Raw genomic sequence first — 55377 nt, 5'->3', positions numbered from 1 at the left:
TAGCGATCGCGTGGATGCCTCGGTGCTCGACGGCAATCGGCGATTGAAGGCCATCGCCAACCTGGGCGTTGGTTACAACAATCTGGATATTCCCGCGCTGACTCAGTCTGGCGTGCTTGCGTGCAATACACCCGGGGTGCTCGACGAGAGCGTGGCCGATTACGCCTGGGCATTGATGCTGGCCGCCTCGCGTCGCGTCGGTGCAGCCGAACGCTGGCTGCGCGCGGGGCAGTGGAATGGCATGCGCTTTGACGATTGGCTTGGTGTCGACGTACACGGCAAGACGTTGGGCATCCTCGGCATGGGCCGGATCGGTCAAGCGATTGCGCGACGTGCGGCGGGCTTTGGTATGCCGGTGATTTATCACAACCGTCATCGCCTGCCGGCCGATATCGAGGAAGCCTGCAAGGCGCGATATGTTGAAAAGTCCACGCTGTTGCGTGAGTCCGATCATCTGATCCTGGTGCTGCCATTCACTTCGGAAAACCGGCACGTTATCGGTGCCCTGGAGCTGGCGCTGATGAAACCGCAAGCCGTGCTGGTCAACATCGCGCGCGGTGGCATCGTCGATGATGTGGCGCTGGCCGCAGCGCTGCGTGAGGGCCGACTGGCGGCTGCGGGGCTGGACGTATTCGAAGGTGAGCCGGCGGTGCACCCCGATTTACTGGCGCTCGAGAATGCCGTGCTCAGCCCGCATCTTGGCAGCGCGACCGAAGAAACGCGCCACGCAATGGCCACACTGGCAGCCGACAATCTGATCGCGGCGCTAGGCCACGGACTGCAGGCAGGGCATCCACCAAGCCCGATCAATACCGAAGTGTTGGGAAAGTGATGAGACACGTAGCCGTCCAAACGCCCACTCGTATATTCTGCGACGACGGTTTGGATGGATCTGCGTTTTATCGGCCATCAATTTTTATATCGAACCTCTCGTGAACTGGAATCGCAGGTAAAAGATCAGTGAGTAAAAAGAGCAGTTACAAAGTGGCAATGGTCGGTGCGACGGGCGCCGTCGGTGAAACGTTGCTGGCGATTCTGGCCAGCCGTGATTTTCCGGTCAGCGAGCTGGTGCCCTTGGCGAGCGAGCGATCTGCCGGTGGCAAAGTCACGTATGCAGGCCAAGAGGTGACGGTTCAGCTGCTCGATACCTACGATTTCACGGGGGTCGATATCGCGTTCTTCTCGGCCGGCGGTTCGGTCAGCCGCGAGCACGCGCCACGTGCGGCAGCGGCCGGTGCCGTGGTGATCGACAATACTTCGGAGTTTCGCTACGACGATGACGTGCCGCTGGTGATCAGCGAGGTCAATCCGCATGCCATTGCTGACTACACGCGCCGCGGCATCATAGCTAACCCCAACTGCTCGACCATGCAGATGCTGGTGGCGCTGGCACCGATTCATCGTGCGGTGCAGATCGAGCGGATCAACGTGGCGACGTACCAGTCGGTGTCAGGTGCCGGTCGTCAGGGCATGGAGGAGCTTGGCCGGCAGACCGCTGCGCTGCTGAATTTCCAAAGCGTCGACCCGGGCAAGAAATTCCCGGCACAGATCGCGTTCAATGTCATCCCGCAGATCGACGAGTTTCAGCCGAATGGTTACACCAAGGAAGAAATGAAGCTGGTCTGGGAGACCCGTAAAATTCTGGAAGATGAGTCGATCCAGGTCAATCCGACCGCGGTTCGCGTGCCGGTGTTTTACGGTCACTCCGAGGCGGTGCATATCGAGACGACCGACAAGATCACCGCCGAGCAGGCGCGTGAACTGTTGCAACAGGCCGAAGGTGTGGTGTTGATGGACGAGCGCAAGCCGGGCGGTTATCCGACGCCGGTGGGGGAGGCCGCCGGCAACGACGCCGTATACGTCGGGCGTATCCGCGAGGATATTTCGCACGAACGCGGCCTGGATCTATGGATTGTCTCGGACAATATCCGCAAGGGTGCGGCACTCAACGCCGTGCAGATTGCCGAAAAGTTGATCGAGGATTACCTGTGATGGCAGGTGTGGTCGGAGTGCGCGATTGGAAAGTCGCTGGTCTGGTTTTGCTGATGGTTTCGTCCGCCGCCTGGGCTGGCGGCGGTCAGGGGCAGGCGCACCAGACCCATTCTGCCGCAGCAACGCAGGCGTCGTTGGCACAGGCCAAACAGCAGCTTGAGCAGCAGCAGGCCCAGGTCAGGCAGTTGCAGGACACGGTGGCGAAGCAGGAATCGGACAGCAAGCAAGCCAGTCAACGCCTGCAGCAGCAGGATCAAACCATTGCCAAAATGCAGCAGGAGTTGCAGGAGTTGCAGGCGTTGCACACAAAACCGGCGGTTGGACATCGCTGAAGTGTGCTGTAGAGCGAGAACGAACTACAGGAATGTACTGCAAGTGGTCGTTTCAGCTATTGTTGATTGGCATGCATGTAACTAAAGTGGCTCCGCGTCTGGAGCGTTCGCCGCCGCGATGGCGACTTTAATCTAGTGGCGTTAAGAGTCGTTCGGGGGAACACGCAAATGAATCGTTCGTTGAAGTTGTCGATGCTGGTGGCGCTGGCGCTGGGTAGTAGCCAGGTGCTGGCGCTGGACATGGGTCAGATCCAGGTCAAATCGGCGTTGTGGCAGCCACTGCTGGCTGAAATCCCGATCAATGCTGCCACTCCGGCGGATTTGAAGGGGCTGACTGCGCAACTGGCCTCGAACGAGGACTTTGCCCGGGCTGGCATCGTGGGTGGGCGACCTACCGTGCCGCTGAGTTTCAGCGTCGTCACCAACGGCGGCCGATCGGTCATCCGCATTACCAGCACGGTAGCGGTGAACGACCCCTATCTCGATCTGTTGATCGAAGTGGATGGCCACGCGGGCAAAAGCGTTCGCGAGTTTGCCATTCTGCTTGATCCACCCAATTCGCAGCCGGGCAGTGCGGTGGCTGCAGCATCCCAGCCATCAACGCATTTGGCGTCAAGCCATCCGGCGCGCAGCACTGCCGCGACATCTTCGGCAACTGAAACTGCAGCCCCCCGACCGAGGCGCCCTGCAGCCGAACCGAAAACAGAGTCGGCCTCAGCCACCGCCGACAAGGGCAAGTATGGCCCGGTCGAGAGCGGGCAAACGTTGTCGGCGATTGCGCGCAGCACGGCGCCGGGCTCCGGCGTGAGCATGAACCAGATGCTGATCGCGCTGAAACAGGCCAATCCGGATGCGTTCTATCGCGACAATATCAATGCGCTAAAGCGCGGCGCCATTTTGCGTATTCCCACCACTTCCGAGGCACAGACGCTAGCCGCCGCCGCCGCCATCGCCGAAGTGCAGCGGCAGAACAGCGACTGGCGTGCCGGCCGGGTCGGCAAATCCACCGCCGTGGCAGATGCGGCAACGCGTTCGTCCAGTGCACCGACCTCGACGGCAAACAGTACAGCCGATCGTCTGGCACTCGTATCCGCCAGTGATCAGCAGGGTTCAGCCGACCAGGGTGGCAGGGCGGGTGGCAAGGGCGATAAAGCGACGTCCGGCTTGCGTCAGGATCTGCAGCGCACGCAAGAAAGCCTGGCCAGCGCCCAGCAGCAGAGCACGGATCTGAAAACGCGCCTGCAGGATTTGAACGATATCAACAGCAAGAACGAGCATCTGTTGTCCCTCAAGGACAGCGAGATAGCCGATCTGCAGAACAAGCTTGCCGCCGCGCGCAAGGCGGCGGGTTTGCCGGCACAGTCAGCGCCCGTTATCGCGGCCGCCGCGAGTGCTCCGGCCGTAGCGGCAACTCCGGTGACGAAGCCGATAGCCACGACGACGGTGGCTGCTGCTGGCACGGCTGCGGCACCGGTCTCGGCAACGTCCACTGCCGGCGCCGCGCCGGTCGCATCAAGCTCCGTGAAATCGATCGCGACGCCAGTGGTTGCAGCCAGCGCTCCCGTGGCAGTCAAACCCGTACCGGTGATCAAGCCTAGCCCTGCGCCCGTAGTAAACGACGAGCCTTGGTATACGCAGGCGTGGGCTGCAGGCGCTGGTGCGATTGTGCTGTTGATCCTGCTGGCCTTGCTGGGGCGCCGGCGCAAGGCATCCTCCCCGGTCGGGCAGTCATCGTCCTCGTTGGCTGACCGTTTCGGCTCGGAGTCGATCGGGCACGACCCGAGTGACATCGATCAGAACGAGTTGCTGGACCAGTTGGCCGAACATCCTGACGATATCGACCTGCATCTGGAGCTGGTTACGCTGTATTACTCGCGTCGCGATGTCGATCACTTCGAAGCGGCTGCTGAAGCGATGCATGCGCATATCACCGATACCGATCAGGATGAATGGCAGGACGTTCTGCACATGGGCGAGGATCTCGCGCCGGGCCATCCGCTCTTCGATCACCACGTCGAGTTGCCGCCGCACGAAATGAACGAAGCGCGTCGTGCGTTCGACCTCGATCACTATGCGTCTGATGCAGCGCTGCCAGAAGTTGAGGCGCCTGCGACGAAAGTCCCGCCGGCGATGCCACCATTGCCATCTTCCAAGACGGTCAGTGAGTACCATTTCAATTTCGATTTGACTACGCCCGGTCGCGTGAACCCACCCGGTGGCGAACCGGAAACCGGCAAGCCGGTTGCTCCGCCCAGTGCGTCGGATTCGCATGCTGAGCTTTCTTCCGCGGATCCGGTCAAACCAGGCTCAAGCTGGCAGTTCGAGGAGCCGGTTGTAGCGCACAGGGACAGCGCGCACGACAGCAGCAGGGCTCATGATGGCCTGGATGATTTCAACGATGATCCGGTCGATACCAAACTCGATCTGGCCCGTGCCTATGTCGACATGGGCGATGCCGACGGCGCTCGCGCCATGCTCGATGAAGTGATCAAGGAAGGTACGCAAATTCAGCAGGATGTCGCCAAGCGGTTGCTGGAAACGCTGGGCTGACCTTTCACGATACGTAACGCACTCACTGTCGGGCCGGCCTTTGCCGGCCCGACTTTATTGGCGGCCGCCGACCAGGGATGGTCCAGTGTCGCGAGCGCAGGATGCGCAGGAGCGACCTGCTAATCTTGTCCGTCATTTATCGAGCTTGTACCGAACGTCATGCGCATCGCCCTTGGCATCGAATACGACGGCACTGACTTCTGCGGCTGGCAGCGGCTGAAAACCGATGCCAGTGTCCAGGCAAGTGTGGAGCGGGCGCTATCAAAGGTCGCCGCCCATCCGGTCGAGATCAGCTGCGCGGGGCGCACGGATGCCGGCGTGCACGGTCGCTGCCAGGTCGTGCACTTCGATACCGAGGCGCGGCGTGATATGCGTGGCTGGATGCTAGGCGTGTCTTCCAATTTGCCTGATAGCGTGGCGGTGCTTTGGGCGCAACCGGTGGCGGCAGAGTTCCACGCGCGCTATGCCGCGCGCAGCCGGCGTTACCGTTATCACATCCTCAATCGACCGGTGCGCGCGGCGCTGGATGCCCGCTATGTGACCTGGGAGCGTCTGCCACTCGATGCCGAATTGATGCACAAGGCCGCGCAGGGATTGTGCGGCGAGCACGACTTCAGCGCATTTCGCGCACTGTCGTGCCAGGCCGCGCATCCGCGCCGCACGGTGCTGGAGGTGAGCGTGCGGCGTGAAGGCGAACAGTTGTTTGTCGATATCGAGGCGAATGCATTTCTGCATCACATGGTGCGGAATATTGTGGGTTCATTGCTGCTCATTGGCCGTGGCGAAAAGCCGGTGGGATGGATGGCCGAGCTGCTGGCTGGCTGCGATCGTCACCTGGCCGGCCCAACGGCACCGGCATCCGGTCTTACCTTTCTGGGGCCGCGTTATCCCGTCCACTGGGGTTTGCCGGCCGAAGTCTGTTTGCCCGAACCACGCTTGATCGAGGTTGCCTCATGACGCGCATCAAATGTTGCGGCATGACCCGCGTAGAAGATGCGCTGCTTGCCGCCACCCTCGGGGCAGATGCGATCGGCCTGGTGTTTACCTCGCGCAGCAAACGCTGCGTGTCGATCGCCCAGGCGAAAGCGATACGTCAGGCGCTGCCGCCGTTCGTCGATACCGTGGCCTTGTTCATGGATGACGAGGAGGCCTATGTGGAAGACGTCATCGCCGCGGTGCAGCCCGAGCTGTTGCAGTTCCACGGTGACGAGCACGATGCCTGGTGTGGGCAATTCGGGCGCCGTTACCTGAAGGCTATTGCGATGGGTGCGGGTGCGGCGGCCCTGCCGCGTCTGCGTGACTATCCCGGCGCTGCCGGGTTGTTGCTGGATGGCCATGGTCTTGGCGAGGCCGGGGGCAGCGGCAAGGCCTTCGATTGGACACTGATGCCGAAGGATCTGGCACAGCCGCTGATTCTCGCGGGCGGTCTCACTCAGGACAACGTGGCGGAGGCCGTGCGCATCGCGCGGCCGTGGGCGGTGGATGTCGCCAGCGGTGTCGAATCGGCACCGGGCATCAAGGATGCCGCCAAGCTCAGGGCTTTTATTCAGGCCATACGCCAGGATGCTTTTACGGCAAGCTAGGCCGGTCGCTGGCCAGGGCTTGGCGCAGCCAGTTCGCCAGAGCGTCGAGGCGCTTGTCATTGCCGCGCCGTGGCGCGGCGAGAATCCACGATGCTGTGGTCTGCTGAAACCCCCAGGGCGCGAGCAGACGACCGGCGACGAGATCGTCAGCGACCAGTTGTCGTGGTGCGATGGCGACGCCGAGCCCGGCTACCGCGGCTTCCAGCAGATAGTAAAGATGGGCGAAGCCCTGGCCGTAATGCAGCGAATCGAACGCGATGCCTTCGGCTTGAGCCCAGTCCGGCCAGGCCTGGGGGCGTGAGGTGGTGTGTAACAGCAGTTCCTGTTGCAGCACGCTTGAAGGCTGCGTCTGCAGAGGCACCATGCCGGCATAGCGGGGGCTGACCACCGGACCGATCCACTCCGGCGCCAGTTCGTACACCTGCCAGGCAACAGGGAACGGCGGGCTGGCCAGCATCAGTGCGGCGCCCAAACTGCTCAAAGCGGGCGAGAAGGGTTCTTCCTGGGCGGCCAGATGCAGTTTCAACTCAGGCAGGTCGCGACCGAGCTGATCGAGACGGGGTATCACCCAACGGGCCAGCAGGCTGCCAGGGCAGGCCAGCACAAAGGGTGCCTGTTCGCTTCCACGGCGCAGGCTGGCCCAGCCATCCCGCAAGCGCTCGAAGGCATCGGTGGCGTTGTCGCGCAGTTGCTCACCGGCCGAGGTCAGGCCGAGTCCACGACCCTGGCGGACGAACAAGGGCTGGCCAACAGCGTCCTCCAGGGCGTGAAGCTGTCGGCTGACCGCGCCGTGCGTGACATGCAGCTCCTGCGCAGCGCGGCTCACGCTTTCCAGCCTGGCGGTGGCCTCGAAGGCCCGCAAGGCATTCAGTGGTGGCAGGTCGCGGATGGTCTTCATGTGAGTTTTTCTGACATGTAGTAGCGATCTTATCGCTTTTCCGGATGCTTCGTTCGCGATAACTTAGGGCTCGCCCGCCTCATCGATGGCATCGGCTCGATAACAGCTTTTCGCACAGGAAACCCGCATGACGATTCCCCAGGACTACCATCGCTGGCCTGATGAACACGGGCGCTTTGGCAATTACGGCGGCAGCTATGTCGCCGAGACCCTGATGGCGCCGCTGGCCGAATTGACCGAGGCCTACCTGCGCCTGCGCGAAGATCCCGACTTCATCGCCGAGCTGGACCGCGACCTCAAGTACTACGTGGGCCGTCCCAGCCCGATCTATCACGCAGAACGGTTGTCGAAACACGTCGGTGGCGCGCAGATATTGCTCAAGCGCGAAGATCTCAATCACACCGGCGCGCACAAAATCAACAACACCATCGGCCAGGCCCTGGTCGCCAAGCGCATGGGCAAGCCGCGCATCATCGCCGAGACCGGCGCCGGCCAGCACGGAGTGGCCAGCGCCACAGTGGCGGCGCGCTTCGGCTTGAAGTGCGTGGTGTACATGGGCGCGGTGGATATCGAGCGACAGAAGATCAACGTCTACCGCATGAAACTGCTCGGTGCTGAGGTGGTGCCGGTGACGTCCGGCTCGAAGACCTTGAAGGACGCGCTGAATGAAGCGATGCGCGACTGGGTCACCAATGTGGCCGACACCTTCTACATCATCGGCACCGTGGCTGGTCCGCATCCGTATCCGATGATGGTGCGCGACTTCAACGCGATCGTGGGCCGTGAGGCGCGCGAGCAGATGCTAGAGCAGTACGGCCGTCTGCCTGATGTGCTGACCGCTTGCGTCGGTGGCGGTTCTAACGCAATTGGCCTGTTCCACGCCTTCCTCAACGACGCCGATGTGCGCATCGTGGGGGCGGAGGCGGCAGGCGAGGGTATCGAGACGGGACACCACGCCGCCTCGCTGGCCGCGGGCCGCCCGGGCGTGTTGCACGGTAACCGTACTTATGTACTGTGCGACGACAACGGCCAGATCACCGAGACGCATTCGGTCTCTGCCGGGCTCGACTATCCCGGCGTCGGTCCCGAGCACGCCTTTCTCAAGGATGCCGGCCGCGCCGAGTACGTCGGCGTGACCGATGACGAGGCGCTGGAGGCGTTCCATCTGCTGGCGCGCACCGAGGGCATCCTCGCCGCATTGGAGTCCAGCCACGCCGTGGCACAGGCGGTGAAGCTGGCCCGCGAGATGCCGAAAGATCGGCTGGTGCTGTGCAACTTGTCCGGTCGCGGCGACAAGGATGTGCATACGATCGCTGCCCGCGAAGGAGTGCAGGTATGAGCCGCATCGACCGTCGTTTCGCCGCGCTGAAAGCCGCTGGCCGTACTGGCTTGATTCCCTTCGTCACCGCTGGTGATCCTGCTCCCCAGCACACGGTGGCGCTGATGCATGCCCTGGTCGATGTCGGTGCCGATCTGATCGAGTTGGGTGTGCCGTTTTCCGATCCGATGGCCGATGGCCCGGTGATCCAGCACGCCAGCGAGCGAGCCATTGCCAAGGGTGTGGGACTGGCGGACGTGCTGGCCTGTGTCGCCGCCTTCCGCCAGCGCGATGCCGATACGCCGGTGGTGCTGATGGGGTATCTCAATCCGGTGGAGATTCACGGCTACGCGCGCTTCGCGCAGGAGGCCGTTGCCGCCGGTGTGGACGGCGTTCTGCTGGTCGATTGCCCGCTGGAAGAGTCCGCCGTGTTGGCACCGCTCAAGGCGGCGGGTTTGCAGCAGATCCTGTTGGCGGCGCCGACCACTGCACCCGAGCGTATGGCGCGGTTGTGCGGGATGGCTGAGGGTTTCCTGTACTATGTGTCGTTTGCTGGCATCACTGGTGCGGGTCACTTGAGTACCGGGGATATCGCCGCCCGCGTGGCGGATATCCGGGCCCGTGCCAAGGCGCCGGTGGCGGTAGGCTTCGGGGTGCGCGATGCGCAAAGCGCCAAGGCCATCGCCGGGTTTGCCGATGCGGTAGTGATAGGCAGCGCGCTGGTCGAGCGGTTGGCGGGGGCCACGGAAGCGGATGACATCGCCCACCGTGTGCATGGTTTCCTGCAACCGATTCGCGCCGCGCTCGATACACACTGAAACGGTTTCCTGGCCGTTTCGGGTCAGGAACGTTTGAGGTGATGCGATGAACTGGCTGCAAAAAATCATGAACCCGCGGACCCGCAAGTCGCAGCCGAATCCCGGCAAGGGTTCGGTGCCCGAAGGCGTGTGGGAAAAATGCGGCGGTTGCGGCAGCGTGCTGTATCGGCCCGAGCTCGAGCTGAACCTGATGGTCTGCCCCAAGTGCGGTCACCATGGTTATATCGAGGCCCGCACGCGCTTGCAGGCTCTATTCGATGAAGGTTCTGGCGAAGAACTCTGGGCGAGCATGGAGCCCACCGACCCGCTGAAATTTCGCGATACCAAAAAGTATCGTGATCGCATCGTCGCCATGCAGAAAAAGACTGGCGAAAAAGATTCGCTGCTCGTCATGCGTGGCATGTTGAAGGCCCGGCCAATGGTCGCCTGCGCTTTCGAATACGCGTTTATCGGCGGCTCGATGGGCTCGGTCGGTGGTGAAAAATTTGCGCGTGCAGGCGAGCTTGCGCTGAAAGAGCGCGCGCCTTTGGTGTGTTTTGCCGCCAGCGGCGGCATGCGCATGCAGGAAGGACTGTTCTCGCTGATGCAGATGGCCAAGGCCGCCGCTGTGCTGGCGCGTTTGCGCGATGCCGGCGTGCCGTTTATTTCGGTACTGACTGATCCGACCACCGGCGGCGTATCGGCCAGCTTCGGCATGTTGGGCGACATCAATATCGGTGAGCCGAAGGCGTTGATCGGCTTCGCCGGTCCACGTGTGATCGAGCAGACGGTGCGTGAAACGCTGCCGGAAGGTTTTCAGCGTTCGGAGTTCCTGGTCGATCATGGCGCCATCGACATGATCGTCGACCGTCGCGAGATGCGTGACAAGCTGGCCGGTCTCCTCGGCATTCTTTCCAGCATGCCTCGCGCGGCTTGATCGTCGGTAGCCGCGAGTTTTCCACAGCGATTGTGGAAGGCTTGCGGTAAAGCCTGTGGACAAGCCCTTTTTGTGGTTTATCCATCAAGCACTTGCTACGCGATGCGCAAGTTTTGTCCAGGTTCGTGCAGCGTGCCTTGAAGAAGTTTTCCACAGCGATTGTGGAGCACGATGCTTAAAGCCTGTGGACAACCATGCTATCTGTCTGACTTCAAAGAGACTTATGACGGCGTGCGGAAGTATTGATCAGAGCGGCGTTGACCAGCACAACGAACACTCAAGCCAGCATGGTTAACCACGGCATCAGATACAACGAAGCGGTGCCAAGACCGCAACCGATGCCGATGGCCGCCAGCACGTCACTAGGGTAATGCAGACCGAGGATGACTCGCGAAGCGGCGATCAGTACGGTGAAGCTGACCAGCAGCGGTGCCAGCGACGGAAACCAGCTGATCGCCACGATACTGAAACTCACCGCTTGCAGCGTGTGGCCGGATGGGAAACTGAATTCGTCCAGCGGCGGAACATGCGCGATCACCCCGGGGCACACCCGATACGGACGCGGTCGACGTGTCCAGCGTTTCAGCAATCGATACAGCAGCAATGCGGTGAGCCCGGTAAGCGCCATGTGCAGCGCAGCGAGACGTCCTCGCTCGCCGCCGATGACAGCCAGCATGGCCATCAGCGCATACCAGAACAGGCCATCGCCCAGTCGGCTGATAGCGCCGAAAAAAAGACCTACTGCCCGCCTTGCACCCCAACGATTGGCGGCGATACAGACTCGACCATCCAGCGCAAAGCGTGGACCCATGTTGAGTTCAGGGCTGAGCTCAGGCGTGCGAAACGACGGCAGCAGATTCATGAGTTCTCTCCTCGGCCAGATCACGCAACAGGTTTTCGAAGTCCCGGATCACGGCATCCGGCGAGAGACCGGACATGCCCGCATGTGCAGCGCGTCCCATATGCCGGATCAGGGCGGGATTGCTGCCCAGCTTGGTCGCTGCATCGATGAAAGCCTGGGCGTTGCCCGACTCGATGCGATATCCGTTGACGCCATCGATCAGATGTTCACGTGCGGCACCTTCGGCATAGGCGACCACGGGCAGGCCGGCAGCCAGTGCTTCCAGAATCACATTGCCAAAGGTTTCGCTAAGGCTTGAAAACGGAAACAGATCCGCGCTGGCGTAGTGTCGGGCCAGCGCATCACCGCGCTGCACGCCGGTGAAGATGAAATCCGGATTGGCCGATTGCAGCGCCGCGCGCTCTGGGCCGTCACCTACCCAGACATACCGCGCCTGCGGCACCTGCTGCTGGATAGCGCGAAAGGCCTGCACCATCAGGGCGAGATTTTTCTCTGCGGCGATACGACCGACGTAAAGAACTGCCGGCGTGGACGCATCGACACCCCAGCTGGCGCGCAATGCTTCGTCGCGGTAGCGCGGATGGAACAGCTGCGTATCGACAGCACGTCGCAGCAAGCGCGCATTATCGACGCCCATCGCATGCAGTTCGTCAGCCAGTGCTTCGGTCGGCACCAGTGTGGCGCCAGCGCGTCGATGAAAACGTCGCAGATAGCCGCGCACCAGCGGGGTCAGCAAGCCTACGCCGTAGTGGTCGGCGTAGCTGTCGAAACGCGTATGGAATCCACTGCTCAGGGGAATGCCCATCTGCCTCGCTGTGCGCATCGCCGACCAGCCGAGCGGACCTTCAGTGGCGACATAGATGGCATCGGGTCGCTGCTCCGACCAATGCTGGCGCAAGGTCCGCCCGGCAGGCAGGCCGAAACGCAGGCCAGGGTAGCGGGGTAGGGCACCGCCACGCACACTCAGTACGTCGATGCCGGCTTCGTCGGTATGCGGCTGCTGTTGGCGCGGGCGGACCAAGTCGACGCTATGACCGCGGGCGGCGAGACCGGCGGCGAGGCTGTGCACGGTCAGCGCGACGCCATTGATTTCCGGTGGATAGGTTTCGCTGACGATGCCGATGCGCATGAGCGTACCCCTACTGTGTTGACCCAGCATCGTTGGATCGCGTTGCGACATCGTGGCGGGTTGATGACGCTGTGGTGACTGTAGTGCAGGGCAACAGCGATGTTTTTCGGTACGAGTCACGCTTACACTGGAAACCCTAGCTGCCGTGGAGTGCATCGATGAAACGTGTATTGCTTGCTCTAGCTTTCTCTCTCGCCGGATTTGTCGGCGTCACAATTGCCGCCGATGCTCCTGGCTTGCCAGTCACCAAGGCACCCAGCGGCGCCGAGGTCTACATCATCTCGCCGAAGGACGGCGCCACAGTCGGTGAGAACGTCACCGTGCTGTTTGGTCTCAAGGGCATGGGCGTGGCCCCGGCTGGCGTCGACAAGGAGAAAACCGGTCACCACCACTTGCTGGTCGACGTGAAAGATCTGCCGCCTGCCGGGCAGCCGATTCCCAAAGACGAAACGCATTTGCACTTCGGCGGTGGCCAGACCGAAACCACGCTGAAGCTGACACCCGGCACCCATACCTTGCAGCTTGAAATGGCCGATCAGAACCACATTCCGTTCGACCCTGCGCTGGTGTCGAAGAAGATCACCATCCACGTCAAATGATGTTGGCGCGGTGAATGCGATTTGACGCATTCGCCGCGCTTTATCAGCGACCCAGGTAAATCGATACACCCAGATTGGTCTGCCACTCGGGCGCGTTGCCCGATACCCGATGGTCGAAGCCAGCGTCGATCTGCACGCGCGGGCTGACCAACCATGCCAAGCCGGCGCCGGTTACCGTGCCGCTGCCTTGATCAGGCATGTGCAGAAAAGCGGTTTCCGCATAAAGCGTAAAATTCTTGCTGACGCTGTAATTGTCGCTGAGCGCTACCGTGGTGCTGTCCTTGCCACCAGCGCGAACGTCTTGAAGATAAGCGCCGAGCGAGTTTCGCTCGTCAGCCTGCAGATTGAACTGCGCACCGAGCAGATACTGGTTCTGGTCGTTGCGGAAGTTCTTCGAACCGTTGGTGAATTCGACACTGGCAAGCAGGCCCCAGCTGAAAATCTTGTTCGATGTGGGTGGCGCAAACTTTGCAGCGAAGTTGGTGTCGCCGTGGCCATGACTGCTGTCGTTGATCCCGAGCCCGGTCTGATCCCGTGAAAGGGATGAATACAGATAGTCGTAGGCCGAGCCACCCAGCTGAAGCTCGAACGGGCCACCCACGCCAAGCCGGACCAAGCTGTCGGTTGAGTACATCGAGCTGCTGACGCCATCCTGATGATCGCGACTCCAGTCCGGAAATCCCTGCTCAATGGTGACGTCGCCCGCACCCAGCACTACCGGTGTAAAGCCGTAGCCAGGGCGGTCGTAGCCAGGGTTGTCGGCCAGTGCCGGTGCAGCCATGCCCAACCATCCCGGCATCAGCAGCGACGCGAATAACGCACAGCTCCGATAACGCGCGCGATGTGTTCTGCTTACTCTTCGCCGGTTAGTGCCCCGGTATCGGCTAAAATCCACGCTTTAAGTCCCCAATATTTGAATACGATGACCGTACGCACCCGCTTCGCTCCCAGCCCCACCGGATTTCTGCATATCGGCGGTGCGCGCACCGCACTCTATTGCTGGCTGGAATCACGTCGTCGCGGCGGCGAGTTCGTGCTGCGTATCGAGGATACCGACCGCGAGCGTTCAACCGATGCCGCGGTAAAAGCGATCCTCGATGCGATGCAGTGGCTGGGTCTGAATCACGATGAAGGTCCGTTTTACCAGACCCAGCGGCTTGAGAGATACCGACAGGTCGCTGACGGACTCGTGAAAGCCGGCAAGGCCTACTACGCCTACGAGAGCAAGGATGAGATCGAGGCGATGCGCGAGGCCGCGATGGCCAAGGGTCAGAAGCCTCGCTACAACGGCTACTACCGTGATCGTCAGGAGCCGCTGCGTGACGATCCAAATCGCGTGATCCGTTTCAAGAATCCGATCGAAGGCTCGGTGGTGTTCGACGACAAGGTCAAAGGCCGTATCGAGTGGGCGAATGCGGAGTTGGACGATCTGGTGATCTTTCGCTCCGATGGTTGGCCGACCTACAACTTTGCCGTGGTGGTCGACGATATCGACATGGGCATCACCGAAGTTATCCGCGGCGACGATCACGTCAACAACACACCGCGGCAGATCAATATCTATCACGCGCTCGGCGCCGCCGTGCCTGAATTTGCGCATCTGCCGATGATTCTCGACAAAGAGGGGAAGAAGCTGTCTAAGCGCACCAGCGCGGTCAGCGTGATGGAGTACCGCGACGACGGCTTTCTGCCGCACGCGTTGCTCAATTACCTGGTGCGCCTGGGCTGGTCGCACGGCGATCAGGAAATTTTTTCCACCGACGAAATGATCGCGCTGTTCGACATCGCCGACGTCAACAAGGCGGCCTCGCGCTTCGATACCGAGAAGCTGGCCTGGCTCAATCAGCATTATCTGAAGACGGACGATCCGCAGACGCTGGCATCGGAATTTGAATGGCATCTGGCACGGGCGGGTATCGATACCTCGGGCGGACCAGCACCGGCCGACGTGATCGTGGCCCTGCGCGATCGCGTGCATACCTTCAAGGAAATGGTCGAGAAGGCGAAAATCTGGTACGGCCCCATCGTCGAGTGGGACGACAAGGCGGTTGCCAAGCATCTGAAAAACGATACGGCCGTGGCAGTGCTTGAGCAGGCCAAGGCGTTGCTCACCGATTGCGTGTGGAAGCCGGAGCCGATCCATCAGGTGATCGAACAGATTGCAGTCACGCTCGAACTCGGTATGGGCAAGATCGCGCAGCCTCTGCGCGTGGCGCTGACTGGCAAGCAGGTATCGCCGTCGATCGATCACACGCTTTATCTGACCGGTCGTGCCGAGGCGCTGAAGCGCATTGATGTGGCGATCAGCAAGGCGCAGGGTTAAATGATGGCTGCCATGTCGATGATTCGCTGATATCGGCATGGACGAGCTGCTCGCCAAGGCCTCTCAAGGCGTCGATCCGGATTCGCCAGACGCGTTTTTACATATCTATCTCAACCTGTTGAATCTGATGCCATGGGCAGCCATGTTCTGGTGGAGCGTGGCATTTGTCGTGATCGGTGCCGTGCTGGGCTGGTTGCGTGGCCGAGTGGTGGAAGGCATCGTCTGGTCCGCCACGCTGGGGCCGATCGGCTGGATTGTGATATTGATGAAGCCGGTGCGGCGACCACGTGCCGGGCCACCACCGCTGAAATGAAATAAGCATCGCGGAGGCATCACAGCCGGCGCTGTATGATCAAAAAACGAGGCAAGCCAGATGAGCCATAACGCTACCGACAATCTGCACGCACATCATCCGCATCCACACGATGCAAAGAACTTCGTGCGCGCGGTGGAGCATGCCAGTGAGGAACGCGGGTTGCGTCTGACGCCCTTGCGCAAGGAAGTGCTGGAACTGGTGGCGGCGGCCAACAAGCCAATCAAGGCCTACGATCTGCTCGACCAGCTGCGTGAGCAGCACGGCAACGCGGCTCCCCCAACGGTATACCGCGCACTGGATTTCTTGCTCGAAAATGGCTTCATCCACAAGCTTGAATCGATCAATGCGTTCGTTTCCTGCCATCACCCGGCCGAAGCGCATCAGGTGCCGTTTTTGATCTGCGATAGTTGTTCGAGCGCGCAGGAGGTCTGCGACGAGCGCGTGGCCGATCTGATCGAGGCGCAGGCCAAAGCGCTTGGCTTCAAACCACAGGCGCAGACGCTGGAAGTCCATGGTACTTGCAAGGCTTGCCGCAAAGCCTGAAGCAACAATTCGGGCGCCATCCGTTAGCTATGGCTTTCAGTAATGTTATAAAGTAACATTACTGGACTGTGCACAAGCCGCCCTGCCGGGCGACGCCCAGGACAAGCCTATGAAGTCCGATCAGGCAAGCAAATCCCGTTGGTGGCACGTGGCCGACCGTGTCGGCGCGACAGCTTCTTTTCTCTGCGCCATTCACTGCGCTGCACTGCCTTTTGTTCTGGCACTGCTTCCCTTCATCGGGCTGCAGTTTCTGGCCGATCATCGATTCGAGCGTGGCTTCGTGTTTTTTGCCTGCACGCTCGCATTGTTCGCGCTGATTACCGGTTACCGGCGCCATCAGCGCCCGCTACCGCTGATGCTAGCGATACCAGGGTTGCTGCTGTTGGTTCTTGGCGTGACCTATGGGGAAGGCATCTCGATCATCGTGCACAGCGTGCTGGTAACCATCGGTGGCCTGCTGGTGGCCAGCTCGCACTTCGTCAATCTGCGCAGCGACCGCCGCCGTGGGCACGACGGCCACGTGCACGGGCCGCAATGCGTGCATTGATCTGAATGTAGGGGCTATGCGGTGATTCTTGTTCTTAGTGATTCTTGCTCTTAGTGATTGTGTAACGGCGGTCGTCATTTCTAGCATATGCGTATGAGCATCGCCCAAGACCACTCCCACGATCACGCGCATGACGCGTCTTCCGGCCATGCGCACCATGACCAGGGGATCGACGATATTGGCGATCCCGGCAGCCGTCGCCGCGGCAAGCTGCTGTTTGCCTTTGCGCTGACCACAGTGATGATGATCGCCGAGGTTTTTGGCGGCATATGGTCGGGGTCATTGGCGTTGCTTGCCGATGCGGGCCACATGATGGTCGATTCGCTGGCCTTGCTGCTGGCCTTCGTCGGTGCGTGGATGGCCACCAAGCCGGCCGACGCCCGGCGCAGCTATGGCTACGGACGAATGGAAGTACTGATTGGCTTCGTCAATGCATTGAGCCAGTTCGTGCTAGTTGGCTGGATCATTTACGAGGCGGTTACCCGGCTGATGCATCCCGGCGAGATTCTATCCGGCGTGATGTTTGTGGTGGCGATTCTTGGTTTGTTCGTCAACATGGTGGTGCTGCGCATGTTGCATGGGCATGCGCACGATGACGTCAATCTGGCCGGTGCGAGTCTGCATGTGCTCGGTGATCTGCTGGGCTCCGTGGCGGCCGTATTGGCGGCACTGGCCATTCGCTGGATGGGGTGGCTATGGGCCGACCCGGTTTTGTCGCTGCTGGTGTCGCTGCTGATCCTCAATAGCGCATGGCGGCTGTTGCGCCTGTCGGCGCATATCCTGCTCGAAGGTGTACCTGATGGCATGGACTGCGCGGAAGTGGAAAAGTCCTTGCGCAGTGCGCACCCGTCGATCCGCAATATCCACCATCTGCACGTCTGGCAACTGGCCTCCGGCTCACGCATGGCCACGCTGCATGCCGAGTTGCACGAGCCGGCCGCCAGTGCGTCGGCGCTGCTGGCAATCAACCAGCTGCTGCTGGAGCGTTTCAATATCCAGCATGTGACCGTGCAGATTGATCCGGATGGCGAGTGTTTTGATCAGACGCCTGGCTGCGTGGGGCACGGACATCCCTGATTTTGGTGCTTTGCGCTGGCGCTGCTATGATGCAAGGTCAATCATTCAATCATTCGTAAGGAGTTCCCATGGGTAAGGGCGATCGCAAGACCCGTCGCGGCAAGACCTACCGCGGCAGCTACGGCAATACCCGTGCGCACACCGCTGCCCCGGCTGTCGTCGGTGCCAAGCCGACGGTGACCAAGCCGGTTGCTGCCAAGAAAGCCGCGCCGAAGAAAAAGTCGGCCTGAGTTTTTCGGCCAGCTTTGACGAAAGCCCCCGCCTTTGCGGGGGTTTTTGTTGGTGGGTACGACCCGGAGAGTGCGGTGCGATAGATTTTGGGCGAAACAGGACAACACTTTCGAAGCGTGCTCGATAGCGATCGGAGCAACGCTCAGCCAGGTTGCACGCTGCCCAGCGCCAGCTTGTAGCCCGCCGTACGACGCCAAGTCGGATCGTAACGATCGCGACCTTGCCGTTCTGCATTGCCGCCACCGCCACCGGTTGTGCTCAGGCAGTGGCCGTCAACGCCGACCGGAATAATCGCGCAGGACACGACGCTAGCTATGCGCCCATCCCTCCATATGGCCGATCATGCGGTGGGTACGCCAGTAATGGTCAATCGCCAGATCACCGCAGCTGCAAGAGAAACGGCGGCGGCGATCCACAACGCAGCGTGCATACCGCTCTCGAACGAAGGAGATGTGGCGATCAGCGTGCCGAACACGGCAATACCCAACGCGGCACCGGTTTGTCTGGCTGAGTTGAGTACGCCGGCGGCGATGCCGGCCTGGCTTTTCTCGACCGTTCCCATGGCGGGCGCCGTAGCGGCCGGAGAGATGAAGCCGGCGGCGATGCCGATCGCCGGCATGGACAGCGCGGCGAGCCAGTAAGGCGACGCTGGAGTGAGCAGGGTCAGTCCCAGGAAGCCAAGCATGTAAAGACCGAATGCCGCACACATGGGCCAGCGTTGGCCGTATCTGGCGACGAGAGGGCCCGACAGCATGCTCCCGATCACCATCACTGCGGTCAGCGGCAGAAAAGACAGCCCGGTCCACAACGGCGAATAGCCGTGCACGCGCTGGAAATACAGGCCGAGCAAAAAGGTCAGGCCATAGAACACAAAGGCCGACACCATCGAAATGAGGGTTGAGCCGGAAAAGATGGCGTTCTTGAACAGGGGCAGCGGCAGCATGGGATGTGACCGGCGAGCCTCGATCAACAGAAAAGCCACCCATGCCATGCCGTCGATGGCCATCCCAGTCAGGATCGTTGGCGATCGCCAGCCGAGCCGTGAGCCTTCGATCAGCACGGCGATCAATGCACCCAGTGCAAGCATCGCGGTGATTTGTCCGGCGGGGTCGAACGGCCGTGCGTGCAGTGACCTCTTGTCACGAGGAATGCGGCAAGTTAGCCAGATTCCGGCCACGCCGATCGGTGCGTTGACCAGAAAGATGCTGCGCCAGTCGAACCAGTGAATCAGGATGCCGCCGATCAGGGGGGCAGCCGCCATGGCGACTCCGCCGCAGCCGACCCATACGCCGATCGCCGAGGCACGTTGCTGAGGATGCGGATAGGCATGGTTGATCAGGGTCAGCGAGCACGGTACCAGCATGGCCGCTCCGACACCTTGCAAGGTGCGAGCGGCGATCAGAATCATCAGGTCGGGCGCCAGTCCACAGAGCACCGAGGCGAGGATGAACACGATCAGGCCGGCGAGGTACATATTCCGGGCGCCCCAGCGATCGCCTGAAATGCCGCCGGTCAGCAGCAGGCTTGCAAAAGCCAGGGTATAGGCGCTTACGATCCATTGCAGGCCAGCGATATCGGTTGCCAGGGCCTTGGAGATGCGTTCCAGCGCGACGTTGACGATCGATGCATCCAGCAACACCACGGCGTAGCTGATGCTGGTCGCCGCCAACACTCGACGTTGCAGCATGCTTGTGGCAGACACGGTCACCTTATCCATGACGTCGAGTGTGCACCGATCTTGCTGCTTGATGCTTCGATACTTGACGAAGCATTCGATCCGGCATGGGGTTACGCTGGCGACAGGTTTATCGGGGATCGAGCATGCGCGCACAACCTAATCTCGCTTCTGTCGCTTATCTGATCGCTGATCCGACGCGCGCGACCATGTTGATGACGCTGGTCGACGGACGGGCATGGCCGGCCGGTGAACTGGCCCATGCAGCGGGTGTGACGGCGCAAACGGCCAGCGCGCACCTTGCCAAACTTCTCGCCGGTGGCTTGCTGACAGTCAAGACCGAAGGGCGGCATCGCTACTATCGGTTGGCGGGCTCGCACGTCGCGCTGGCGCTCGAGCATCTCGCCTTGATTGGCACCACAGAACCTGTACGACGACGGTTGCCTGATCCGGAGGCGCGTCATCTGCGTCTGGCTCGTTGCTGCTACGACCACCTAGCCGGGCGGGTGGGAGTGGCAATGACGCGAGGCTTGCAGGAGCGCGGATGGATTGTCGCTGCGGCGGATAAGCGATTCGATGTGACGCCAGCGGGTGTCGTATGGTTTGACCGCATGGGTCTCGATCTGGGCGGCTTGCCGTCGAGCCGGCGTGGAATGGCTCGGCAATGCCTCGATTGGACGGAGCGTGAGTACCACCTTGCCGGTCCGCTCGGGGTGAGATGGATGAGTTTGTTATGTGCGAATGGTTGGCTGCGACGTTCGAAAACGTCTCGTGCCGTCCAGGTCACGCCGAAGGGCTGGGCAGGGTTGAAAGAACAGCTTGGCGTCGATCAAGGTCAGCTCATGCTATCGCCTGAGTCGTGAAGCGCGCGCTCTCAGCCCTGCGGTAGCGAGATGCTCATCTTGAGGTCGGGAAGGGCATAACAACCGCCGTAGCCCGCGCAAGCACTCGTTCAAGCTGCCGAGCGCACTGAGAGCGACGTCGCCTCGCCTCGCGTACGCATCGCCGACAGAATGTCGAGCCCATCAAGTTCGCCTGGCAGCATGCGATCAAGCACGATCTCATCCCACTGTGTTTCGTGGGCAACGGCCATGCCGTATACGGCGTCATAGTTTCTGCCAACGCCCATCAGGGCACGTGTTGTCGCAGGCTGGCATCGGTTTTCTGGCTAGGCGGGACTGCGAAGAGGGAAGCATGGCTGAACGTTGCCTGGCATAGCTATTCCAGTCGTTTGCGAGCTTGGGAAGTGTCATGTACCATTGAACTATTGTATTAATGCATTAGTACGTTATGAAGCGACGATCACTGGATCCGGAGACGCCCGATGCGTCCGCCAAGTTGAGTCTTTGCGAGGCGTTGCTCTCGTTGAAAAGTGCTGACGAGATGAGCGCGTTCCTCGGTGATCTGTGCACGCCGGCGGAACTCGAAGTGCTGGTGGATCGCTGGCGTGTGGTTCCGTATCTGCTGGAAAGTCTTTCGTATCGCGAAATTCACGAGCGCACCGCCGTTAGCATCACTACCATCGGACGCGTGGCGCGCTATCTCAATCAAGGCAACGGCGGTTACCTGGCGGCGGCAGCGCGGGCAGCGCGACGTCAATCGCAGACAGCAAAAAAGGCCAGGGCATGAAACAGCGTGATCGACTACGCATAGCGATGCAGAAATCAGGACGGTTGACTGAGCCGGCGCTGGAGCTGCTCAATCGCTGTGGTCTGAGTTTTCGGCAAAGTCGCGACAAACTGTTCTGCTTCGGCGAAGGTGAGCCGGTCGATCTGTTGCTGGTGCGCGATGACGATATTCCGGGACTGATCGCGCAGGGTGTATGCGATCTGGGCATCGTCGGTCGCAACGTGCTCGACGAGTTTCGACTCACCACTGGTCGTGAAGCCGCGCCACTGGTCGAACTGCGCCCGCTCGGCTTCGGTCGTTGCCGGTTGTCGATCGCTGTGCCGCAGGAGCTGGATTATCAGGGTCCGCAGACGTTGGAAGGCGAACGCATTGCCACCTCCTATCCAGGCCTGCTTGGCGAGTGGCTTCGCACCCATGCGGTAAATGCTGGCGTGGTCACGTTATCCGGTTCGGTCGAAATTGCGCCGAAACTGGGCACCGCCGATGCGATCTGCGATCTGGTGCAGAGCGGTGGAACACTGGTCGCCAATCAGTTGCGCGAAGCCGAAGTGCTGCTGGAGAGCGAAGCCGTGCTGGCTGGTCCCCTGGCTTTGCCGATTGACGAGCGTGGTGACATGTTGGAGCTGCTGCTGAAGCGGTTGGACGGCGTGATCCAGGTGCGCGAGTCGCGACTGCTTCTACTGCAGACTTCGCGCAGTTCGCTGGAGGCGATCACCCGGTTGTTGCCGGGTGGGCCGCAGCCAACGTTGCTGGCCGTTGCCGGGCAGCCGGATCAGCTGATGCTGCAGGCGCTGTGCGCCGGCGAAGTGAGCTGGCGGCAGCTGGAAGAAATCAAGAAGGCCGGAGCGCGCGAGATGTATGTGCTGCCGGTCGAAAAGATGCTGGCCTAGCGTCAGCCTGCTTCAATCAAAAGTCATTCAATCACAAGTCATTCGATCACAAGTCATTCCTGAGTCGTAACCAGCAAGGTTGTCATGAACAAGGCTTTTGCAAATCCGATCGGCATCGATCGTACCGACATGAAGCGTCTGGACTGGAATGCGCTGGACGAAGCCAGTCGCCGCGCTGCGCTGGCTCGCCCGGCGCAATCGCGGGTGGACGATCTGCGCCGTGGCGTCGAGCAGATCATCGCCAGCGTGCGCACGGGCGGCGATACGGCGCTGCTGGAGCTGAGCAAGAAGTATGACCACTGCACGCTGGATGCGATCGAAGTCAGCGAGGCAGAATTCGATGAAGCCGAGACCGCACTCGCTCCAGAGCTGAAGGCGGCGATCCACGAAGCAGCCGAACGTATCGAGATCTTTCATCGCGCTGCCGCACCGCAGCCAGTAGGCGTAGATACTGCGCCCGGCGTGCGGGTGGAACGCGTGCTGCGTCCCATTAGTCGAGTCGGTTTGTATGTGCCGGCGGGCAGCGCACCGCTGCCTTCGACCGCGCTGATGCTGGGCGTGCCAGCAAGTATTGCTGGCTGTCGCGAAGTGGTGATGTGCTCGCCTGCGCGAGCGGACGGTCGCTGCGACGAGGCGGTGCTTTACGTGGCGCGCATCACCGGCGTGCACAAGGTATTCAAACTCGGCGGCGCGCAGGCGATTGCGGCGATGGCTTACGGCACCGCCAGCGTGCCCAAGTGTGACAAGCTGTTTGGCCCGGGCAACTCCTGGGTCACCGAAGCCAAGCTGCAGGTGTCTGGTGATCCCGATGGCGCGGCGATCGATATGCCGGCAGGCCCGTCCGAGGTGCTGGTGATTGCCGATGCCGACGCCAATCCGGCCTTCGTCGCGGCTGATCTGCTGTCGCAAGCCGAGCATGGGCCGGATTCACAAGTGATCCTGCTCAGTCCTTCAGCCGAGATGCTCGACAGAGTTACCGGTGAAGTCGATCGCCAGTGCGCCGCGTTGCCGCGCAATGCGATTGCCGCGCAGGCGCTGGCGCAGAGCCGCCTGATCAAGGTCGATTCGTTGGCGCAGGCGATCGAGGTCAGTAATCGTTATGCGCCGGAGCATTTGATCCTGCAGGTGGCTAAGCCGCGGAACTTGCTCGAGAGCATCGACAGCGCGGGCTCAATCTTTCTTGGCGCGTGGACACCGGAGTCGTTGGGTGATTACTGCAGCGGCAGTAATCACGTGCTGCCAACCTATGGCTATGCGCGCAGCTACAGCGGCGTGTCGGTGGCGAGTTTCCAGAAGCAGATCACCGTGCAGGAAGTGACGCCGGAAGGTCTGCGCGCGATCGGCCCCTGCGCGGCAACGCTCGCGGCGGCCGAGCAGTTGGAAGCGCACCGGCGCGCGGTAACGATGCGTCTGGCCGCGCTGAATGGCGAATCTTCCGAGGGAAAATCATGAGCGTGCTCGATCTCGCACGCCCGGAAATTCGAGCCATGCAGCCGTATTCGTCGGCGCGCATGGAGGCTAGCGATGGACAGATATGGCTCAACGCCAACGAGTCGTCGTGGTTGCCGGAGGGCGATGCCGGGGTTGGCTGCAACCGCTACCCTGAGCCGCAACCATCGGCATTGATCGATACACTGGCCGAGCTCTACGGTGTGCATCGCGAACAGCTGCTGGTCGGTCGCGGCAGCGATGAGGCGATCGATCTGCTGGTGCGGGCATTCTGTCGCGCGGGCCAGGATGCGATCTTGATCCAGCCGCCGACCTTCGGCATGTATTCCGTTTGTGCTCGCATCCAGAATGCGCACGTTGTCGAAGTGGCGTTGAAATCTGATTTCACGCTGGATGTCGATGCGCTGCTGGCGGCGGTGACGCCTGCGGTGAAACTGGTCTTCATTTGCACGCCCAACAACCCTACCGGCCAGATCGTGCTGGGTGCCGACATTGAGCGTCTGGCGCAGACGCTGTCGGGTCGCGCGCTGTTGATCGTGGACGAGGCGTATATCGAATTCTCCGATGCCGATAGCACCATCGAGTTGATCGATCGCCATGAAAATCTCGCCGTACTGCGCACATTGTCCAAGGCGTGGGCACTGGCCGGTGCGCGCATTGGCAGTCTGCTGGCATCGGCTGAAGTGATTACCCTGCTGCGTCGGATCATGGCGCCATATCCGTTGCCTTTGCCTTGCGTAGCGGCTGCACTATCCGCGTTATCGACGGTGGGCCAACAAAGTGCTCGTGAACATCTTGCGGTTATTCGCGAGCAGCGCGATGTCATGCAGAAAGCGCTAGTCAGGCTCGCTGGCGTACGTGAAGTATTGCCGTCCCATGCAAATTTTGTTGCCGTGCGTTTCGACGATCCCGGTGCCGCGTATCAACGCCTGATGGCAGCAGGTATCGTGGTGCGCGATGTACGCCGCTATCCGAATCTGGGTGATGCGCTGCGTATCACCATCGGCACACCACAGGAGAATGCGCGCGTGCTTGATGTACTGAAGGCGACTGCAATTCAGGAGGCACGCGCATGAGCCGCAAGATTCTGTTTGTCGATCGCGACGGTTGCCTGATCGAAGAACCCGCGGACGAGCAGATCGACCGCTTTGAAAAGCTGGCTTTGCTGCCCGGCGTGGTGGCGGCACTGCAGCGCTTCGTGGGGGCTGGCTATCAGCTGGTCATGGTGACGAACCAGGACGGTCTGGGTACGCCCAGCTTTCCGGAAGCCGACTTTATCGGCCCGCAGGAGCTGCTGTTGCGCATACTGGCTTCGCAAGGTATCGGCTTCCATGAAATCCTGATCGACCGCAGTTTTCCGTATGAGCACCTCGATACGCGCAAGCCGGGTATCGGCATGGTGCGTCACTATCTCGCCAGTGACGACTGGAGTCGCGCGGCATCGGCGATGGTCGGTGATCGTGAAACCGATCTGCAGTTCGCGGCGAACCTGGGTGTGCGGGGCTGCCGGGTCGGACCACAAGGCATGACCTGGGATGCCATTGCGCATCAACTGCTCGATGCGCCACGCATAGCCACGGTCGTCCGTAACACCAAGGAAACCCGCATTACCGTCAATGTAGACCTTGATCGCGTCGCCGATCCGAAGGTGCACACTGGTCTGGGCTTTTTCGATCACATGCTGGAACAGATCGGCAAGCACGGCGGCTTTGCACTCGAACTTCAGTGCGATGGCGATACGCATATCGATGAGCACCACACCATCGAGGATTCCGCGCTCGCGCTGGGTCAGGCGCTGAAGCAGGCGCTCGGTGACAAGCGCGGTATTGGGCGCTACGGTTTCACGTTACCGATGGACGAATCGCAGGCGAGCGCGGCATTGGATCTTTCCGGTCGGCCGTACTTGGTGTTCGAAGGCAGCTTTCCGCGCGAACGCGTGGGCGACGTGCCGACCGAACTGGTGCCACATTTTTTCCGTTCGGTCTGCGAAACGCTGGGCGCGAATCTGCATCTCACCGTACAGGGCGAGAACGCACACCACATGGTCGAAGGCTGCTTCAAGGTTTTCGCACGCACCCTGCGCCAGGCACTCCGTCGCGAAGGCAGCGAGTTGCCCAGCACCAAAGGTACGTTGTAATGAGCGTTGTACTGGTCGATGCCGGCGGTACCAATATCGGTTCCGTGCGTTATGCCTTGCAGCGGCTTGGCGTCGATGCCGAGTTGACCGCGGATGCCGAGACGATTCGCGCGGCGGACAAGGTGATTCTTCCCGGTGTCGGCGCCGCCGGCCCGGGTATGGCACGGTTGTGCGAGCTGGGCCTTGTCGACGTGATGCGTGCGCTGACCCAGCCGGTGCTGGGCGTGTGCCTTGGCATGCAGTTGCTGTGCACGGATTCGGAAGAGGGCCACACCGAATGTCTCGGCGTGATTCCCGGCTCGGTGCGACGCTTCACTGAAGCCCCGGGTATACGCGTGCCGCATATGGGCTGGAATCAGCTGGTCGCCCGGCAATCGCATCCGCTGATCGCAGGTTTGGGTGACGACGACAGCGCGTACTTCGTGCACAGCTATGCGGCACCGGCCGGCGAATACAGTCTCGCCACGGCGGACTTCGGTGGAGATTTTTCCGCGGTGATCGCGCGCGACAATTTCCACGGCATGCAGTTTCATCCCGAGCGCTCGGCTGCTCTCGGCGCCAGATTGCTCAAGAATTTCCTCAGCCTGTGAGTACGGATGCCGTGAGCTTGAATGTCATCCCCGCCATCGATCTGCGCGGCGGAAAGGTGGTGCGATTGAAGCAGGGCGACTATGCGCAGCAGACTACATACGAAGCCGATCCACGCGAGCTGGCGCAGCGTTATGCAGCAGCCGGAGCGACCTGGTTGCATCTGGTCGATCTGGATGGTGCCCGTTCCGGCAACCTCGACAATCTCGCCGTTATCGAGTCGATCGCCGCGGACGGCATGCGAATTCAGGCCGGTGGTGGCGTACGTGGCGAAAGCGATCTAAGCCGACTGTTCAGCGCCGGCGTGAGCCGCGTCGTGCTCGGCAGCGTGGCGATTCGCGATCCCGAACTCGTGGCGAGCTGGCTGACGCGATGCGGCGCCGAGCAGCTGACGATCGCGCTTGATACACGCAGGATCGATGGTCATTGGGTGCTGCCAAGCGCCGGCTGGACCGAAATGGAATCGCGCACGCTGCACGAACTGGCGCCGTGGTATGCGGAGAAGGGGGCGCGTCATTTGTTGTGTACGGACATCGACCGTGACGGCATGCTGGCCGGCTTCAATCTCGATCTGTATCGACACCTTGCGCAAACCGTCCCGGCGTTGGCGGTGCAGGCGTCTGGCGGCGTTCGTTCGCTGGATGATATCCGCGCCGCTCGAGAGGTCGGGGCGAAAGGCGTGATTCTCGGCCGCGCTCTGCTGGAAGGACGGTTTACCATCGAGGAGGCATTGGCATGCTGAGTCGCCGACTTATCCCTTGCCTCGATGTGCGCGATGGCAAAGTAGTGAAGGGTGTGCAGTTTCGTGACCATGTGGTGATGGGCGAAATCGTCGACCTGGCACTGCGTTATCGCGACGAGGGCGCGGACGAGCTGGTTTTCTACGACATCACTGCCAGCCCAGAGGGGCGTAGCGTGGATCGCGACTGGGTCGAGCGTGTGGCGCGAGTCATCGACATTCCCTTCTGTGTCGCTGGCGGTATTCGCTCAGTCGACGAAGCGCGTGCGGTGCTGCATGCCGGCGCCGACAAGATCTCGGTGAACTCGCCTGCACTAGAGCGGCCCGCATTGATCGACGAACTGGCTGCCGCCTTTGGTGTGCAGTGTGTCGTCGTCGGCATCGATTCGCTGCGTGATACCGACGGCGAATGGCGCGTGCGCCAGTACACCGGGGATCCTGACAAGACGCAGGCGCTGGCCCGCAAGACGCTGGACTGGATGCTTGAAGCGCAGCAGCGCGGTGCGGGCGAGATCGTGCTCAATTGCATGGGCAGCGATGGCGTGCGCAAAGGCTACGATCTCGAACAACTTTCCGTGGCGCGTGCCGTTTGCCATGTCCCGCTGGTTGCTTCCGGTGGCGCTGGTGTCCCCGAACACTTTCGCGATGCCTTCATTGAAGCCGATGTGGACGGTGCACTTGCCGCCAGTGTGTTCCACTCCGGCGCCATCGCCATACCCGAACTCAAAAAGTATTTGCGCACCCAAGGCGTGGTGGTGCGGCTATGAGTCTCAAGGAAAACAAGCGATGAGCGATTCCAATACCGATCTCAGCCGACTTGACTGGGCCAAGGGCGAAGGTCTTCTGCCGGCCATCGTGCAGCACTGGCAGAGCGGCGAAGTGCTGATGCTCGGCTACATGAATGCTGAGGCGTTGACGCAAACACAGAGCAGTGGACATGTGACCTTCTATAGCCGCAGCAAGCAGCGCCTGTGGACCAAGGGCGAAAGCTCCGGCAACGTGCTGACACTCAAATCCATCCGCATCGATTGCGACGCCGATACCCTCCTGATACAAGCGGAACCCAACGGCCCAACCTGCCACGAAGGCACCTCAAGCTGCTTTGGCGAACGCGCCGACGTACGGCCGCCACTAGGATTTCTCGCCGAACTCGACGCCCTGGTTGCGCAGCGCCACGCTGAACGACCCGCAGACAGTTACACCACCCAGCTGTTTGACGACGGCATCCGCCGGATGGCGCAGAAAGTTGGCGAAGAGGGAGTTGAGACGGCGCTCGCCGCCGTGGCCCAAGGCGACGCCGAATTGCTCAGTGAGTCAGCCGATCTCATTTTTCACCTTATCGTGGTGTTGCGCGCACGTGGTCTATCGCTGACTGATGTCGTGGCGTTGTTGGCCGAACGGCATAATCGACACGGCGGGTAGCGACGTTGAACGGGACATCGAACAGCGGCTTACGACCCATTTCAGCCGGTGACGAACGGCTGCTTTCAGGAGGTAATTTCTTCAACGCTGGGGCCAAACTGGCGTGCGGCTTTTCGCGCGTCTGCTTGGACTGGCCCCCCAAGTTGCCATCGTGCGCATCACACATTAGGAGGCAAGTCGTGCTCACCTGCGTGCAACAACAAGAGGGAAGTTGGCGAGTTCGGCAGGCCGCCGTAAGGCCGTGCGTATACCTGGATCATTGGGCGCTCGACCAGGTTGGTAGTGATTCTGAGCTAGCTGCTACATTGATTGCCGCACTTCAAGCTAGTGGTGGGACGTTGTGTATCTCCGTTGTCAATGCAGCCGAAGCGTGCAAAGCATCCGACCCGAAGCATGCTCGCCGTATCGACACCTTCCTAGCCGCCGCCATGCCCCAAATCGCGATGGTGGATCTAGGTGCAATGGCCATTAGTGAGGGCATCCCGGACACGGCTGAAGGTGAGATTCCTGTTTATGCCTTGGGCGACCCTCCGTTGGAACGACAACTCGCTTTCGAGTTCGCGATGATTGTGTCGAAGCCGAACGGCATCGGCTGGGTCGAAAGCGCGTGGCTCCAACGAGAGCGGCGCGGAGACATACTCAGTACGGTGTCCGCAAACATCGCAACGCGCTGGGATGAGGAGCGGCAAAAGGAAGCCTGGCGCGACCGTGCACGTACTGCGCCGCTCAATCGGCCCGCGAAACGCGCGTGGAGGGTAATTGCCGACGTGATGCGGCCGGCTGTCATCAACACAGCTCAGAGCATTCCCGTGAACGATGGTGCCGACTGCTTGCATGCCCTCGTGCTTCCGTACTGCGACTTCGTATTGCTGGAACACAAGTGGGCCGACCGTGCTGAAAGCACGCGGCGACGTTTTGAAAAGCACGGAGAAAAGATAGGCAAGACTATCTCTCAACGTACGGGCGGCGTGGCTAAGTTGGTCGAGGAACTGCTGGCCTTCGGCTAGTTTGGCGACGGCGGTTACACCAGGCTGCGCGGAATTTTGTGTAACCTCGTGGATGAGACGCTGGCTTACCTAATACAGCGGTCGACCGTCCGCTGTTGGCCCGACGGAAGACGTTTGTGGTCGGTCAACAATTCGGTGCCACTAATCGTGGCCTTTTTGAACTGACGAACGATTATTGATTCGCGGCCGCCGTGCTGGCAGAGCTCGGGACTGCTGGCTTGAACGGTACCATCGGCCCAGGCGTGAAACCCTTGCGCCAAAGCGCGAGCTGATCGGCGATGCCGCTGCCGATATTGATCTGCGGTTCGGACGGTGTGAGCTTGTCGCGCTGTTCCCACTGGTTTATTTCGCCGCTGGCCTGTTTGAAGGCGGTGATGAAATCCGGGGTCTGGTTCAGTGCATCGACTAGCCAGGCCTTGCCGAAATAAGTGGCGTCGGAATCGCTACCACAGCCGAACGAGCTGCGGTCGGTGCGGGCGGCGGTGATGACCAGTGTGCCTGGGTTGTGTAGTGGTGGAACGAATCCACCGGAATAGCACGCGCTGATCACCAGCACTTTCCATTTGAATGGGTGCTTGGCCAGGATGCCGGCGAGATCCGGTGCGCCGATCTGATCCAGTGGCAGTGGATCCATGTCGACCAGCAGGTTGTGGTCTTCATCGCCGTGGCTGGTGACGTAGAGCATCAGGATGTCCTGATCGGGCTTCATCGCCTTGGCCACACCATCGAGGGCTGATTCGAGGTTGCTCCAGCTGGCCAGCGGATGCGCGGACAGCGTATCGGGATTGTTTTCCAGCACCAGCGAGTGTGCGGTAGCTCCGAAGCGCTGCGAGAACAGTTGCGATGCGTATTCGGCTTCATTGCGGAAAACGTCTTCGCCGCCGTCGCCAGCGAAAGTCACCAGATAGAGATTCGGTTTGCCGGCGATACGCGGGGTGAGCTTTGCCAGCGCGTCAGCCACCATCTTTGGCTGTGCGTAGATCACCTGCTCGGGTGACGGGCCGGAACTCGGCCAGTCAGCGTCGTTGTTGTCGTCAGCATCGGCATCTGCTGATGACGATGTGGCCGGTTCGTTGCCCCTGGAATCAGCCGCTGCGCTGCCGGATGACTGGGAATCAGCGGTAACGAACGGCAGCGTTGAATGATGCGGCAACCACAACATCACAAGGACGCCTGCAGCGAAAGCCAGCAAGGTGATCAGGGCAGTTCGCATGGCGGGACTCGCGCGGCAGGTTCAGGGCTGGATGGCATCGAAATTACGATAGGCAGCATGACGCGGCGCATCCGGCCATTCCAGTGGCTCACGTATCAGCCAGGCGGTGTGGAAGCCTGCGGTTTTTGCAGCGTCGAGTTCTTCCACAATATCGGACAGAAACAAAATCTGTTCGGGACTTGCATCGATAGTCTCAGCGATGCGTCGGTAGGAATCGACCTCGCGTTTGGCGCCTGTTTGCGTATCGAAGTAGCCGGAAAACAGTGGTGTGAGATCGCCCGCTTCGCTGTAACCGAACAGTAGCTGTTGCGCCGGCACGGAACCGGAGGAGTACACATACAACAGTACTCCGCTGGCATGCCACTGGCGCAGGCACGCAGCGACTTCGGGGTACATATGCGAACGGTAGTCACCGGATTCGTAGCCGTCTTTCCAGATCATGCCCTGCAGCGCTTTCAGCGCGGTGGATTTGCGATCCTCGTCGATCCACTGCAGCAGCAGCTCGATGATTTCCTGTCGGCTGGCTTCGACCAGTCCAGCTTCCTTCGCGGCTTCATGCAGCCAATGCAGTACGTCCGGTTTGTCGCCGTGAGTTTCGACGAAGGCCGGCAGGCGCTGGCGTGCATAGGGGAACAGCACGTCGCGGACAAAGCTGATCGAGCTGGTGGTGCCCTCGATATCGGTGACGATGGCGCGGATGTCGGTCATGGCTGGACGCTGATTGAATAAGACGGCCAGCATAAACGACTGGGCGGTTTTGCAAGGCCAACTAGGCTACGTATACCAATATGAGGGCACCCGCGTGCTGTGAGGTTCAGGCGTGCGCCGGCGAATAAGGCTGCATGCGCGGGAAACGCTTTGCGATGTCGTCGCCGGTGAAATTCGCGACCCAGCCTTCCTTGTTGGTGAAGAAGCGGATAGCGACGAAGTAGGGTGATTCACTCATGTCGAACCAGTGGCGCGTGCCGTCAGGCACGCCGATCAGGTCGCCCGATTCGCACAGCACGTCGTAGATCTTGTCATTGATATGCAGGGTGAACTGGCCGGCGCCGGCGACGAAGAAGCGCACCTCATCCTCGCTGTGCGTATGCTCGTTGAGGAACTTCTGCCGCAGCACGGCGCGATCGGGATGATCCGGTGTCAGGCTGATCACATCCACGGCCTGATAACCCGTTTCGCCCATCAGGCGATCGATATCGGTTTTATAGGCCGCAATGACTTCATCCTGGCTGGCACCGGGTGCGATCGGCTGGTTGGCTTCCCATTGTTCAAAACGGATGCCGACCTTGTCCAACTCGCGGGCGATCGCCGTATGTTCGCGATGCAGCGACAGTTCGGCGTCTGGGTGAACTTCGTCATAGATACGTAGCTGGCTCATGATGCTCTCAACCTTTTCAAATCCAGTTCACAGCCCAGCAGGAATTCGAGTGCTTCCAGATGGCGGTGCGTTTCTCTCATGTCGCGGCCCCAAGTATAAATCCCATGGCCATCGATCAGATAAGCGTGCAGCGGCTTGTCGGCATTCAGCCAGGCATCGACCCGATCAACCAGCTCGGGCATATGCTGGGTGTTGGGGAAGACCGGGATCTCCAGCAGGCTCTCGTGCGTGCTGTAGCCGGTGATTGCTTTTTGCAGTTCCCAGCCCTGCAGGCGAATCACACCGTCGCTGGCGTAAAGGCGTGAAGCCACACTCTGCGTGCGTGAATGGGTGTGCAGAACAGCGTGCATTTCTGGCCAGCGCCGGTAGATCTGCGTGTGCAACGCCGTTTCCGCACTGGGCTTCGCATCCGTGCCAACGGCTTTGCCTTGCATGTCGATCAGCATGATGTCATCGCGACCCAGCTTGCCCTTGTCGCGGCCGGAGATGGTGATAGCTGCGTGGTCAGCATCAATACGTGCCGAGAAATTACTGCTGGTTGCCGGTGTCCAGCCAGACGCTGCCAGTTCACGCGCGGTGTCGGCGATCGCGTCCGCCGTCGTCTCGAACAGGCTGGTCGGTATGGTGGAGGGTAGCTGCTGGCTCATATGGTTTGGACGTCCAAATGGAGACTTACTATACCACGCGAGAAAGTGCCGCCAGACTTGAAAAAGTGCCGCCAGACTTGAATGAGAGCCATTCTCGCCACTCACGAACGATTGATGAAACAGGCGTACCATCGCCGCAAATCCAGCGCAAAGTGCGTGGGATAAATGACGGAGGCTTGCCCATGTCGCATGAGAAGAACACGGAATCACGGCGTCGATTTCTGAAGGTGGCTGCCGGTACAGCGGCAGCTGTTGCGATCATGGGCGGCCTGCCGCGATTTGCGCGCGCTGCCGACCTGCCGGCGGTGACCCCGGATGATCCAACGGCCAAGGCGCTGGGTTACGTGGAAGACGGCAGCAAGTCGGCCGATCCCAGGCACAAGGCTGGCGATACCTGCACCAACTGCCAGTTTTACTCTGGTGGCCCTGCCGGTCGTGGACCATGCCAGCTGTTCCCGGGCAAATCGGTCAACGCGAAAGGCTGGTGTGTGTCGCATAACCCGAAGCCAGCCTGAGTCTGACTCGAATAACTTCAGTTTCGAACAAATGAGAAGGCCGGCATCAAGCCGGCCTTTTTGCTTTACGGGCTGCAATCGTCCAGTTAGTGCATGACGGCAAGCCGGTTCGGCGGAATGAGTCGTTGTCGCTGCAAGAAAAGTGCTGCCCGACGCACCAAGCTAAGGAGCTGACCCACTTGGTGCGCCGAGCGGCGATCCGGAGGCCCACTGCCAAGTGATCAACCCGCGGACTGGCGATGATACTCCCGAGCGGCGCGAATGGGCGGCTGTCCGCCAAATTTCTCTTGAAAAATTCTCGTTAAATGCAGTAAAAACAATAAGTTATGATGAAATTCTCAGCGGGAACTGAGATTTCTGGCGGCCTTCCTGGCTAAACGCGAAAGTTGCCGTAAACCTGCTTATTCACGACTTTATCGAGCTTTCAAAGACATTCCAGGAAGTTCACGATTCGGCGGCCAAGTTTTGCTCGCGGCGTAGATGACTATGCCGACGTCCATAGCCGAAGTAGATCGTCATGCCGACGACTGTCCAGATGCCCAGCAGCAGCCACTGGTACCAGTTTTCCCAGTACAGCAGCGCCAGGCAGCTCAGCACGCCCAGTACGCAGGTAACCGGTGCCCACGGCACGCGGAATGTGCGCGGCAGATCAGGCCGCGTCTTGCGCAAAATCAACACGCCAGCGCAGACGGCCACGAAGGCAATCAGGGTTCCCATCGACACGAGATCGCCAAGTACATCGAGCGGAAATACCGCAGCGAGCGCGGCGATACCGACGCCGGTGATGACCGTGTTGATGTGCGGGGTGTGATAACGCGGATGAATCTTGGCGAATACCGGTGGCAGTAGACCGTCCCGAGCCATGATCATGAAAATGCGCGGTTGCGCGATGATCATCACCAGAACTACGGATGATAATCCGATCAATGCGCCGATCTCCACGGCCCAGCGCAGCATGAACAACTGCGGGTGCGCACGCACCGCGGTGACCACGGGCTCGGCGGTGTCGAGCTGGTCGAAGCGCAGCAGGCCGGTAATCACGGCGGCAATGCCGATATAGAGGATCGTGCAGATCGCCAGCGAAGCGAGTGTGGCAATCGGCAGATCGCGCTGCGGGTTCTTTGCCTCCTGCGCCGCCGTCGATGTCGCCTCGAAACCGATGTAGGCAAAAAACACCAGTGTGGCCGCGCGCATGATGCCGGCCCAGCCGTACTTTTCCGGTCCCTGACTGGCAGGAATAAATGGGTGCCACAAGGCGGGATTCACGTAATGCCAACCGGCAGCGATCACCAGCACGATCAACGCCACCTTGAAGATCACCATCACAAGATTCGCGCCACTGGACTCACGGATGCCGACGTAGCACAGCCAGGTCAGTGCCATCACGATGCCAACGGCAGGCAGGTTGAAAAGCGCGCCCGTGGTGACGAGATGCCCGTCGGTATAGGCGAGCGGGGCGTTCGTCAGCACGGTCGGAAGATGGATGCCGACGTGATCCAGCAGGCTGACGAAATAACCCGTCCAGCTCACCGCGACCGCCGATGCGGAAACACCGTACTCAAGCACCATGTTCCAGCCGATAAACCACGCGACCAGTTCGCCCAATGTGGCGTACGCATAGGAATACGAGCTTCCCGACATCGGGATCAGCGTGGCGAATTCCGCGTAGCAAAGCGCCGTGAAGCTGCAGCAGATGGCGGCGATAACGAAAGCCAGAATAATTGCAGGGCCCGCATGTTCGGCCGCAGCCTGTCCGGTAATCACGAAGATACCGCCGCCAATCACGGCGCCAATGCCCAGCGCCGTAAGACCCCACGGCCCCAGCGTTCGTTTCAGGGCAGGGCCATGGCTGTCATCGGCTTGGGAGAAATCAGTCTTGCGTGCGAGTAACTGTTTGAGCATCGAACGGCCTTGCAACGATAGGATGAAGCGGAGCGAGTTGGATCTTCAAAAACAAAGGGCCGGCAACATGGCCGGCCTTTTGTACGAGCTTCAGCCCCGGCTGGCCGGATTACGCATTTTGCTATGCCAGTGGCCATAGCCGAAATAGATTGCCATGCCGATGGTCGTCCAGCCGACGATCAGCGGCCAGTTGACCTGGAACGACTGCCAGAACAGGTAGAGGCAGATCAGTGAGCCAAGGCCACTGACCAGCCATACGCCAACCATGCCACCCGGCACGCGGAACGCACGCGGCAGTTCCGGGCGGGTATAGCGCAAGGTCAACACGCCGATGCAGACCGTGGTGAAAGCCAGCAGCGTCCCCATCGATACCAGTTCGCCAAGAATGCTGACCGGAAAGAGACCGGCGGTGACCGCTGCAACCACGCCCGAAACAACTGTGGCCACCGACGGCGAGCGGCGGGTTGGATGCACCCGACCCATCGCCAGCGGCAGCAGGCCGTCTTTCGACATGCTGAAAAAGATTCGCGAGGTGCCAAGCAGCATCACCAGAATCACCGAGGAAAGGCCGGCCAGTGCACCGAACGAAACGATGGCCTTCAGCCACAGCAGTTGCGGGTAAAAGCTCAGCGCCGTGGCGACCGGCTCGGGTGTGCCCAGCGAGCGATACGGAGCGATACCCGTAAGCGTCAACGCCATGGCGATATACAGCACGGTGCAGATCGCCAGCGAGCCAAGGATGCCGATCGGCATATCACGCTGAGGATTCTTTGCCTCACCAGCGGCGGTAGATACCGCATCGAAGCCGACATAGGAGAAGAACACCAGCACGGCTGCGCGGAAAATGCCGCTGGTGCCGAATTGCCCCGGACCTTCTGCCGGCGGAATAAACGGGTGCCAGTTGGCTGGATTGATGAAGCGGAAAGCAAAGATCAGGAATAGGAAGATGACGATAAGCTTGATCGAGACGATGATCCCGTTGACGAACGACGACTGTCGTATGCCGATGTAGCAAAGGCAGGTCAGCCCGGCAACGATGGCTACGGCCGGCAGGTTGATCAGGGTTCCGGTGGCAACGATGTTATGCCCGGCGAATTTGAATGGTGCCGAGGCAAGGGCATCAGGCAGTGCGAGCGACATGCCGGTCCAGTGGCCAATGATGGAAAGGCATTCGTTGAAGTAGCCCGACCAGCCCGCAGCGACGGTAGCCACCGCAAACATGTATTCCAGTACCAGATTCCAGCCGATGAACCAGGCAACGATCTCGCCCAGCGTTGCGTAGGAATAGGCATAAGCGCTGCCGGAGACCGGGATCATCGCAGCAAACTCGGCATAACACAGGCCGGCAAAAGCGCAGGCGATACCGGCGACGATAAAGCTGATCATTACCGCGGGGCCAGCGTGCTCCGCCGCCGCCTGGCCGGTGATCACGAAGATACCTGCGCCGATTACTGCACCGATGCCGAGGGTAACCAGGTGTCGTGCGGTCAAAACGCGCTTCAGCGTGGGCTCACCATCCAGGCCGTCGTGGGGCAGAACTCCCGCATCGACATGCGGCGAGGCACTGATCGGGTGCTTCGCGAAAAGTTGTTTCAGCATGCATTTGTCCCCTGAGAGATTGGCGGCTTTTCTTTGGCGATCGTACGCACGCAGTGCATGCTTCGCCGTTTATTTGCGTCAATCTGGAACCATAGCCGAGCCACCGTAGGGGTACAAGCTGCGCTGCGGCTATGATTGGCTTTATTCCCAGTTCGTTGTTGCCATGCACGCCAGCTCGCCCAACGCTTCGACCGCCTTCTGGAATTATGCGGAAAGCTATCCCGCACACGTTTCGCTGGCGGAGGATTTTATTCAGTTTGCGCGGCTGGGTCTGGCGGCTTTCGAGCGCAGCCATCCGTCTGGCCATTTCACCGGCTCGGCGTGGCTGGTTAGTGCCGACGGCGAGCGGGTGCTGCTAACGCATCATCGTAAGCTGGATCGCTGGCTGCAGCTGGGCGGGCATGCGGATGGTGATGCCGATCTGGCACGTGTGGCGCTGCGTGAGGCCGGGGAAGAGTCGGGGTTGAGCGAGCTGGTGGTCGAGCAAGACATTTTTGACCTTGATCGCCACCGTATTCCCGCACGCGGCGAGGAGCCAGAGCACTGGCATTACGACGTGCGTCATGTGGTGCGTGCGATCGGTAGCGAAGCGTTTGCGGCCAGTGAGGAGTCGCTGGCGCTGGCCTGGAAATCGATTCGGGATATCGCAATTGACGTCTCAGCTGATGCATCGCTCCAGCGGATGGCGCGCAAATGGCTGGAGCGAAACCAGCCAGATTCATCCCGACATTCCCCGTCCTAGCCGTATTTGGCTGGCGCCGGATTCAGATGCCCGCATTGGTCGCAGGTGCGCACCTCTCGCGAACCATAGAAGCGATCGAACACTGGCGGGAAATCCTGTTCGATATCGTCGAGCACAAAAAACTCTTCATAGAGTTTGTGGTTGCAGCGTTCGCAGAACCACAGCAGTCCGTCCTTCTCGTGCGGCAGGCGCTTGCGCTCGATCACCAGTCCGATGGATGCCGGCATGCGCTGCGGCGAATGCGGCGTGCGTGGCGGCAGATAGAAAAGCTCGCCGGCACGAATCGGAATGTCGCGGGCGTGGCCGTTGTCCTGCACCTTCAGCACCATCTCGCCTTCGAGCTGGTAGAAGAACTCCGGGCCTTCGTCGTAGTGATAGTCGGTGCGTGCGTTGGGACCGCCGACGATCATGATGATGAAGTCGCCATCGACAATGCACTTGTTGCCCACCGGTGGCTTGAGCAGATGGCGGTTGTCGTCGATCCAGCGCTGCAGATCGATGGGTGGCATCAGAGCCATGCAGTCTTACTCACAAAGAATGAGTCGACACCTTAGCCCTGCCGGCGTCGCAAAAAAAGCCACCCCGACGAGGGAATCGGGGCGCTGGTCTTGCACTCACGCGTTGAAAGAGGATGTGCCGCTCAATTACGGCATCAGAACCTTGTCGATAACGAAGATCACGCCGTTGGACTGAATGACGTTGGGTATCGTGATATTGGCCACGTTGCCCTTGTCGTCGGTCACGGTCCACTTGCCGTCAATCTTGGCAACGGTGATCGAATCGCCTTCGACGGTCTTCAACACGGCCTTGCCGTTACCGGCCTTTGCGGCTTTCTCAAGATCCTTCGAGGTCATCTTGCCGGCGACCACGTGGTAGGTCAGGATCTTGGTCAGGTCGGCCTTGTTCTCCGGCTTCAGCAGCGTATCGACGGTGCCGGTGGGAAGCGCAGCAAACGCTTCATTGGTTGGTGCGAAGACAGTAAAGGGACCCGTGCCGGACAGTGTGTCGACCAGACCGGCAGCTTTTACCGCGGCAACCAGGGTGGTGTGATCATTCGAATTCACCGCATTCTGGATGATGTTCTTCGACGGATACATGGCGGCGCCGCCGACCATCACGGTTTTACCGCTGCTCATCGAACTCATCGAGTCGGCCATTGCCATCGGCACCACGGCTATGGTGGCAAACGCCAGTGAGAGACCAAGGGCGATGCTGCGCATGCGCTGATTCTTGTTCATGGGGATCTCCAAAGATTTCCGCTTCGCGGATTGGAAGCGTGTGGAGATACGGCGCGAATTGCAGATCGGATGCAGTAAGTATTCGTGAAAATTCGGTAATCACGACAACGTCACAGCAAGTGCCCGAATGCCGGGTCGCGTGCTGTGACGTTAGTTAATGCATGTAGTTCGGCGACGCCATGCACACCCATTTGCCGGGATGTGCGGGTCTTTAAATACAAAGCGCAGTAGCGGTTGTCGTGAAACAGCTAGTTCAAATTTCCAGCGTTGCCAGATCGCCTTTCTCTTCCAGCCAGGCCTTGCGATCGCCGGCACGTTTTTTCGCCAGTAGCATGTCCATCAGTTTCGACGTGCCGTCGTCATCGCCGATGGTCAGCTGCACCAGCCGGCGCGTATCGGGATGGATGGTCGATTCGCGCAGCTGTGGCGGGTTCATCTCGCCCAGACCCTTGAAGCGGGTCGTGCTGACAGCGCCCTTCATTTTCTCGCGTTCGATCCGCTGCAGCATCGCCGCCTTCTCGCTTTCGTCGAGGCAGTAGAAAACCTGCTTGCCCACGTCGACGCGAAACAGCGGCGGCATAGCCACAAACACGTGGCCTTCGCTGACCAAGGTGGGGAAATGTTTCAGGAACAGTGCGGTCAGCAGGGTGGCGATATGCAGACCATCGGAATCGGCATCGGCCAGAATGATTACCTTGCCGTAGCGCAGCCCGGAGAGATCGTTCTTGCCTGGATCGCAGCCGATGGCGATGGCGAGGTTGTGCACTTCTTCCGAGGCCAGCACCGAGCCGGACTCGACTTCCCAGGTGTTGAGGATCTTGCCGCGTAGCGGCAGGATCGCCTGGAACTCCTTGTCACGCGCCTGCTTGGCGCTGCCGCCGGCGGAGTCGCCTTCGACCAGAAACAATTCGGTGCGGGTGAGGTCGGTTGCCGTGCAGTCGGCCAGCTTGCCGGGCAACTGCGGTCCCTGGGTGATCTTCTTGCGGATGATCTGCTTGGCCGCTTTCAGACGCGCGCTGGCGCGTTCGATCGCCAGCTGTGCGATGCGCTCGCCCATCTCGACGTGCTGATTGAGCCACAGGCTGAAAGCGTCGTGGATGACGTTCTCGATCATGCCGGCAGTCTGTCGTGAGGAAAGACGCTCTTTCGTCTGGCCGGCAAACTGTGGATCCTGCAGTCGTGCCGACAGTACGAAGGCCAGCCGCTCCCACACATCTTCCGGCGCCAGTTTTACGCCGCGTGGCAGCAGGTTGCGTATGTCGCAGAACTCGCGGATGGCGGTGGTCAGGCCGGTGCGCAGGCCGTTGACGTGGGTGCCACCTTGCGCGGTGGGAATCAGGTTGACGTAGCTTTCCTGCACCAGCTCGCCTTCCGGCAGCCAGGCCAGGGCGACCTCCATGCCTTCGACATCGCGCGCCATGTGGTGCACGAACAAGTCGTTCGGCAAGGCGTCCGCGCCATCAAGTTCGCCGCGCAGGTAATCGCGCAGGCCGTCCTCGTAATACCAGTCGTTGATTTCGCCACTGGCGACATCGGTCAGCTTGACGCTGAGGCCCGCGCACAGCACGGCCTTGGCGCGTAGCAGATGACGCAGGCGCGCCAGCGAAATCTTCGGTGAGTCGAAATACTTCGCTTCGGGCCAGAAGTGCAATGTGGTACCGGTGCGCTTCTTCGGCACCGTGCCGATGATTTCCAGCGGGCTGACTTTGTCGCCGTGCTCGAACGCCATGCGGTATTCGGAGCCATCGCGGCGAATCGACACCTCGACGCGATCCGACAGTGCATTCACCACAGACACGCCGACGCCGTGCAGGCCACCGGAAAAGTTGTAATTCTTGCCGCTGAATTTTCCGCCGGCGTGCAGCCGCGTCATGATCAGCTCGACGCCGGACACGCCTTCTTCCGGGTGGATATCCACCGGCATGCCGCGGCCGTCGTCGCTCACCTCGACGGAACCATCCGCATGCAGCACGACTTCAATGCTGCGGGCATGGCCGGCGAGGGCCTCATCCACCGAATTGTCGACGACTTCCTGCACCAGATGATTCGGGCGGGTGGTATCGGTATACATGCCGGGGCGGCGTTTGACCGGGTCTAGACCCGAGAGAACTTCAATATCGGCGGCGTTGTAGCGACTGCTCATGCGTGTGTTTCAACCAGGATGGGACGTCTAGCGGACAGCGAAGCATGGGGCGCGCGGGCAGGCAGGGTCAAGCTGGCCCGGCAATATCTAGCGGTAGCCTTGTGCCTGCAATGAGAACAGGTGTGCATAGTGACCCGCCAGCGCCATCAACTGCTCGTGGCTGCCATGTTCCTTGATCCGGCCGTCCTGAATCACGATGATCTGGTCGGCCATGCGCACGGTCGAGAAGCGGTGCGAGATCAGGATCGCGATACGGCCACCAGCGAGCTCGCGGAAATGCTCGAAGATCGTGGCTTCGGCCTCGGCATCCATCGCGGCGGTGGGTTCGTCCAGCACCAGGATATCCGCGCGTGAACGCATAAAGGCGCGCGCCAGCGCAATCTTCTGCCACTGGCCCCCGGACAGCTCGCGGCCGTCGCGGAACCATTTGCCCAGCTGGGTATTGAAACCGGCCGGCAAGGTGTCGATGAATTCACTGGCCATGCCCTTGTCGCTGGCTTCACGCCAGCGTTCGACGTTCTCGAATTCGGTCACGTCGCCGGCACCCACGTTCTCACCGACGCGCATCTGGTAGCGCGCGAAATCCTGGAAGATCACGCCGACCCGCTGCAGCAGGATGCTTTCATCCCAGTCGTGCAGGTCGGTGCCGTCCAGCAGCACGCGGCCGCTGTCGGGGGAATACAGGCGCGTCAGCAGCTTGATCAGAGTGGTCTTGCCGGAGCCGTTCTGGCCGACCAGCGCCAGCGATTCGCCGGGTCGGATATGCAGGTTGATATCGTGTAACGCGGGCTCGGTTGCTCCAGGATAGGTGAAGCTGACCTGTTCGAAGCGGATACCGTCCCTGGGGATTGCACCTACCTGTGCGGTGCCGACCGACGGCGGTACCGGCGTTTCCAGGTACTCGTACAGCGTCGATAGATAGAGGTTGTCCTCGTACATGCCACCGATCGCCGAGAGCATCGCTGACACGGCCGACTGGCCTTGTCGGAACAGCATCAGATACATGGTCATCTGGCCCAGCGTGATGTGGGCGACCACCGTGCTCATGGCGATCCATACGTAGGCGGCATAAAGCGTCAAGGTGCCGAGCAAGCCCAGGCCAAAGCCCCAGCTGTCGCGTCGGATGGTCAGATCGCGGTCGTCGCGATAGAGCGTGTTGAAAATTTCGCGATAGCGGTCGAGCAGCAGCGGACCGAGGCCGTAGAGCTTCACTTCCTTCGCATGATCCTCGCGCGCCAGCACCGTCTCGAGATACAGCTGCATGCGTGTTTCGGGCGAGCGCCAGCGGAACAGGCGGAATGCGTCGCCGGAGAATTTGGTTTCGGAGATGAACGAGGGCAGGCCGGCCAGCAAAAGCACCAGCACCGCCCACGGCGAAAAGTGGAACAGCAAGGTGCCGTAGCTGATCAACGAAATCGCGTTCTGACCCAGCCCGAAGGTGCGTGTGACCAGCGACAACGGCCGGGTAGAGGCTTCGCGGCGCGCACGGGTGAGCTTGTCGTAGAACTCCGAATCCTCGAAGTGGGCCAGTTCCAGCGTCAGCGCCTTCTCCAGAATCATCACGTTGACGCGCTGCCCCAGCTGCGCTCGCAACAACGACTGGCACACCGAAAGCCCGCGCTGTGCGCCGGCCAGCAGCGCCACCAATAGGCCCTCGAGCAACACCCAGCGAACCACCGGCCACCATGCCACGCTGCCACTCGATGCCCACAGCCGGCTGGCGCCCACCACGGCATCGACGATATGCGCACCGACATAGGCCACGCCAGCCGGCAGCAGACCTGCGATCAGCGTGAGCAAGGCCAGCGTAATGGTCAGCGCCTGGCTTGTACTCCAGACCAGTTGCAGCGCGCGACCGCTATAGCGAAACACGCCCAGAAAACTGCGCGTGAGTTCCGCTGATTCAGCCGGTGAGGAAGGAGAGGCTTGAGGCGTCACGTGGGGAGTTTGGTCCGGCCAGCAGCGCATCAGGCGCCGAAATCCAGAGATGGGGGCCGTGACGCCTCACGCAAGTCGAGGGAATCGCGCGGTGTTGATGACTCAGTGCAGCTGAATCTCGACCACCTGCTGCTCGTCCTTGTAGATGGCCGGAAACAGCTTCTTCAGATGGGAGACCATTGGCGCGTCGTTGTAGGCGATGTATGGGTTATCCGGATGCAGTTGTGCGTAGTTCTGGTGATAGGCCTCGGCTTCGTAGAACGCCTTGAGCGGTACGACTTGCGTCACGATCGGTGCGTCGAAGGTTTTGGCGGCGGTCAACTGCGTAATGTAAGTGCTGGCAATTTTCTGCTGCTCGGGGCTATTGTAGAAAATCGCCGACCGATACTGTGTGCCGCTATCCGGCCCTTGGCGATTCAATTCCGTCGGATTGACCGGCACCGAGAAGTAAATTTGCAACAGCTGGCCGTAACTGATCTGGCTGGGATCGAACTCCACACGGATCGACTCGGCATGGCCAGTGTCGCCATCGCTGACCTGGTCGTAATGCGCCGTGGCCGCCGCACCGCCGGAATAGCCAGCCTCGACCTTGCGCACGCCTTTGACGTGATCGAACACCGACTCCATACCCCAGAAGCACCCACCTGCAAGCACCGCAATCTGGTCTTTGGAGGCGGCCGCTTTCGGCGCATCCATTTTTGGCGCAGGCACCGCGCCCGCGTTGCTGGCGGCCGATACGGGCTGGCAGGCGCTCAGTCCGGCGACCATCAATGCGGCGGCAAGGGGAAGGGCTTTGAACAAGGTACGATGATTCATGGTGGGCCTCACTAACGGTGATGATGCGTCAGATCGATAGGCATCAGTTACGTTGGGATTTCGGCGCCGGATGTAGCAGAAGGTTGTTTGAGTTACGGAATTTCTGCTGCTCCAACAACGCGTCCCAGCGGCATCCGACGACCTCGGATACCTGTTATTCGCTGGGCGACTGGCGTCGGTTACATGGCTCGCGATGGGAGCTGATGAGGTCTGGCGGAGCAATGCCTCAGCGGGCGTCCGCCAGCACGTGGATTTCCATGTCGTCGATGGTGACGACCTGACCTGCGCGGATCTTGCAGGTTTTGCGCAGTTCCATCGTGCCGTCCACCAGCACGGCACCGCTGGCCACGATGGCCTTGCCCGCGCCGCCGCTGTCGCACAGGCCGGTGAGCTTGAGCAGCATGTTGAGTTCGACGTAGTCGCCTTCGAGTTCGAAATCCTGGGTTTGCATGGTTTTCCGGTGTGGGATGAATGGGGAATTTCAGCTGGCGCCAGTGGCTGTTTCGGGCAGGGCGAGAAACGCGAACCACGGCATATCGTTGTCACTGGCAAAGGTGGCGGCGTCGTCGAGAATACCAAGCAGGATGTTGAAGTCCGCTTCCGCCGCATGCCGCAAATCATCGGCGTGATCGAACAGCAACACATAACCCCAGGCCGGCATCCAGCGCAGATCGCGCAGGCAGTCGGCCAGTGCATCCCAGTTATCACCAAACGTGGCTGGCAGTTCGAGCGACTGAGTCAGCCGTCGCAGCAGCTCGTCCTTGCCCCGGCAACCGGACAGATCGGTGCGGCATACGCGCAGTTCGTCGCGCGTTGCCGTGTTGGCCAGTCGGGCGAGGTCATCGCTGCCCACGAAATAAATGCCGCTTTGCGTCGGCTGCGTGAGGTTGGGGTCGAAGTCGCGCGGACGGCGCGGACCATAAATGTTCATCGGTTGACCTTGAACGCGCGGAAGCTGCGGTAGTGATCGTCGGTGTAGTAGTAGATATCCGGTGGCGTACCACCAGTGATGATGCGTCGTGCACCACGGGTGTCGGCGCCCGGTGTTTCGACGGTGTACTCGTGGTAGTAGCCGCGTGGCTGTGAGGGCAGTAGGTTCTCGTAATTGCCGAAAACCACACCGTCCTGTCGATGTGTGAAGGGGCCGGCGCTGGCGATGCGATCCAGCGTGGCGCGCGCCTCTGCCGGCAGGAAACTCGGTAGTGAGGCTGATGTGTTGTTGCTGCCGGTTGTTGCCGCAGAACCGACTGCACCGTTTGGACTCGCACCATGCCCTGACCAGATGGCTGCAGCAGCGACCAACACCAGGAGCAGGATCAGTGGCTTGAACTGGCGCATCGGAGTTTGTCGGCGTGATGGATGGAAGGAAGCTTAGTCCGATCAGCTACGCATGGAGTGGATGCCGTGTGTTGCTGTGAACTCAGCCAGCGTCAACGCGGGCCTGCATCGCCATCGCAGCAGCCGGATTGCGTTCCTTGGCACTGCTGATGAAGAACATGAATACATCGCGCGATTCTGCCTGCGGAGCTGGCGCACCGATGTGTGGCAGATCGGCTGGATCGCCCCCATTAGCCCAGGCTTTGGCTTGCCTGGCCCAACCATCGAGGGCAGTAGCGGGGTAACCCGTATCGATATCCGACTGGCTGCGCATCAGGCGGGCATAAACGAATGTCCCTGTGATGTCGGCCATCGACGGATAATTCGTTGAATCGGTGAAGACGGTCGCTATGCCTTGCGCACGGGCCAGTTTCAGATAGGACTCGCAGAGAAAGCTGTCGTGCCGCACTTCCAGAACATGGCGCAGCCGACGCCCATCCAGCTCGCGCGGCAGCGTATCGAGAAAGGCAGCCAGATCGTCCTGATCGAAGACTCGAGAAGGTGGCAGCTGCCAAAGAATCGGTCCAAGCCGTGCGCCGAATTCGGCCAGGCCGCCGGTGATGAAACGTTTTGCAGCAGCGGTTGAGTCCGCTAATCGCCGACCTTCGGTGATGCTTTTCGGTGCCTTCAATGAAAACACGAAATCTTCCGGCGTCTCGGCTGCCCACTTGGCATAGACGGTCGGCGTTTGTGCTCGATAGAACGTGCCATTGATCTCGATGGCTCGAAGCTGGCGGCTGGCGTATTCCAGCTCGCGCCGCTGCACCAGCCCATCCGGATAGAAATTCTTGCGCCATGGCGCGAACGTCCAGCCGCCGATGCCGACGCGAATCGAGGCGGCGTTTACTGCGGGCGCCGGTTTGGCAAACAGATCATCAGTCATGGGTGGCATCGGTGGCGCCGTCGAAGGAATGCGGTGCCATGTTAGCCGGCAGTTCCGGTGGATCGGTGCCTTGGGCTCGATGTGGTGCATGACTTTCAGCGCTGGCTTCGCGCCCGATTTGCCGCGATAGTTGATCGACTGACCCGCAGGAATCGACATGCTCAAGCGCCGCTCTTTCCACTATTCCTTTTTCCCCGGGACGGCCAGCCTTTGTGCGTTGATGGCGTTTGCCGCGGCGGCAAGCGCCCAGACACCAGCTGCTTCGGTGCCTGCGCCGGATACGGTAAACACGGCTCCCAGCACCTTGCAGTCTCAGCTGCAGGACTTTGGTGCCTATGTCGATAGCGCGCGCAAGACCTTCGATGTGCCGGGCATTGCGGTAGCGATCGTCGAGGATGGCAAGGTGGTGATGGAGCAGGGCTTCGGCCTGCGCGAGATCGGCAAACCCGAAGCCGTCGACGCACACACGCTGTTTGCCATCGCGTCCAATACCAAGGCATTCACCGCTGCCGCGCTGCAGCAGCTGGCCGAGCAGGGCAAGCTGAAAATGGACGATCGAGTTATCGATCACCTGCCGTGGTTTCGCATGTCCGATCCGTATGTGACGCACGAAATGCGCATCCGCGACCTGCTGGCGCATCGCAGTGGTTTGAGCCTCGGTGCGGGCGATCTGCTGTACTGGCCGCCGACCTCGTATACCACCAAGGAAGTGGTCGAGCATCTGCGTGATGTGCCGATCAAGAACGGTTTTCGCAGCGGCTATGCCTACGACAATATTTTGTTTGCCGTCGCCACTCTGGTGATCGAGCAGGCCTCTGGCCAGAGCTATGCCGACTATGTGCGCACGCATCTATTCCAGCCGGTCGGCATGGACGAGTCGTTGATCGACAAGACCTATCTGAAGCCGGGCATGGATGTGGCTACCGGCCATGCCAAAGCCAATTTCAAGAATCTGGAGCCGGTTCCGCCGATGGCCTGGCTCAACGATCCTGGCGCGGGCGGCATTTACGCCAGCGTGCACGATCTGGCCAAGTGGATGAACGTGCAACTGGCTGGCGGCGTGCTGCCGGGTCCGGATAAGGACAGCAAGCCGACGCGGCTGTTCTCCGAGGATAGCCAGCAACAGATGTGGTCGATGCTGACACCGATCACCATCATCAAGCCACCGATCCCCGAGCTGGCACCGTTGACACCGCACTTTTACGGCTACGGCGAAAGCTGGTTCCTGTCCGACTACCGCAACCAGCGACTGGTCTGGCATACCGGCGGTTGGCCTGGCATGGTTTCGCGTATCACGCTGGTGCCGGAGCTGCACCTGGGCGTGGTGGTGCTGACCAACCAGGAGTCTGGCGCGGCGTTCAATGCGGTGACCTATCGCGTACTCGATGCTTACCTCAATCCATCGCAGAAGACCGACTGGGTCGCGGTTTACGACAAGGCCGTGAAGAAGGCGAAATCGAAAGCCGACGACAGCTTCGCCACGCATGAGAAGGCGCGCGACAAGAACAGCAAGCCGTCACTGACGCTGGCGAATTACGCGGGAACCTATCGCGACCCTTGGTATGGCGATGTCGTCATCAGCAGCGAGGGTGGCAAGCTGCGCCTGCGTTTCAGCAAGACCGCTCAGTTGATCGGCACCTTGTCGCCGTGGCAGCACGATGCCTTCACTGTGCGTTGGGATGATCGCGCGTTGAACGCCGATGCATTCATCAGCTTCAGTCTCGATATGGACGGCCATATCCGTGAAGCGCGGATGGAGCCGATCTCGCCGCTGACCGATTTCAGCTTCGACTTTCAGGATCTGCGTCTCACGCCCATCCGGAAGGCTGAGGCTGAGTAACCTCCCGCGTACGGAAACGTTCGACCGACAGGCCTTTGGGATGACGGCGAAAGCATGTGGCCCATAGCCCATGGCGATCTGTGCCGTCGCGCCGAAAGTGCATGCATCGTTGGCTAGGGTTGGACATCCCCGTTGGCCAACCTGCTTTGCACATGCCGTGCTTTGCACCTGCGTCAGGCTCGCTTCGCACCGATGATGCGCGCCAGCCAAACACCAGGGTGATTGATACCCCGTTCACGACAAACGCTGCGGGCAACGATCGCCGATAACCGTTCCGGAGGTGGCCGCCATGGCCTGACGGAACTCGCTCAACTCGCGCCTCAAAACATCTTTGGCGCCAACCGCCTGGATATCCATGCCGAGACCATCTATCGGGCTTGGAAACCTCTGATAGTCGAACGCATTCAGGCCCGAATCTGACGGTTGACCTGTCTCGGCTACTGCGGACGTCCATGGATCGCCGCCTCCGCATGCTCATGCGATTCAGCACCACATCCTCGCGAAATCAGTTTTTTTCCGACAGACGCGATGCCAGAGCAACCTCACTGTACGGATGACGGCCTTGGGCAACAACGCCGTCGGACACATCCGGACGCGTTTCCGGACGCGTCGATACCGGTCGTCATCGCGATCGGACACTGATAACGCCATTACCCAAGGAGATCCTCATGAGCAATATCCTCATCGTTCTACCGTATAGCGGCAGGAACTTCGGCGGTGGTCTCGCCGTCTTCAACCAGGAATTCACCAAAGCTCTCGTTGTTAACGGGCATAGCGTCAAGCTACTCACTCTCGACGTAAGAGTTCCTTCGGGGCGTGAGCCCATCAATCCCACTGCCGAGGATCATGGCCGCGCGACGATTCTGTACATCAATGACGAGCCGATCCTGATGCAAAACCCGGGTGGGATCGACAAGGAACGCGAGGAGTTGTACGAGCGAATCAACGATCCGGATTACCTTTCCAGGAACAATGTGCAAGCAAAGGTCCTGGGTTCGGATGCGCCATGGCATCCCGAGATCATCATCGGCCATTCGCGGTTTTCGGGGCCGGCTGCGATCCTGCTCAAGGAAAGATACTTCCCTCGTGCGAAGACGAACTATTTTCTGCATTCCTATCCCGTGGAAGGCACGATTTTGACTGGCTACGATGCCTATGGCGAGGCGATCGACACCGAATCGGCCGGACGAAAGATCGCGATAGAGGCCGAGTGGATGAAAAAAGCCGATCTGGTGGTGCCGGTGGGACCGTTGCTGCGCGCCGGCGCGCTGAAGCTGCTGCATGGCGCGAAGGTGCGCGTCCACGAATGCATTGGCGGTGTCGAGGCTATGGAGAGGGTGAGTTTCGAAGAACCCAGAGCGCGGATAGGGCTGCTCTTCAATGGTCGAGCCAGTGCGCCGATCAAGGGGCTTGAAGACATCCTGCTCGCTGCGCAGATACTTCGCGACGATAAGGGCTGCCCACCGCTTGAGTTGCATGTCCGTTACTGGGCGGCCAGAAATTTTTACCCTGATGGAGCGAGGCACCGTAGTACGGTAGTGGAAACGGTCGATTACCAAGCCGTGCAGAAATTCGCGGACGAGATAGTCCACGTGGGTCGTGATGCCGACAAGGTCAGGGTGTTGGTTGGTCCATCGACCACCACCATCATGAAGGAAGTGCGCGCGTCCTACGGCGTGCTTATGCCATCGTATATCGAGCATTTCGGGTTGGTGCCGATGGAGGCTTTAAGCGCCGGCGTGCCTGTGCTGGTGAATGAGATCAGCGGCGCGGGAATGTTCCTGGCGCGTTTCGGCAAGCATGGCGAGAATTGTGTGGTCCACGACTTTTACAAACGTGTCTCGGCATCGGAACCCGACGATTTTCTCGAGCCGAGCGGGGTGCCGACGACGGCCTTTGATGGCCGTCCTGCGGCTTGGGCTGTCGCGATCAAAAAGCTGGTGACGAATCTTCCCGCCCGCTTCGGGGAGGCAAGAGAATTGGGTGAAAGGCTGGGCAAGTCCTATACCTGGGCGGACTGCGCGCGGGGCGTTGTCTTGGCCTCCACTTCGCCTTACGACGGATACGCCGTCACCCGGCAAGGTCCGGAAGGCTCTGTAGAGCAGTGCTGAGGGCAGTTCCGTGCGTGACTTTGCCGGCGAGAGGTGTACTGCTCGCTGTGTGATTCAACCCATGCGAGGGCGAAGGCGAGCGAGTACACCCACTCGAATTCATGAATGGCGAAGATGGTCGGGTTGAGGGTCGAAGCCCATTGATGGCATGTCTGCGATGGCAACATGGATGGCAACATGCGCTTGGGCAGGTTGCGGGTGCGAACACCGATGCACGAGCACGGTGTTCGCACCAAGGTAAAAAGCGATTCAAGCCAATCTCATCGAAGTAGCCTCGTCGATGACCATGGTGTGCGATAGGGTCATCGGCTCATTGCGCATGGCATGCACTCATGCAAGCAGTCCTGGCTGATGATCTTGCGCAGCGACCATGGCAATCAGTACTTTAACGAGCCGATCCAGCACGGTGCCTGGTACACGTCGACTTTGCGCGTTGTCGCCTTTTACGAACGCACTGCAGCTGCGTGCGTAGCTTTTCAAGCGGTTTGCTCCGGACATCGCTGGAGCTGTCGTTGGTATGCGAACATTCTCGGTGGATGCATGCTGGGGAGAAGGACTTCGAATAAGCCCTCAGAGCAAACAGTGCCAGCAATTTCTTTCGAAATTGAGCCATCATTTACCTTTTTGGAGATACGCATGCGATGTCGTTGGATCGCGGCCGCTTTTATCGGCCTTTTGTTGAGTGCAACGGCGCAGTCCCAGACAACAGCATTGCCCGCGCACAGCTTTTTCCACGTGCAGTTGGGCAACTCGGCATCGGCACAGCCCATCTCCGGCCGGCTGCTGCTGTTCGCTGTCGAGGCGAAAGCCGCGGAGGCTGAAGAAAAGACGGAGTCCGACGGCAAGAGCAGCGTTGTTGACGAAGTGGATGCGAATCCGTTCAGTGCCACGCAGACCTCGGTGGCAGCACGCGAGGTGAGCCGCTGGACACCGGGCCAGATCAACGATATCGATGCCGACCAGCTGGCGTTTCCGGCTGGCTATTCGCAGCTGCCGCCGGGCGATTACTACGTGCAGGCGGTACTCGACGTCGATCACACCTATAACTACGCTGGACGTGGCGCGGGCGATCTGGTCAGCGAGGTAGTGAAGCTGCATTTGCCAATCGCCAGTATTCCGACGTTGACGCTGAGCAAGGCACTGCCGGCACGGGATCCCTGGACACTGTCGGCGTCCACGCCAGCAGCTATCCGTGCACTTCTCCCCGAAGCCCGCCAGCATGCGAACCTGGTCGAGTTCGTCAGCCCATCGCTGAGCGCGTTCTGGGGCAGGCCGATCACGATGCGCGGCTGGGTGCTGACGCCGCCTGGTTATGACGCCAAGGCCGGCAAACGCTATCCAACGGTTTATTACACGCAAGGTTTCGGCGGCAACAACGATCGCGTGGGCGGCCCGCTGGCCACTGTCTATGCGGCGATGAGCAAGGGCGAGATGCCGCCGATGATCTGGGTATTCCTCGACGAATCCAGCCCCACCGGCACGAACGAGTTCGCCGACTCGGTAAATAACGGACCGTGGGGGCAGGCGCTGACCACGGAGCTGATTCCGCAACTGGAATCGCAATACCGAATGGATGCAAAGTCCGGCGGGCGTTTCTTGAACGGCCACTCTTCCGGCGGCTGGGCCACGCTGTGGCTGCAGACGCGCTATCCGAAAATTTTCGGCGGCACCTGGTCGACCTCGCCCGATCCCAGCGACTTCCACGATTTCACCGGCATCGACCTGTATGCGCCGCATGCCAATGCCTATCGCAAACCGGATGGCTCGGCGTATCCACTTGTGCGCGATCATGACAAGGTGCTGGGCACCTTCGAACAGTTCGCCAAACTGGAGCGTGTGCTGGGAACGTATGGCGGCCAGCTCGGCTCGTTCGAATGGGTGTTTTCACCACGCGGAAAGGATGGCCTGCCGCTGCCGATGTTCAATCGCGATACCGGTGATATCGATCCCGCTGTGGTCGCCTACTGGCGTGATCACTATGACATCGCCTTCCGGCTGCAACACAACTGGCCGCAGCTGAAACCCGATCTGGACGGCAAGATCCATTTGTTTGTGGGTACCGCCGATACGTTCTATCTCGACGGCGCCGCGCACAGGCTGCAGGCGGTGCTGGACGGTCTGCATGCGAAATCGAGCTTCACTTTTTTGCCAAACCGCACGCATTTCGATCTGTACGTGCAAGGTAAGGATCGCCAGGGCCTGCTCAAGCAGATCAGCTGGCAGATGTACGCGGTGGCGCGGCCGGATTCGACGCTGAAGGCGCCACTGCAGCCGGTGCAATAAACAAGGCCGGCGCTAGATGGCTCAGCGCGATATCGTCGAGCCATCAACAGATCGACCCCGCATAACTTACAGGTGACGAGGTAACTGACGCTACGATGACTCGATCTCGGCTAGATTGACCGCTCGCGTATCCCAAATAGGGCCATGCGGCGTTGAGTTGATCTGGATATAGGGATTGGAAAGCTGCTGGCATGCGCAAGTCGGTATGGATCACTTTGACACTGTCGCTGGTACTGGTGCTGGCGATCCTCGCTTCTGCACTGGCACTGCGCTGGCATGCCGCGCATACGCCGCCGATCTTCAATGTAGAACTGGATGGTGCGGCGACCAAGCCCGTTTCGGGACGGCTGTTGCTATTCGCCACCGCAGCGACGGCTGCGCGCAAGGCGGCCAAGGGTGGCAAGGTCGAGAGCGTGGACGCCGATCCGCTGTATCCGATGCGCACGGCAGTTGCCTCGCGCGAGGTGAGTCGGCTGGTGCCGAAGGGTAGCGTGACGATCGATACGGATAGCCAGGCTTTTCCGATGAATTTTTCGGCGCTGCCGCCGGGCGACTACCTGCTGCAGGCGGTGCTCGATCTGGATCACAACTACAACTACAGCGGACGAAGCGCCGGCGATCTGGTCAGCCCGGTGATCAGCGTGCACTTGCCGGCGATTACGCCTTCAACCCTGCGATTGGTGCGCGTACAGTCCGAGCCCTATCCGTGGCAGCTGACCTCGACGCCAGATCTGCAGGTCGCAGCGCCGGACGCGCGCGCGCATACCAAGCCGATCGACATGGTCAGCCCGATGCTCTCCGTTTTCTGGGGCAGGCCGATCCATATACGTGGCTGGGTATTGACCCCGCCTGGATACGAAACCAGCGGCAGTACGCGGTTCCCTACGGTGTATTACACCCACGGCTATGGCGGCAACGACGAGCGCCTGATCAATACCGTGGTGGGTGTGCATCTGGCGATGATGAAGGGCGAGATGCCGCCGATGATCTGGGTGTTTCTGGACGAGTCCGGCCCTACCGGTACGCAGGAGTTTGCCGACTCAGTCAATAACGGTCCCTGGGGCAAGGCGCTGACCGAGGAACTGGTTCCGCAGTTGGAGTCGCACTATCGAATGGATGCGCGCGCTTCCGGTCGTTTTCTCACCGGCCATTCGTCGGGTGGCTGGGCGACGCTGTGGCTGCAGATCACCTATCCGAAGATGTTTGGCGGTACGTGGTCGACGTCACCCGATCCGGTCGATTTTCACGATTTTTCCGGCATCAATCTCTATGCGCCAAATGCCAACGTCTATCACCGGCCCGACGGTAAGCCGTGGCCGCTGGAGCGATTGAACGGGAAGGTCCAGGGCACATTTGAGGATTCAGCCAAACTTGAACGCGTGCTCGGTTTGTACGGCGGCCAAATGTCGTCGTATGAATGGGTGTTTTCACCGCGCAAAGAAGATGGACGGCCGGCGCTGCTGTTCGATCGCGATACCGGTGCAGTTGATCCGGCGGTGGTGGCGTACTGGCGGGCGCATTACGACATTGCGCATCGCCTTCAGGTCGACTGGCCGTTGCTGAAGCCCGATCTGGATGGAAAGATTCACGTGATGGTCGGTACCGCCGATACCTATTACCTGGATGGTGCGGTGCACAGGCTGCAGGCGGTGCTGGATAACCTGCACGCGAGATCCGATTTTCGCTATCTGGCGGGCAAGACGCACGCTGATCTGTATACCCAGGGCGATGATCCGCGCGCCTTGCTCAAGCAGATCAGTTGGGAAATGTATGCCGTCGCGCGACCGGATTCGACGATGAGGCCGCCGGCACAAGCGCAGATCGTCGCGCCGGTCAGCAGCTTGGCGCAGCATTCCGAATAAGGTGCTGCGACCGTCTGCCAGATAAACGCAGCCGACGAATGCGGTTTTATCGTCATGTTTATCGTCACGGATTTGCGGCATAGTCGCGCAGCAGGCACTGCAGTCCCAGTGCTTGGGGAGGCCGCCGCAATCCGTCGCTTCAACGTATGCGCAGAGCGTCCGGCGTGTGGCCAATAAGGTGGGCGTCGTTTCGCCTATGAAACGGCGATTCCAAGGGGTTACGTCAACGCACGTTGGAGTATTCGAGATGAAATCATCAGGTTTGATCGCAGCACGTTCGACGAAAGCAGGCTTGATCGCGGCAGCCATTTTCTGTCTGTTTATCGGTTCCGCGGTTCACGCGCAGCAGTCCGCTGCACCGGCTGGCTCGACCGGCCAGTGCAAGGACGGCAGCTATTCCAGTCAGGCCAGCAAGAAGGGTGCGTGCAAGGGGCACAAGGGCGTGAAGGAGTGGTATGCCGCAGCCGGCACACCAGCTGCAGCAGCTGCCCCGGCAGCGGCCCCGGCCGCAGCTCCCGCCGCAGCCCCAGCAGCAGCGGCACCAGCCGCGGCGGCCGCCCCAGCTACTGCGGCAGCAACCTCGAAGAAGGGTGCGTCGGCACCTGCTGCTACCGCCGCCGCGGGCGGTGGTCCGGGCCAGGTTTGGGTCAATACTGGTAGCAAGAGCAAGGCGTATCACTGCCAGGGCAGCAAGTGGTATGGCACCACCAAGCAGGGCAAGTACATGAGCGCGTCGGACGCGCAGGCGGCGGGTTATCACGCGGCCAAAGACGAGAAGTGCTCGTAATCCGCGGTTTTGACCGCTAGGTACTTACAACGGGCCGGCTCATGCCGGCCCGTTGTTCTGCTTCACGACACATGCCACGGATCGTAGCTGCCGAAATACCACAGGTGACCTTCCGGATCGCGGCAGCTGTAGCCGGCACCGCCGTAGTCCTTTTCGGCATAGTCATCGACGATCGTGGCGCCGGCCGCCAGTGCCTGCTGATAGTGAGACTTGCAATTGATGACGGTGACGCATGCGCATTGCGTTTCTCTGCCGCCGATGTCACTGGGTTGAGCAATGCGTTTGCCGAATTCGTCGTCGCGCACTTCGCCGAGCATGATCATGCCGTTGCCGTAGGTCAGCTGTGCGTGTTCCACACCGCCTCGCTCGTTTTCATAAACAGCATGCTTGGTGAAGCCGAATGCCGTACACAGAAAATCGATTGCGGCATGCGCATCGCGGTAACGCATGCCGGGGATGATGGTGCTGCCGTTCGGTCTGGACGTGGACATCGCAAAAACTCCTTGGCTGGAATCTGAAGATCAGGCTAGCGC

Annotated in this window: 58 protein-coding genes (1 of these 58 cut by a window edge); 34 read left to right on the top strand and 24 right to left on the bottom strand. The window is 60.5% G+C overall.

All coding sequences use genetic code 11. The features are described from left to right. The 6 genes from HDE79_RS15990 to HDE79_RS15965 form a co-directional block, all read left to right on the top strand. Nucleotides 1-832, top strand: partial view of a D-glycerate dehydrogenase gene (locus tag HDE79_RS15990; RefSeq protein WP_184603248.1) — the 3' portion only. Its footprint begins 164 nt before the window's first position; the window shows 832 of its 996 coding nt (coding positions 165-996); the start codon falls outside the window, past its left edge; the stop codon is at nt 830-832. A gap of 128 nt (nt 833-960) precedes the next feature. Then, a complete protein-coding gene (locus tag HDE79_RS15985; RefSeq protein ID WP_184603246.1) occupies nt 961-1992 on the top strand; it encodes an aspartate-semialdehyde dehydrogenase in 1032 nt (343 codons plus the stop codon). Beyond that, complete coding sequence (locus tag HDE79_RS22020) at nt 1992-2324, top strand: hypothetical protein (protein WP_255488455.1); 333 nt, start codon at nt 1992-1994, stop codon at nt 2322-2324. Before HDE79_RS15985 ends, HDE79_RS22020 begins: the two co-directional genes overlap by 1 nt. 168 nt (nt 2325-2492) lie before the next feature. Next, complete coding sequence (locus tag HDE79_RS15975; RefSeq protein WP_184603241.1) at nt 2493-4874, top strand: FimV/HubP family polar landmark protein; 2382 nt, start codon at nt 2493-2495, stop codon at nt 4872-4874. Nucleotides 4875-5033: 159 nt separating this feature from the next. Next, entirely contained in the window at nt 5034-5831 is a 798-nt protein-coding gene (truA, locus tag HDE79_RS15970; RefSeq protein ID WP_184603239.1) for a tRNA pseudouridine(38-40) synthase TruA, read from the top strand. Beyond that, nucleotides 5828-6457, top strand: coding sequence for a phosphoribosylanthranilate isomerase (locus tag HDE79_RS15965; RefSeq protein ID WP_184603238.1), 630 nt, complete (start codon nt 5828-5830; stop codon nt 6455-6457). The genes truA and HDE79_RS15965 overlap by 4 nt, the downstream gene beginning before the upstream one ends. Here the strand turns inward: HDE79_RS15965 and HDE79_RS15960 are convergent. Further along, on the bottom strand, nt 6444-7355 hold the full coding sequence (locus tag HDE79_RS15960; RefSeq protein WP_184603236.1) for a LysR family transcriptional regulator: 912 nt from the start codon (nt 7353-7355) through the stop codon (nt 6444-6446). The two genes, HDE79_RS15965 and HDE79_RS15960, sit on opposite strands and share 14 nt — an antisense overlap. 127 nt (nt 7356-7482) lie before the next feature. Here HDE79_RS15960 and trpB point away from each other — a divergent pair, with 127 nt between their 5' ends. From trpB to accD, 3 genes are read left to right on the top strand one after another with little or no spacing between them, the layout of a single operon-like run. Further along, the gene (gene trpB, locus HDE79_RS15955) at nt 7483-8694 is read left to right on the top strand and encodes a tryptophan synthase subunit beta (protein WP_184603234.1); all 1212 of its coding nucleotides are present in this window, start codon (nt 7483-7485) and stop codon (nt 8692-8694) included. Beyond that, entirely contained in the window at nt 8691-9491 is an 801-nt protein-coding gene (gene trpA / locus HDE79_RS15950) for a tryptophan synthase subunit alpha (RefSeq protein WP_184603232.1), read from the top strand. The genes trpB and trpA overlap by 4 nt, the downstream gene beginning before the upstream one ends. A 46-nt stretch (nt 9492-9537) precedes the next feature. Continuing rightward, the gene (accD, locus tag HDE79_RS15945; protein ID WP_184603231.1) at nt 9538-10407 is read left to right on the top strand and encodes an acetyl-CoA carboxylase, carboxyltransferase subunit beta; all 870 of its coding nucleotides are present in this window, start codon (nt 9538-9540) and stop codon (nt 10405-10407) included. 277 nt (nt 10408-10684) lie between these two features. On the opposite strand, the gene HDE79_RS15940 is transcribed toward accD, so the two are convergent. Further along, a complete protein-coding gene (locus HDE79_RS15940) occupies nt 10685-11269 on the bottom strand; it encodes a phosphatase PAP2 family protein (protein ID WP_184603229.1) in 585 nt (194 codons plus the stop codon). After that, on the bottom strand, nt 11238-12398 hold the full coding sequence (locus HDE79_RS15935) for a glycosyltransferase family 1 protein (protein ID WP_184603227.1): 1161 nt from the start codon (nt 12396-12398) through the stop codon (nt 11238-11240). The genes HDE79_RS15940 and HDE79_RS15935 overlap by 32 nt, the downstream gene beginning before the upstream one ends. Before the next feature lie 158 nt (nt 12399-12556). Here HDE79_RS15935 and HDE79_RS15930 point away from each other — a divergent pair, with 158 nt between their 5' ends. Next, on the top strand, nt 12557-12997 hold the full coding sequence (locus HDE79_RS15930) for a DUF4399 domain-containing protein (RefSeq protein ID WP_184603225.1): 441 nt from the start codon (nt 12557-12559) through the stop codon (nt 12995-12997). A 43-nt stretch (nt 12998-13040) separates the two neighbouring features. Here the strand turns inward: HDE79_RS15930 and HDE79_RS15925 are convergent, their stop codons facing one another. Next, a complete protein-coding gene (locus HDE79_RS15925) occupies nt 13041-13778 on the bottom strand; it encodes a transporter (RefSeq protein ID WP_255488454.1) in 738 nt (245 codons plus the stop codon). A gap of 141 nt (nt 13779-13919) precedes the next feature. Here HDE79_RS15925 and gltX point away from each other — a divergent pair, with 141 nt between their 5' ends. The 6 genes from gltX (at nt 13920) to HDE79_RS15895 (ending at nt 18033) form a co-directional block, all read left to right on the top strand. Then, the gene (gene gltX, locus HDE79_RS15920) at nt 13920-15320 is read left to right on the top strand and encodes a glutamate--tRNA ligase (RefSeq protein WP_184603221.1); all 1401 of its coding nucleotides are present in this window, start codon (nt 13920-13922) and stop codon (nt 15318-15320) included. Nucleotides 15321-15357: 37 nt separating this feature from the next. Then, nucleotides 15358-15633: a hypothetical protein gene (locus tag HDE79_RS15915; protein ID WP_184603219.1), complete on the top strand. Its 276-nt coding sequence runs from the start codon at nt 15358-15360 to the stop codon at nt 15631-15633. A 60-nt stretch (nt 15634-15693) separates the two neighbouring features. After that, entirely contained in the window at nt 15694-16179 is a 486-nt protein-coding gene (locus HDE79_RS15910) for a transcriptional repressor (protein ID WP_184603217.1), read from the top strand. A gap of 109 nt (nt 16180-16288) precedes the next feature. Then, nucleotides 16289-16726, top strand: coding sequence for a MerC domain-containing protein (locus HDE79_RS15905; protein WP_184603215.1), 438 nt, complete (start codon nt 16289-16291; stop codon nt 16724-16726). A gap of 93 nt (nt 16727-16819) precedes the next feature. Beyond that, nucleotides 16820-17803, top strand: a complete 984-nt coding sequence (locus HDE79_RS15900) for a cation diffusion facilitator family transporter (RefSeq protein ID WP_184603214.1) — start codon at nt 16820-16822, stop codon at nt 17801-17803. Nucleotides 17804-17871: 68 nt separating this feature from the next. Further along, the gene (locus HDE79_RS15895; RefSeq protein WP_184603212.1) at nt 17872-18033 is read left to right on the top strand and encodes a 30S ribosomal protein THX; all 162 of its coding nucleotides are present in this window, start codon (nt 17872-17874) and stop codon (nt 18031-18033) included. Nucleotides 18034-18176: 143 nt separating this feature from the next. Here HDE79_RS15895 and HDE79_RS15890 read toward each other — a convergent pair whose 3' ends face one another. Both HDE79_RS15890 and HDE79_RS15885 read right to left on the bottom strand, forming a co-directional pair. Beyond that, nucleotides 18177-18338: a hypothetical protein gene (locus tag HDE79_RS15890; protein WP_184603210.1), complete on the bottom strand. Its 162-nt coding sequence runs from the start codon at nt 18336-18338 to the stop codon at nt 18177-18179. 36 nt (nt 18339-18374) lie between these two features. Continuing rightward, nucleotides 18375-19736 (bottom strand): MFS transporter, encoded by a 1362-nt coding sequence (locus HDE79_RS15885; protein WP_184603208.1) that lies wholly within the window; start codon nt 19734-19736, stop codon nt 18375-18377. Nucleotides 19737-19855: 119 nt separating this feature from the next. Between HDE79_RS15885 and HDE79_RS15880 the strand changes: the two genes are divergently transcribed. Next, nucleotides 19856-20572 (top strand): helix-turn-helix transcriptional regulator, encoded by a 717-nt coding sequence (locus HDE79_RS15880; RefSeq protein ID WP_184603207.1) that lies wholly within the window; start codon nt 19856-19858, stop codon nt 20570-20572. 89 nt (nt 20573-20661) lie between these two features. Here the strand turns inward: HDE79_RS15880 and HDE79_RS15875 are convergent, their stop codons facing one another. Next, a complete protein-coding gene (locus HDE79_RS15875) occupies nt 20662-20838 on the bottom strand; it encodes a hypothetical protein (protein ID WP_184603205.1) in 177 nt (58 codons plus the stop codon). Nucleotides 20839-20999: 161 nt separating this feature from the next. On the opposite strand from HDE79_RS15875, the gene HDE79_RS15870 reads away from it, so the two are divergent. The 10 genes from HDE79_RS15870 (at nt 21000) to HDE79_RS15825 (ending at nt 29570) form a co-directional block, all read left to right on the top strand. Further along, the gene (locus HDE79_RS15870) at nt 21000-21338 is read left to right on the top strand and encodes a YerC/YecD family TrpR-related protein (protein WP_184603203.1); all 339 of its coding nucleotides are present in this window, start codon (nt 21000-21002) and stop codon (nt 21336-21338) included. Further along, nucleotides 21335-22228 (top strand): ATP phosphoribosyltransferase, encoded by an 894-nt coding sequence (hisG, locus tag HDE79_RS15865; RefSeq protein ID WP_184603202.1) that lies wholly within the window; start codon nt 21335-21337, stop codon nt 22226-22228. Before HDE79_RS15870 ends, hisG begins: the two co-directional genes overlap by 4 nt. A gap of 129 nt (nt 22229-22357) precedes the next feature. Beyond that, on the top strand, nt 22358-23680 hold the full coding sequence (gene hisD, locus HDE79_RS15860) for a histidinol dehydrogenase (RefSeq protein WP_184603655.1): 1323 nt from the start codon (nt 22358-22360) through the stop codon (nt 23678-23680). Beyond that, complete coding sequence (gene hisC / locus HDE79_RS15855; RefSeq protein ID WP_184603200.1) at nt 23677-24753, top strand: histidinol-phosphate transaminase; 1077 nt, start codon at nt 23677-23679, stop codon at nt 24751-24753. The genes hisD and hisC overlap by 4 nt, the downstream gene beginning before the upstream one ends. After that, entirely contained in the window at nt 24750-25814 is a 1065-nt protein-coding gene (gene hisB / locus HDE79_RS15850; protein WP_184603198.1) for a bifunctional histidinol-phosphatase/imidazoleglycerol-phosphate dehydratase HisB, read from the top strand. The genes hisC and hisB overlap by 4 nt, the downstream gene beginning before the upstream one ends. Then, nucleotides 25814-26404 (top strand): imidazole glycerol phosphate synthase subunit HisH, encoded by a 591-nt coding sequence (gene hisH / locus HDE79_RS15845; protein ID WP_184603196.1) that lies wholly within the window; start codon nt 25814-25816, stop codon nt 26402-26404. Before hisB ends, hisH begins: the two co-directional genes overlap by 1 nt. An 11-nt stretch (nt 26405-26415) precedes the next feature. After that, nucleotides 26416-27144 (top strand): 1-(5-phosphoribosyl)-5-[(5-phosphoribosylamino)methylideneamino]imidazole-4-carboxamide isomerase, encoded by a 729-nt coding sequence (gene hisA / locus HDE79_RS15840; RefSeq protein ID WP_184603194.1) that lies wholly within the window; start codon nt 26416-26418, stop codon nt 27142-27144. After that, a complete protein-coding gene (hisF, locus tag HDE79_RS15835) occupies nt 27138-27908 on the top strand; it encodes an imidazole glycerol phosphate synthase subunit HisF (RefSeq protein WP_184603193.1) in 771 nt (256 codons plus the stop codon). The genes hisA and hisF overlap by 7 nt, the downstream gene beginning before the upstream one ends. A gap of 19 nt (nt 27909-27927) precedes the next feature. Beyond that, nucleotides 27928-28563 carry a bifunctional phosphoribosyl-AMP cyclohydrolase/phosphoribosyl-ATP diphosphatase HisIE gene (gene hisIE, locus HDE79_RS15830; protein ID WP_184603191.1) on the top strand — a complete coding sequence of 212 codons (636 nt, stop codon included), beginning with the start codon at nt 27928-27930 and terminating at the stop codon, nt 28561-28563. A gap of 179 nt (nt 28564-28742) precedes the next feature. Beyond that, on the top strand, nt 28743-29570 hold the full coding sequence (locus tag HDE79_RS15825; RefSeq protein WP_184603189.1) for a hypothetical protein: 828 nt from the start codon (nt 28743-28745) through the stop codon (nt 29568-29570). Nucleotides 29571-29742: 172 nt separating this feature from the next. Here the strand turns inward: HDE79_RS15825 and HDE79_RS15820 are convergent, their stop codons facing one another. The 4 genes from HDE79_RS15820 to HDE79_RS15805 all read right to left on the bottom strand — a co-directional run bounded on the left by HDE79_RS15820 (nt 29743) and on the right by HDE79_RS15805 (nt 32808). After that, nucleotides 29743-30783: a C13 family peptidase gene (locus tag HDE79_RS15820; protein WP_184603188.1), complete on the bottom strand. Its 1041-nt coding sequence runs from the start codon at nt 30781-30783 to the stop codon at nt 29743-29745. Nucleotides 30784-30804: 21 nt separating this feature from the next. Continuing rightward, the gene (gene mtnC / locus HDE79_RS15815; RefSeq protein ID WP_184603186.1) at nt 30805-31491 is read right to left on the bottom strand and encodes an acireductone synthase; all 687 of its coding nucleotides are present in this window, start codon (nt 31489-31491) and stop codon (nt 30805-30807) included. A 106-nt stretch (nt 31492-31597) separates the two neighbouring features. Beyond that, a complete protein-coding gene (locus tag HDE79_RS15810; RefSeq protein WP_184603184.1) occupies nt 31598-32161 on the bottom strand; it encodes an acireductone dioxygenase in 564 nt (187 codons plus the stop codon). Then, entirely contained in the window at nt 32158-32808 is a 651-nt protein-coding gene (locus HDE79_RS15805; RefSeq protein WP_184603183.1) for a methylthioribulose 1-phosphate dehydratase, read from the bottom strand. The genes HDE79_RS15810 and HDE79_RS15805 overlap by 4 nt, the downstream gene beginning before the upstream one ends. Nucleotides 32809-32990: 182 nt before the next feature. Here HDE79_RS15805 and HDE79_RS15800 point away from each other — a divergent pair, with 182 nt between their 5' ends. Continuing rightward, complete coding sequence (locus HDE79_RS15800; RefSeq protein ID WP_184603181.1) at nt 32991-33323, top strand: high-potential iron-sulfur protein; 333 nt, start codon at nt 32991-32993, stop codon at nt 33321-33323. A 444-nt stretch (nt 33324-33767) separates the two neighbouring features. Here the strand turns inward: HDE79_RS15800 and HDE79_RS15795 are convergent, their stop codons facing one another. Then, on the bottom strand, nt 33768-35225 hold the full coding sequence (locus HDE79_RS15795; protein WP_184603179.1) for an amino acid permease: 1458 nt from the start codon (nt 35223-35225) through the stop codon (nt 33768-33770). 90 nt (nt 35226-35315) lie between these two features. After that, nucleotides 35316-36824, bottom strand: coding sequence for an amino acid permease (locus HDE79_RS15790; RefSeq protein ID WP_184603178.1), 1509 nt, complete (start codon nt 36822-36824; stop codon nt 35316-35318). A gap of 163 nt (nt 36825-36987) precedes the next feature. Here HDE79_RS15790 and HDE79_RS15785 point away from each other — a divergent pair, with 163 nt between their 5' ends. Further along, the gene (locus tag HDE79_RS15785; RefSeq protein WP_184603176.1) at nt 36988-37566 is read left to right on the top strand and encodes an NUDIX hydrolase; all 579 of its coding nucleotides are present in this window, start codon (nt 36988-36990) and stop codon (nt 37564-37566) included. Here HDE79_RS15785 and HDE79_RS15780 read toward each other — a convergent pair. From HDE79_RS15780 to HDE79_RS15740, 9 genes are all read right to left on the bottom strand, one after another. Further along, on the bottom strand, nt 37563-38084 hold the full coding sequence (locus HDE79_RS15780) for a 3-hydroxyanthranilate 3,4-dioxygenase (RefSeq protein ID WP_184603175.1): 522 nt from the start codon (nt 38082-38084) through the stop codon (nt 37563-37565). The genes HDE79_RS15785 and HDE79_RS15780 overlap by 4 nt on opposite strands. A 126-nt stretch (nt 38085-38210) precedes the next feature. After that, complete coding sequence (locus tag HDE79_RS15775; protein WP_184603173.1) at nt 38211-38804, bottom strand: fasciclin domain-containing protein; 594 nt, start codon at nt 38802-38804, stop codon at nt 38211-38213. A gap of 253 nt (nt 38805-39057) precedes the next feature. Beyond that, nucleotides 39058-40947, bottom strand: a complete 1890-nt coding sequence (gene parE / locus HDE79_RS15770; RefSeq protein WP_184603171.1) for a DNA topoisomerase IV subunit B — start codon at nt 40945-40947, stop codon at nt 39058-39060. A gap of 87 nt (nt 40948-41034) precedes the next feature. Then, entirely contained in the window at nt 41035-42885 is a 1851-nt protein-coding gene (locus tag HDE79_RS15765) for an ABC transporter ATP-binding protein (RefSeq protein ID WP_343205986.1), read from the bottom strand. A 102-nt stretch (nt 42886-42987) separates the two neighbouring features. Next, nucleotides 42988-43701 (bottom strand): peptide-methionine (S)-S-oxide reductase MsrA, encoded by a 714-nt coding sequence (gene msrA / locus HDE79_RS15760; protein WP_184603167.1) that lies wholly within the window; start codon nt 43699-43701, stop codon nt 42988-42990. A gap of 226 nt (nt 43702-43927) precedes the next feature. Further along, nucleotides 43928-44152: an RNA-binding S4 domain-containing protein gene (locus HDE79_RS15755; protein WP_184603165.1), complete on the bottom strand. Its 225-nt coding sequence runs from the start codon at nt 44150-44152 to the stop codon at nt 43928-43930. Nucleotides 44153-44182: 30 nt separating this feature from the next. Continuing rightward, nucleotides 44183-44632 carry a barstar family protein gene (locus HDE79_RS15750; RefSeq protein WP_184603163.1) on the bottom strand — a complete coding sequence of 150 codons (450 nt, stop codon included), beginning with the start codon at nt 44630-44632 and terminating at the stop codon, nt 44183-44185. After that, nucleotides 44629-45039: a ribonuclease domain-containing protein gene (locus HDE79_RS15745; RefSeq protein WP_184603161.1), complete on the bottom strand. Its 411-nt coding sequence runs from the start codon at nt 45037-45039 to the stop codon at nt 44629-44631. The genes HDE79_RS15750 and HDE79_RS15745 overlap by 4 nt, the downstream gene beginning before the upstream one ends. Before the next feature lie 82 nt (nt 45040-45121). Continuing rightward, entirely contained in the window at nt 45122-45961 is an 840-nt protein-coding gene (locus HDE79_RS15740; protein WP_184603653.1) for a DUF72 domain-containing protein, read from the bottom strand. A gap of 157 nt (nt 45962-46118) precedes the next feature. On the opposite strand from HDE79_RS15740, the gene HDE79_RS15735 reads away from it, so the two are divergent. After that, a complete protein-coding gene (locus HDE79_RS15735) occupies nt 46119-47801 on the top strand; it encodes a serine hydrolase (protein ID WP_184603160.1) in 1683 nt (560 codons plus the stop codon). Nucleotides 47802-48035: 234 nt separating this feature from the next. On the opposite strand, the gene HDE79_RS22015 is transcribed toward HDE79_RS15735, so the two are convergent. Beyond that, on the bottom strand, nt 48036-48158 hold the full coding sequence (locus tag HDE79_RS22015; RefSeq protein WP_255488453.1) for a hypothetical protein: 123 nt from the start codon (nt 48156-48158) through the stop codon (nt 48036-48038). A gap of 311 nt (nt 48159-48469) precedes the next feature. On the opposite strand from HDE79_RS22015, the gene HDE79_RS15730 reads away from it, so the two are divergent. The 4 genes from HDE79_RS15730 to HDE79_RS15715 all read left to right on the top strand — a co-directional run bounded on the left by HDE79_RS15730 (nt 48470) and on the right by HDE79_RS15715 (nt 54844). Then, on the top strand, nt 48470-49912 hold the full coding sequence (locus HDE79_RS15730; protein ID WP_184603158.1) for a glycosyltransferase: 1443 nt from the start codon (nt 48470-48472) through the stop codon (nt 49910-49912). Between the two features lie 636 nt (nt 49913-50548). Next, nucleotides 50549-52195, top strand: coding sequence for an alpha/beta hydrolase-fold protein (locus tag HDE79_RS15725; protein ID WP_184603156.1), 1647 nt, complete (start codon nt 50549-50551; stop codon nt 52193-52195). A gap of 191 nt (nt 52196-52386) precedes the next feature. Continuing rightward, nucleotides 52387-54057 carry an alpha/beta hydrolase-fold protein gene (locus HDE79_RS15720; RefSeq protein ID WP_184603154.1) on the top strand — a complete coding sequence of 557 codons (1671 nt, stop codon included), beginning with the start codon at nt 52387-52389 and terminating at the stop codon, nt 54055-54057. 247 nt (nt 54058-54304) lie between these two features. Then, entirely contained in the window at nt 54305-54844 is a 540-nt protein-coding gene (locus HDE79_RS15715; RefSeq protein WP_184603152.1) for a DUF3761 domain-containing protein, read from the top strand. 62 nt (nt 54845-54906) lie between these two features. Here HDE79_RS15715 and HDE79_RS15710 read toward each other — a convergent pair whose 3' ends face one another. Then, nucleotides 54907-55335: a VOC family protein gene (locus HDE79_RS15710; RefSeq protein WP_184603151.1), complete on the bottom strand. Its 429-nt coding sequence runs from the start codon at nt 55333-55335 to the stop codon at nt 54907-54909. Between the last annotated feature and the right edge of the window lie 42 nt (nt 55336-55377).

It is taken from the genome of Rhodanobacter sp. MP1X3, from assembly GCF_014207165.1.
In the GTDB taxonomy this organism is placed as follows: Bacteria; Pseudomonadota; Gammaproteobacteria; order Xanthomonadales; family Rhodanobacteraceae; genus Rhodanobacter.
Note: the sequence above shows the minus strand (reverse complement) of the source record. Positions and strands in the feature narration are given on the sequence as shown.

What these genes read in the sequence shown, in the direction of transcription:
- HDE79_RS15895 (WP_184603212.1), top strand. Translation starts at nt 17,872, where the DNA reads ATGGGTAAGGGCGATCGCAAGACCCGTCGCGGCAAGACCTACCGCGGC.
- HDE79_RS15795 (WP_184603179.1), bottom strand. Translation starts at nt 35,225, where the DNA reads ATGCTCAAACAGTTACTCGCACGCAAGACTGATTTCTCCCAAGCCGAT.
- HDE79_RS15975 (WP_184603241.1), top strand. Translation starts at nt 2,493, where the DNA reads ATGAATCGTTCGTTGAAGTTGTCGATGCTGGTGGCGCTGGCGCTGGGT.
- HDE79_RS15745 (WP_184603161.1), bottom strand. Translation starts at nt 45,039, where the DNA reads ATGCGCCAGTTCAAGCCACTGATCCTGCTCCTGGTGTTGGTCGCTGCT.
- HDE79_RS15720 (WP_184603154.1), top strand. Translation starts at nt 52,387, where the DNA reads ATGCGCAAGTCGGTATGGATCACTTTGACACTGTCGCTGGTACTGGTG.
- HDE79_RS15915 (WP_184603219.1), top strand. Translation starts at nt 15,358, where the DNA reads ATGGACGAGCTGCTCGCCAAGGCCTCTCAAGGCGTCGATCCGGATTCG.
- hisD (WP_184603655.1), top strand. Translation starts at nt 22,358, where the DNA reads ATGAAGCGTCTGGACTGGAATGCGCTGGACGAAGCCAGTCGCCGCGCT.
- HDE79_RS15775 (WP_184603173.1), bottom strand. Translation starts at nt 38,804, where the DNA reads ATGAACAAGAATCAGCGCATGCGCAGCATCGCCCTTGGTCTCTCACTG.
- HDE79_RS15880 (WP_184603207.1), top strand. Translation starts at nt 19,856, where the DNA reads ATGCGCGCACAACCTAATCTCGCTTCTGTCGCTTATCTGATCGCTGAT.
- HDE79_RS15925 (WP_255488454.1), bottom strand. Translation starts at nt 13,778, where the DNA reads ATGGCTGCACCGGCACTGGCCGACAACCCTGGCTACGACCGCCCTGGC.
- HDE79_RS15750 (WP_184603163.1), bottom strand. Translation starts at nt 44,632, where the DNA reads ATGAACATTTATGGTCCGCGCCGTCCGCGCGACTTCGACCCCAACCTC.
- HDE79_RS15740 (WP_184603653.1), bottom strand. Translation starts at nt 45,961, where the DNA reads ATGACTGATGATCTGTTTGCCAAACCGGCGCCCGCAGTAAACGCCGCC.
- trpB (WP_184603234.1), top strand. Translation starts at nt 7,483, where the DNA reads ATGACGATTCCCCAGGACTACCATCGCTGGCCTGATGAACACGGGCGC.
- HDE79_RS15800 (WP_184603181.1), top strand. Translation starts at nt 32,991, where the DNA reads ATGTCGCATGAGAAGAACACGGAATCACGGCGTCGATTTCTGAAGGTG.
- HDE79_RS15900 (WP_184603214.1), top strand. Translation starts at nt 16,820, where the DNA reads ATGAGCATCGCCCAAGACCACTCCCACGATCACGCGCATGACGCGTCT.
- HDE79_RS15725 (WP_184603156.1), top strand. Translation starts at nt 50,549, where the DNA reads ATGCGATGTCGTTGGATCGCGGCCGCTTTTATCGGCCTTTTGTTGAGT.
- HDE79_RS15935 (WP_184603227.1), bottom strand. Translation starts at nt 12,398, where the DNA reads ATGCGCATCGGCATCGTCAGCGAAACCTATCCACCGGAAATCAATGGC.
- HDE79_RS15875 (WP_184603205.1), bottom strand. Translation starts at nt 20,838, where the DNA reads ATGGGCGTTGGCAGAAACTATGACGCCGTATACGGCATGGCCGTTGCC.
- HDE79_RS15730 (WP_184603158.1), top strand. Translation starts at nt 48,470, where the DNA reads ATGAGCAATATCCTCATCGTTCTACCGTATAGCGGCAGGAACTTCGGC.
- HDE79_RS15905 (WP_184603215.1), top strand. Translation starts at nt 16,289, where the DNA reads ATGAAGTCCGATCAGGCAAGCAAATCCCGTTGGTGGCACGTGGCCGAC.
- HDE79_RS15930 (WP_184603225.1), top strand. Translation starts at nt 12,557, where the DNA reads ATGAAACGTGTATTGCTTGCTCTAGCTTTCTCTCTCGCCGGATTTGTC.
- truA (WP_184603239.1), top strand. Translation starts at nt 5,034, where the DNA reads ATGCGCATCGCCCTTGGCATCGAATACGACGGCACTGACTTCTGCGGC.
- HDE79_RS15820 (WP_184603188.1), bottom strand. Translation starts at nt 30,783, where the DNA reads ATGCGAACTGCCCTGATCACCTTGCTGGCTTTCGCTGCAGGCGTCCTT.
- HDE79_RS15710 (WP_184603151.1), bottom strand. Translation starts at nt 55,335, where the DNA reads ATGTCCACGTCCAGACCGAACGGCAGCACCATCATCCCCGGCATGCGT.
- hisC (WP_184603200.1), top strand. Translation starts at nt 23,677, where the DNA reads ATGAGCGTGCTCGATCTCGCACGCCCGGAAATTCGAGCCATGCAGCCG.
- accD (WP_184603231.1), top strand. Translation starts at nt 9,538, where the DNA reads ATGAACTGGCTGCAAAAAATCATGAACCCGCGGACCCGCAAGTCGCAG.
- hisG (WP_184603202.1), top strand. Translation starts at nt 21,335, where the DNA reads ATGAAACAGCGTGATCGACTACGCATAGCGATGCAGAAATCAGGACGG.
- HDE79_RS15810 (WP_184603184.1), bottom strand. Translation starts at nt 32,161, where the DNA reads ATGAGCCAGCTACGTATCTATGACGAAGTTCACCCAGACGCCGAACTG.
- HDE79_RS15735 (WP_184603160.1), top strand. Translation starts at nt 46,119, where the DNA reads ATGCTCAAGCGCCGCTCTTTCCACTATTCCTTTTTCCCCGGGACGGCC.
- HDE79_RS22015 (WP_255488453.1), bottom strand. Translation starts at nt 48,158, where the DNA reads ATGGATATCCAGGCGGTTGGCGCCAAAGATGTTTTGAGGCGCGAGTTG.
- HDE79_RS15870 (WP_184603203.1), top strand. Translation starts at nt 21,000, where the DNA reads ATGAAGCGACGATCACTGGATCCGGAGACGCCCGATGCGTCCGCCAAG.
- HDE79_RS15755 (WP_184603165.1), bottom strand. Translation starts at nt 44,152, where the DNA reads ATGCAAACCCAGGATTTCGAACTCGAAGGCGACTACGTCGAACTCAAC.
- HDE79_RS15960 (WP_184603236.1), bottom strand. Translation starts at nt 7,355, where the DNA reads ATGAAGACCATCCGCGACCTGCCACCACTGAATGCCTTGCGGGCCTTC.
- HDE79_RS15785 (WP_184603176.1), top strand. Translation starts at nt 36,988, where the DNA reads ATGCACGCCAGCTCGCCCAACGCTTCGACCGCCTTCTGGAATTATGCG.
- mtnC (WP_184603186.1), bottom strand. Translation starts at nt 31,491, where the DNA reads ATGACCGACATCCGCGCCATCGTCACCGATATCGAGGGCACCACCAGC.
- parE (WP_184603171.1), bottom strand. Translation starts at nt 40,947, where the DNA reads ATGAGCAGTCGCTACAACGCCGCCGATATTGAAGTTCTCTCGGGTCTA.
- hisB (WP_184603198.1), top strand. Translation starts at nt 24,750, where the DNA reads ATGAGCCGCAAGATTCTGTTTGTCGATCGCGACGGTTGCCTGATCGAA.
- hisH (WP_184603196.1), top strand. Translation starts at nt 25,814, where the DNA reads ATGAGCGTTGTACTGGTCGATGCCGGCGGTACCAATATCGGTTCCGTG.
- gltX (WP_184603221.1), top strand. Translation starts at nt 13,920, where the DNA reads ATGACCGTACGCACCCGCTTCGCTCCCAGCCCCACCGGATTTCTGCAT.
- trpA (WP_184603232.1), top strand. Translation starts at nt 8,691, where the DNA reads ATGAGCCGCATCGACCGTCGTTTCGCCGCGCTGAAAGCCGCTGGCCGT.
- hisIE (WP_184603191.1), top strand. Translation starts at nt 27,928, where the DNA reads ATGAGCGATTCCAATACCGATCTCAGCCGACTTGACTGGGCCAAGGGC.
- HDE79_RS22020 (WP_255488455.1), top strand. Translation starts at nt 1,992, where the DNA reads ATGGCAGGTGTGGTCGGAGTGCGCGATTGGAAAGTCGCTGGTCTGGTT.
- msrA (WP_184603167.1), bottom strand. Translation starts at nt 43,701, where the DNA reads ATGAATCATCGTACCTTGTTCAAAGCCCTTCCCCTTGCCGCCGCATTG.
- HDE79_RS15715 (WP_184603152.1), top strand. Translation starts at nt 54,305, where the DNA reads ATGAAATCATCAGGTTTGATCGCAGCACGTTCGACGAAAGCAGGCTTG.
- HDE79_RS15780 (WP_184603175.1), bottom strand. Translation starts at nt 38,084, where the DNA reads ATGGCTCTGATGCCACCCATCGATCTGCAGCGCTGGATCGACGACAAC.
- HDE79_RS15805 (WP_184603183.1), bottom strand. Translation starts at nt 32,808, where the DNA reads ATGAGCCAGCAGCTACCCTCCACCATACCGACCAGCCTGTTCGAGACG.
- HDE79_RS15940 (WP_184603229.1), bottom strand. Translation starts at nt 11,269, where the DNA reads ATGAATCTGCTGCCGTCGTTTCGCACGCCTGAGCTCAGCCCTGAACTC.
- HDE79_RS15910 (WP_184603217.1), top strand. Translation starts at nt 15,694, where the DNA reads ATGAGCCATAACGCTACCGACAATCTGCACGCACATCATCCGCATCCA.
- HDE79_RS15790 (WP_184603178.1), bottom strand. Translation starts at nt 36,824, where the DNA reads ATGCTGAAACAACTTTTCGCGAAGCACCCGATCAGTGCCTCGCCGCAT.
- HDE79_RS15965 (WP_184603238.1), top strand. Translation starts at nt 5,828, where the DNA reads ATGACGCGCATCAAATGTTGCGGCATGACCCGCGTAGAAGATGCGCTG.
- hisF (WP_184603193.1), top strand. Translation starts at nt 27,138, where the DNA reads ATGCTGAGTCGCCGACTTATCCCTTGCCTCGATGTGCGCGATGGCAAA.